The organism is Shewanella sediminis HAW-EB3 (genome assembly GCF_000018025.1).
Classification (GTDB): domain Bacteria; phylum Pseudomonadota; class Gammaproteobacteria; order Enterobacterales; family Shewanellaceae; genus Shewanella; species Shewanella sediminis.
The window spans coordinates 288,358-346,028 of record NC_009831.1 but is presented as its reverse complement, the minus strand read 5'-3'; the positions used below and the strand labels follow the sequence as shown (position 1 = coordinate 346,028).

The window sequence follows — 57,671 nt, the reverse complement described above, 5'->3', positions numbered from 1 at the left end:
AGCGTCAGGAGATGAAACTTTCTCAACGATAGTTTCAAACAGAGGAGTCATGTCACCCTCTGATACTTCAGGATCAAGAGAAGCGAAACCGTTTAATGCAGAAGCATAAACGATTGGGAAATCTAGCTGCTCATCGGTAGCGCCTAAGTTGTCGAAAAGATCGAATACTTGATCGATAACCCAATCAGGACGAGCGCCTGGACGGTCAATCTTGTTGATAACAACAATAGGCTTAAGGCCTTGAGCAAATGCTTTCTTAGTTACGAAGCGAGTTTGCGGCATAGGGCCGTCAACCGCATCAACAAGAAGCAGTACTGAATCAACCATAGAGAGAACACGCTCAACTTCACCACCGAAATCGGCGTGACCAGGTGTATCCACGATGTTGATGCGGTAATCATTCCACTTGATGGCCGTATTCTTTGCCAGAATCGTGATTCCACGCTCCTTTTCAAGATCGTTCGAATCCATCACCCGCTCAGTGGCTTCTCCTCGAGTTTCAAGGGTTCCAGACTGCGCCAGCATCTTGTCTACCAGGGTAGTTTTACCATGGTCAACGTGTGCAATAATGGCGATGTTACGTAAATTCTCTAACACAGATAAACCTCTTACCATCAAAATATAGGGGGTATTTGTAACAGCTTTAATAATAGCTGTTGCAATAAAAAACGTGCCATTCTACTCTAGCCGAGGGCTCTCGCACAGGATTATTTTTTAGTCAGCTATGAATAATCCCTATTAGACACATTCGCACCAGCTTGGTGAGCGCACCAACATCGAACACTTGGCGCACCAACTTAGTGCAACCGTCTATTGCCGTTCATTGCCCACCAGCTCAGTTCCCATATAAATCATAGGCTTAAATAATTGGCATGACTCTAGCTTTATAATAAAGACAGAAGCCAAACTCATATTTGAGCGCTAAAGAATTTAAATATAAAAAGGGCAACCCCTTTACCCTACTCGGAGACTTAGAATGTCAGCTGAATCAGTTTTACAACAACTCGAAGAATTAGAAGTTAAGTTTGTTGATTTGCGTTTTACCGATACGATAGGTAAAGAGCAACACGTTTCCATCCCAAGCCATCAGGTTGATGCTGACTTTTTCGAAGACGGCAAGATGTTTGACGGTTCTTCAATATCAGGTTGGAAAGGCATTAACGAATCAGACATGGTATTGATGCCTGATGCAGCAAGTTTCGTACTTGATCCTTTCACAGCTGAAACCACCGCGAACATTCGTTGTGACATTTTAAACCCTGGCACATTGACAGGTTACAACCGTGACCCTCGTTCGATTGCGAAAAAAGCCGAAGAGTACTTACGCTCTACAGGTATTGCAGACACTGTATTGATTGGTCCAGAGCCAGAGTTCTTCCTATTCGACGACGTTAAATACGGCGCCGACATGTCAGGTTGTTTCTACAAGGTAGATGCAGAAGAAGCTTCTTGGAACTCAGGCACTCATTACGATGAAGGCAACACGGGTCATCGTCCCGGCGTCAAAGGTGGTTACTTCCCTGTCGCTCCTGTTGACTCTTCACAAGACCTACGTTCTGCAATGTGTCTCGTTCTGGAAGAGATGGGTCAGGTTGTTGAAGCGCATCACCACGAAGTGGCGACTGCCGGTCAAAACGAAATTGCGACTCGCTTTAATACGCTTACGCTAAAGGCCGATGAAGTTCAGGTACTTAAGTATGTTATCCATAATGTTGCTCACGCTTACGGTAAGACAGCGACCTTTATGCCTAAGCCGATCGTTGGTGATAACGGTAGCGGCATGCACGTTCACCAATCTCTGGCGAAAGACGGTGTGAACCTATTTGCCGGTGACAAGTACGGCGGATTGAGCGAGATGGCCCTGTTCTACATTGGTGGTATTATCAAGCATGCGCGTGCAATCAACGCTTTTGCTAACCCATCAACTAACTCATACAAGCGTCTTATCCCACATTTTGAAGCGCCGGTAATGCTTGCATATTCTGCCGCAAACCGTTCAGCTTCAATCCGTATCCCAATGGTACCAAGTGCGAAAGGACGTCGTATCGAGCTTAGATTCGGTGATCCAATGGCTAACCCATACCTGGCATTCTCTGCAATGCTAATGGCTGGCCTTGACGGTATTCAAAACAAGATCCACCCAGGTGAAGCGATGGATAAAGATCTTTATGATCTACCTCCTGAAGAAGCTGCGGAGATCCCAACAGTTGCAACGTCACTGGAAAATGCACTCGAGTGTCTGGATGCTGACCGTGAGTTCCTGACTCGTGGCGAAGTATTCTGTAATGACTTCATCGATTCTTATATCGCACTTAAGTCTGCCGATGTTGAGCGCGTAAACCAAACGACTCACCCAGTTGAATTTGAGCTTTATTACAGCTTGTAATATGCAGCAGATTCGAATGTAACATCGATATAGCTCTGGATATTTCCGGGGCTTTTTTATTGCCATTCCCCAACTCATTCCCCTCATCCTACGGCCGCTTAAGCCTCAGAAAATCATATTGGTTATTTTTTGGCGATATCGAATTCGCTCTACTAACCTAATAACTACATTAAATTTTATTGTAGATCATGACCATGATAAAATACTTGGCCAGCCTTCTTATTACCCTCATGCTAACAGCTTGCGGTGGCGAGAAACCTCAACCGCAAATAACCATCGCGATTAACCCATGGCCAGGCTATGAATTGCTCTATTTAGCCGAAAAGAAAGGCTTCTTCGAAAAAGTAGGCATCAATATAAAACTGGTACAAACCGCCACCTTATCGGACGCTCAACGGGCCTACATCAATGGGCGAGTCGATGGTTTTACCAGTACCATAGTGGAAGCCGTTCAGGCGCAGGAGTTTGGAGGAGAACCATTAACCATTGCACTACTCGCCGACTATTCAAACGGTGGCGATGTGATTTTAGGGAGTGAGTCGTTTCAATCCATTACCGATTTAAAGGGTAAGAAAGTAGGTTGTGAGGTCAGCTCTCTCGGGATCTACATCTTGGCAAGAGCGTTAGCGGTATCGGACATGTCGCTCGATGATGTTCAAATTGTGAATATGGAACAGGGAAATGCCCATCAAGCGTTAGCCTATGGACAGATAGACGCCATGGTTACCTACCCTCCCTACTCTTTCGATATTCTAAATGACAAGAAGCTCGCAAGCCATCGGATATTCACGACAGCTGAGATCCCCAACGAAATTCTCGATACTGTATCTCTATCGAAAGGGGTCATTGCCCGAAATCCAAAGTTAACCTCTCAACTGCAACAAGCTTGGCAACTGGCAATGGATTATCTGGAACAGCATCCGGAAGAGGCCGTAAAGCACATGGCTGAACGGGAACAGATCTCAGAAATCGAATTTAACCAGGCGCTCAGCGATATTCACCTGTTATCCAGCATGGAACAAAAGCAACTACTCAAAGATAAAGAGAAGCTTACTAAGCTTTCAAAGTCGGTTTGCAACACGCTCAATCAAGTTGGTGCCTTTAATAGCTCCTGTCTACATGTTGAATCTCTGTTTCACTCAGGCATTTAGAGTATATGGCACCGAGCAGCTATCGACATAGCATAGGGTTCAGGCTCAATCTCAGCACGCTGATCATAGGATTTATTATCTGCGTGATCTTGAGTGGTTACTTTATTCAGGAGACACGGGAACGACTTAAAGTTCAAGCCCATCATGAATTAACCCAAATAACGGACTCATTAAAGCTTGCCCTTGAAACGAACTCACAGACCAGCAATATGATCAGAGTGGTTGGGGTGTTATCCACCTACCCAAACATCACACGCCTTACCGTCATCAAGGCCTCAGATCTCAGCATTAGCGCCGATAGCTTAGTACAAAACAATGGTAAAAGAGCCAATCTGGTATTTTCCAATACCATTATGAAGCTCATCAATAATCCCGCTAAGAGTAGTCAAAGAGATCAGGGGATCTTGATAGATAACAGCCTACATCAGTCTGTAAAAATCCACCTGGTAGATCCCCAAGCAAACCGGTTAAAGCCCTACATTATCTACCTCGAATATAACAAGCAAGCGCTCGAAAGAATCTTACAGCAAGCCAGAAATCACTTAATGTTGATCGTGATTGGCGGGTTAATTTTACTCTTGTTGATTAATATTTTTATTCAACGAGTCGTCGTGTTAAAGCCGCTTTCAAAGATGACGCAACAGCTACTGAATCAAGATAACAGCGAGCAAATTCCCGAACCTCTGCAAGTGTCTACTAATGATGAATTTAGCATTCTGGCAAATAGTTATAATGGTTCAATCCATAAACAACTACTGCAAAAAGCTGAGGTCGAAAAATCACACAGATATATCAAGAACATGGCTAGCGCGCTTCCGGTGCATTTACTGTATGTAGATATCGACAAAAAAATTCAGTTTATCAATCAATATAGTCTGCAGTGGTTAGCCAAACCGATGGAGGAGGTGTTAACGCAAACTTGCCGACAGGTACTCCCCAGTCAATTATTCAGTTTAATCGAGCGGCCCATTGAAACTGCGTTACAAGGTGATTCAATCACCTTAGACGCTGAGTTTTTTCACAAAAATATGAGTCTGTTTTTTCATATCACCCATATACCGGATATCGATAACGAAGGGAGAATAAAAGGAATATTTATCTGTATTGAGGATAGAACTCAGACAAGAGATAACGAAAAGAAGATTGAGAAATATGCCCACCAGCTTGAGATGAACAACCTGGCTTTAGATGATGCCCGTGAAACCGCAGAAGCGGCTGCACAGTCTAAATCGGAGTTTCTCGCCTGTATGAGTCATGAGATCCGCACACCGATGAATGGGGTTTTAGGTATGCTCACCCTGTTAGAGCGTACAGCCCTGGATCAAAGTCAACGTAATCACTTAGATACCGCCCAAGGCAGCGCAAGAAACCTGCTAGGCTTAATCAACGATATTCTTGATTTTTCAAAGATTGAATCTGGAAAATTTCCCATAGAGTCCGTTAATTTTAGCTTGACCAATCTACTCAATGAAACTATTCGCCCTCTAGCCATTCGCGCACAAGAGAAAGGCATTGAGCTTGTTAGCGACATCACCGACATAACGTCACAGAGCTTTAAAGGCGATCCTACTCGCATCTCTCAAGTACTGACAAACCTGATTGGAAATGCGATTAAATTTACCGAGAAAGGCAGTATCACTGTTTATGTGAAACAGAATGACGATATCGAACCGCGACTCAACTTCTCAGTTGAAGATACCGGTATTGGTTTGGCATCGAATCAGCTTGAAAAGCTGTTCCAACCTTTCACTCAGGCCGATAGCTCGACGACTCGTCACTTTGGCGGAACTGGTCTGGGACTCTCGATAGCTAAACGTCTTACTGAGCTCATGGGGGGGAGTATTTCAGTGGTAAGTACTGAAGGTAAAGGCAGTAAATTTAGTTTCAACGTTCGAGTCGAAATCGCGAGCAAAGATGATCTGTATGCCACAGACCTGAACTCCCTACCCATCCTTTTCTTTAGCCGAGGAACGCGAGCCGATCAAGTTCTGGGAAAAACGCTCAACTTATTAAATGCCAGCCTTAAGGTCGTCAAGGCGGCTCGATTGGCAAATTTTAAACCGGCAAGTATTTCGGATACATATCGACCCAAACTCACCATTATTCACCTCCCCGCAGGACAAGAGGCCATCGAAACCGAACTTGCGAAACTGGCGAGCAATACAGATTTACCCGATACACCAATCCTACTTTTCATTGCAGCCATCGATGAATCAATCATGACTCAATACCTCAATGAACAAATTTTCACTTACCTCTGTAACCCATTGCATTTAGAGCAACTATTGATAGCGTTAAAGCAGATAGACCAAACTGCCCCTCACCTTGTTCAACGGCTTGCTCCGCAAACTCAAAGAGACTGGGATCTGAAAAGCTATTTTGAAGATAGGCTTCCCAAGCTGCTCCTTGTTGAAGACAACAAAACCAACCAAATGGTGGCTCAAGGGATCATTGCCGAATTCGGCCTGGAGATAGACATTGCATCAGATGGGGAGCAGGCCATTGAGATACTCAAAGACTCGATAACCTCACCATATCAATTAATTTTTATGGACTGCCAAATGCCGCGTTTAGACGGCTATCAAACGACTCAGATGATCAGGGCCGGTTATACGGGTCATCAATACAAACATATTCCCATCATAGCTATGACGGCGAATGCGATGGTGGGTGACCGGGAGCGATGTCTGCAAGCTGGGATGAATGACTACATATCTAAACCACTAGACCCCGATGATATTAAGCAAGCTTTGTTAAGTACGCTAGCTGGCCATGATACAGAAAGCGAGATGAGGAACTGACTCTGGGCAGACTATAATGATTATTGAACAACTTGGCCTTCTCTACTCGTGCTATAGCTTAGTTATCTGGATAAAACATGCGGAATAAGCTTCAGCCATACAGAACATCAATCATTTTATTATCGGCGCTCTTCATTGGTGGCGGTATGGGAATCGTCTTTCCTGAGCTTGCATTAACGCTTAAACCTATAGGGCAAATTTTCCTTAATCTGCTCTTTATGATCATTGTCCCCTTAGTCGCAATCAGCGTTACTTCTTCTATAGCGCGTATGAAAGATCTCAATAAGCTGGGGGCCATTCTTGTTAGCATATTACTGATATCTGTGATTATGGCTATTATCCCTGCTATCGGAATTCTCGGCTTAGCCATGCTGTTCGATCCCGCACAGGGAGTTTCATTAGATCTCAACCAAAGTCTTCAAACATCTGTTGGCGACATTGATTTTGTAGACTTATTAACTACCAGCGACTTTGCAGGCTTGTTGTCCAAGTCGAATATACTCGCTCTGATTATTATGTCAGTGCTGTCAGGGATCGCCATTGGGCGCTCGGGGGAGGATGGTAAAAAAATATCGTCATTATTAGACAGTCTCAATACTGTTATCATGAAGCTCGTTGCGATCATTATGCTTGCTGCCCCCATAGGCCTGGGTGCCTATTTCGCCTCCACCATGGCCAGTCAAGATCCGGAGCTGATTTTAACTTTTGCCCGTACCATTGGACTCTTCTTTATTGCCTCGCTTATCTACCTGACCTTGGGATCCACATTGTATGCCTGGGTAGGTGGGGGGAAACAAGGAATTAAGGTGTTTTGGAAACATGCTATCGCTCCGGCAGCGACAGCACTGGGCACGAGTTCCTCTTTAGCCACGCTACCAGTGAACCTTCGCGCTGCAGTTAAAATGGGGATTCAGGAAGAGGTTGCCGACATCTGCCTCCCATTGCTGGTGAACCTTAATAAAGGCGGAGCATCTATGATCACCGCCCTCAAGATTATTTTCATTTATTCACTGTTGGGATTAGCATTTACACCTGAAGTCTTTGTTATCACCATTCTTATTTCATTGTTATCTGCATTTATCATAGGTGGCATTCCCGGAGGGGCATTTTTAGGAGAGATCTTCATTGTCACAACCTTAGGCCTTCCTTTTGAAACCATTCCAATTCTAGTCGTGATAGGGACTGTAACCGATGCTCTCTCCACAGTGATCAATGTGATACACGATCTTAATGCGACTCAAATAATCGAGCGAATAAACAGATGGGCTCCACAATAGATTAGCATCAGCTAAACTACTGATTCCCAAAGACAATAATGAATAAAAAATAGACACAAAGAGAAATCTCGACTAGGATTCTTGTGATACAGGTCACATTAATTGATAAGAAGGAATCTGCATGAACAATAAAATCAAAGCAACCTTAGTCTCATTGTCTCTACTCTTCACATCCACAAGCTACGCTGCCATGTCTGATATTGCTGTCTGCAATGACTGTTCGGCTCAGGAAGTTAAAACACTTATTGATAATGAAACATCTGCAAATATTTATGTGGTGGACTTCGTAAACCGCACTGCACAAAAATTTACCTCAGGCGATGAAAATGGCTCTCAGCCAATTGCAATAGCGATGTCAATTAGTGAGCTTAACACCATTAATCAACGCTACGAGTACCGTAAAACACATTTGCGCGCCCTTAACCCAAGTTCAAAATAATTCTCATCCCCTCCGGAGGTAAGGCCTTCGATATGTCGAAGGCCTTACCTTAAATTTCTATCTTCAAGACATCCACACCAAACAGACCTTCTGCTCCAGATATTTTATCTTAAGATAAAAACACTAGACGACCGGTCTATTCTTTATTATTCTAGTCATATGAAAACAGACACTCAACTGACACGCCAGCATATTATCGACTCTGGCTATACGCTCATTTCCAGCAAGGGCTTCTCAAATGTTGGCCTGTCGCAGATCTTAAAGTTTGCCGACGTCCCGAAAGGCTCTTTTTACCACTACTTCAAGTCAAAGGAGCAGTTCGGTGAAGAGATCATTAATAGCTATTTTAAGACTTACCTAAGCGCAATTGATGAACTTTTCGCCCCAGAGAAAGGCTCAGGCTTGGAGCGCCTGATGGAATATTGGTTACGCTGGCAAGCAACTCAAAGCGATACTTGTATCGATCAAAAATGCCTCGTAGTGAAATTAAGTGCCGAAGTTGCCGATCTGTCTGAGCCTATGCGTTTAGCATTAAAAACAGGCTCTACAGGTGTTATCAGTCGTATAGCAAACTGCATTGAAGCAGGTATTGATGACGGTTCAATTCCTGAAATGCATGGGTTTAATACCGCTGAAATGCTCTACCAGATGTGGCTAGGTGCCAGCTTGATGAATAAGCTAAGCCGCGATCCAAAAGTGATTGAACGTGTACTAGAGGCTACTCGAAAGCAACTTGGTCTAACCGTTTCAACGGCAAATTAACCAACAATATCTATCTCCCCGCCTATGATTAAGGCGGGTATTTTTTAATGAAGCACTAGACGACTGGTCTACTAACCTCAGCAGATAAGACTGGTCGCAAAGATAGGAAGAATTATGTACAGCTTTGACTATTACAACCCAACACATATCAGCTTTGGTGAAGGCAAGATTGCCGAACTGGATAAACTGGTCCCAAGCAAGGCTAAGGTACTTGTCCTTTTCGGCGGTAATAGCGCGAAACGCACGGGTACTTTAGATGAAGTAAAAACAGCATTAGGCCAGCGAGATATCGTTGAGTTTGGCGGCATAGAAGCCAACCCCACCTACGAAACCTTGATGCAAGCCGTCGCCGTAATTAAAGAAGAGAAGATTGATTTTCTTCTGGCTGTCGGTGGTGGGTCTGTAATTGACGGGACTAAATTCGTTGCCGCTGCAGCGCTGTTTGAGGGTGAGCCTTGGGATATCCTGCTAAGTTGGGGGGCTAAGGTAACAGAGGCGATGCCATTTGGTACGGTGCTCACTCTGCCAGCAACAGGTTCAGAGATGAACAGTGCCAGCGTCGTCACTCGAAAAGAATTTCAAGCCAAGCTCTCTTTCATGAGCGACCACGTATTTCCACAATTCTCAGTACTGGACCCCAGTAAAACCTTCACGCTGCCCGAGCGTCAGGTTGCTAACGGCGTTGTCGATGCCTTCATCCACATTACCGAGCAGTACTTAACTTACCCGGTTAATGCGCCCGTGCAGGACAGATTCGCCGAAGGTTTACTACAGACCCTAATCGAACTGGGTCCAAAGGCACTGAGTCAGCCTGATGACTTCGATGTCAGAGCCAACCTAATGTGGGTGGCCACTATGGCACTGAGCGGTGTCATTGGTAAAGGTATCCCCCACGACTGGGCAACTCATATGATTGGCCATGAGTTAACCGCACTATACGACATAGATCACGCTCGTACTATCGCAATGATCTTGCCGGGAATGCTTGATTGCCGACGTGATAGCAAACAGGAAAAGCTACTGCAATATGGCGAGCGGGTTTGGGGAATCAGCCAGGGAACGATTGATGAAAGAATCGATGCAGCTATTACCAAAACCCGTGAGTTCTTCGAAGCTATGGGGATCAAAACCCGCCTTTCTGACTACGATCTGACGGCAGCAAGTATTGACGAAATCATGACTAAACTTGAAAAGCATGGCATGACAGCACTCGGTGAGAAACAAGATGTCGATTTAGCCATGAGTCGCAAAATTCTAGAACGTAACTTATAAACTATGACAAGTTGCAGGTCAGTCATAACGATCGCCTGCAGGCTAAAACCTTACAGAAGATACGAGTAAACGGGATAATAAAATGAACATATTGATGGTACTGACTTCTCACGACAAGCTTGGCGATACAGGATTAAAAACAGGTTTTTGGTTAGAGGAATTTGCGAGTCCTTACTACCGTTTTAAAGACAAGAACTTCAACATCACTTTAGCATCGCCAGCCGGCGGACAGCCGCCACTGGATCCAACCAGTGAGCAAGCAGACTTTCAAACTGCAGCAACAGACCGCTTCAATCAAGACAGTGAAACCCAACAGCAGTTAGCTACCACTCTTACTCTGGCCAGCATTAAGGCCGAAGATTATGATGCCATCTTCTATCCTGGCGGCCACGGTCCACTGTGGGACCTGACCAACGACGCTCACTCAATTGCATTGATCCAAGCCTTTTATCAGGCGAATAAGCCTGTCGGTCTGGTCTGTCATGCTCCGGGGGCTCTTAAAAATGTAAAATCAGCCGATGGCACGCCATTGGTACAAGGTAAGCGTGTTACTGGTTTTACCAACACCGAAGAGGCTGCCGTTCAATTAACGGATGTCGTACCATTTTTAGTCGAAGAGATGATGCAAGAAAACGGCGCTTTGTATAGTAAGGGCGATGACTGGGCAAGTTACCTTGCTGTTGATGGAAATCTGGTGACTGGGCAAAATCCTGCGTCATCTGAAGTAGTTGCTGACGAGATGATTAAACAGCTAGGTTAACTCTGATTCTTTCGCCCTTCACTACGGTGCGCCAGATGGCGCACCGTCTTATGCTTTATCAGGCAAAGGAAAGTACATGATCACCCTAAACCATCTTAATTAATCTATCTATAATCCAGATAAGCGTATTTTCTCCATGATTTTTAGCCGAATAAAAGCTAATCTTGAAAGGCTTACCTATGTGTAACAAAGGAACTTTTATGCGTTTAGCTCTTATTTTCAGTCTTTTGCTTTTTACAGTGATCTCCCATGCGGCTGTTTATAAATGGGTCGACAAAGATGGCAAGATCCACTATTCAGATAAGCCAATACAGAATTCAGAAGTCGTCGAATTTAAAAGTAACACTCAAAACCAGATCACAATCCAGGCTCCCAAAAATTCAGCTTCTGATACAGAAGAGCAAACAGTACCTTCTACTCAGTATAAAATGAGTATTCTAACGCCAAAAGAAGATGAAACCATTCGAGATAATAATGGCGATATCACCATAATGGCGACAATAACACCCGATCTGAAACCCAAGCATCTACTCGTCATTTTGATGGACGACAAGGTGATTGGCCCCGCGCAAGAAAACCCTATCTTTAGTCTTAAAAATATTGACCGTGGCGAACACTCTTTCGTCATTAAAGCGGTAGCCCAAAATGGCAAACAACTTGCAACGACTTCACCAAGGAAGATCTTTCTCCACCGAGCCATAATAAACAGTAAGGCAAAAGTCACTCCTTTTAATTAGATAAGTTGAATAACACTATAAAATTAAATAGTTAAGCTTTTAGTCAATCAGATATTGCTCAGTGGAAGAAAGTTGCAGAGTGCACCAATTTGGTGCACCATGATGGTGCAGTAAGTCAACTTGGAGCACTGATGGATATAAAACACCTGTTCAATAACCTTGTAACAGCAGTCATGGTCATCGATGTTGATCTCAAGCTTTGCTATGCCAACGCAGCGGCTGAGCAGCTCTTAGGTGTGGGAAGCCATCGCTTAACCGAACATGTTCTATCAGACAGTTTTCAAATCCTTGGCGTAAGTACCGATTTATTGAGTAAGGCTATCAGAGAAAACCAAGGGCTCACGGTTAATACCGCCCCCCTGGTAACATTGGATAACCAACATCATACCGTAGACATAACGCTCACCCCTTTAGAGCAGGAACAGGGCTTAGGGCTGTTAGAACTCAGGCAGGTAGATCAACAGAGGCGTATTCATCAACAACTGACTTTAGATGCGCAACAACAAGCCGCTCAATACTTGGTGAGAAACCTGGCGCATGAAATCAAAAACCCTTTGGGTGGCCTTCGTGGTGCAGCGCAACTGCTCTCTCGTGAACTACATGATCCGCAGTTGAATGAGTTTACCGATCTTATTATCGAGCAAGCCGACCGACTACGAAATCTGGTGGACAGATTACTCGGCCCCCAGAGACCAACCCAACATAGCCTGCATAATATTCATGAAGTCGTTCAAAAAGTACTTAACCTTGTGAACATGGCCCTTCCACCGAACATCACGCTGAAGCAAGATTACGACCCTTCCATACCCGATATTCAAATGGATCCTGAACAGCTGCAACAAGCCGTACTCAACATAGTTCAAAATGCAATTCAGGCACTCGACACCGCAGGCGGGGAGATATTGATAAGGACGCGCACCCAGCACCAAGTCACCATCGGCACTTTAAGACACAAACTTGTATTAGCCTTATCCATCATAGACAACGGCCCAGGTATCAAACCTGAACTATTAGACACACTTTTTTACCCTATGGTAACAGGTCGTGATAACGGTTCAGGACTTGGTTTATCGATTGCGCATAACTTTGCTCGGCTACATGGCGGTAGAATTGATTGCCATTCCAAGCTTGGGAGGACTGAATTCACAATCTTACTTCCCATAAAAAACTAACAACCATAAGCAAATAACACAAGATTATAAATAAGAGCAGGGCGGGGTAAATCATGAGTATAACGGAACAAGTTTGGGTGCTCGATGATGACAGCTCTATTCGTTGGGTAGTTGAAAGAGCATTAAAGGGCGCCAGTATTACCAGTGCAAGCTTTGCGGCAGCCGAATCACTTTGGGAGGCGCTCGAACTGGCACAGCCTAAAGTCATTATTTCAGATATTAGAATGCCAGGAACGGATGGATTGAGTCTACTCGAACGCATTCAAGTTCATTACCCCCACATTCCTGTAATTATAATGACGGCACATTCGGATCTGGACAGTGCAGTTAGCGCATATCAAGCCGGGGCATTCGAATATCTGCCGAAACCATTTGATATCGATGAGGCCATTGCACTTGTAGAGCGAGCATTGACCCACTCTACCGAGCAGGCAAGTAATACTCCTGAGGAGATACAGGTCAAAGCACCTGAGATAATAGGTGAGGCGCCGGCAATGCAGGAGGTATTTCGCGCGATAGGCCGATTATCGAGATCCTCTATCAGCGTGCTGATTAATGGTCAGTCCGGAACGGGTAAGGAACTGGTTGCAGGTGCACTACACAAGCACAGCCCACGAAAAGAAAAACCATTTATCGCGATTAATATGGCTGCAATACCTAAAGATTTGATTGAGTCTGAACTCTTCGGCCATGAAAAGGGGGCGTTTACCGGAGCAGCAGGTGTCAGACAAGGCAGGTTTGAACAGGCAAATGGAGGCACCCTGTTTCTGGACGAGATTGGTGATATGCCACTCGATGTTCAAACACGATTATTGAGAGTCTTAGCAGATGGTCAATTCTATCGAGTCGGTGGACACTCTCCTGTTCAAGTTGATGTAAGGATCATTGCTGCTACTCACCAGGATCTTGAACTGTTAGTACAGAAAGGTGATTTTCGAGAAGATCTATTTCACCGCCTTAATGTCATAAGGGTTCATCTGCCACCATTATCACAACGACGAGAAGATATTCCTCAGCTCGCTCGTCACTTCCTCTCTTCTGCTGCTAAAGAGATAGCGGTTGAACCTAAGGTTCTGACCTCTGAAACGGCAAAAAAACTCTCTGAATTGCCTTGGCCTGGAAACGTGCGTCAGCTTGAGAACACATGCCGCTGGTTGATGGTAATGGCATCCGGGCAGGAAATTTTACCTCAAGACCTCCCCCCTGAGCTGCTCAAAGAACCCAACAGCTCCAATATAGATCGCTCAGGAGAAACTGCTGATTGGCAGGAGTCTTTAAAGAACTGGATTAACCAACGTCTGAAAGAAGGTGAAAGTGATCTGCTTACCGAAGTACAACCAGCTTTTGAGCGCATACTACTCGAAACGGCCTTGGAACATACTAACGGTCATAAACAAGAAGCAGCTAAACGCTTAGGTTGGGGTCGCAATACACTGACACGAAAATTGAAAGAACTGGCTATGGAGTAAGTATCTCTTCCAAATAAAGAAGCTTGCTGTAGCAGCAGGCTTTTTTATTTATACAGCACTAAGCCAAGCAAAGGCGTCTGTCATGGTCAGCTGCGGATATGCCACCATGGCCTTTCCTTGGAAACGGATCCATAGGGACAAGGAAAGTATCATTCTGATGTAGGCAACATCAGAAGTAGGGAATAGCCTCTACGTAGAAGTGTGCTTCAACCGCGAAGCTTGTATAACGAAATGAACGATTCCCGGCTAAAGCCGATACTACACAATCGAATGATGCACAGCCCCCGCGTAGCAGTGCGCTTTAGCCGCGAAGCTTGTATAACGAAATGAGCGATTCCTGGCTAAAGCCGGCCCTACACAATCTAACAATTCCCATCCCCCATGTAGGAGCGTGCTTCAGCCGCGAAGCTTGTATCATCCTTGGCAGCCTTGCATCGAGGCATTTGGAAATCCTAAACATCAGATGGTGGAAGTGTGGATATTGAAAGAGCTGTTATCGGCGCGACGTCGGCTCTTTATAAACCAATGTGGCATTCATGCCTGCATAAGTGGAGAAGTCCGCTGCAAAACCAAGCAAGGCGCCTGTCATGGTCAGCTTCGAGCAAGCTCTCCGCGTTACACCGCAGCATCAAGCTACACTTGATAAGCGCAGCAGTTCCACCCTACTCTACATGAGTATTGAGCCTCACTGCGTTCGGACTCTTTATATTCCCCATGTTCGAGTGGTCATTTCAAAAAGCCGTTAAACGAAAAAATCCCCAACACGAAGTGCTGGGGATTTATCGTTTATTAGGCGCCTGGAAATGACCTACTCTCGTAGTCCACGAAGTGGACACATGGGGGTGAAATTATGGCGCTATAAATACGCAGTATTTAGCCATAATTGAACGCGGAGAATCTGTGATTCGTAGCGGGAGGTCCCGCTCAGCGGCGGGTCGACGTCGGGAGTAGGCATTGCACGTACGTGCTTAAGTGGATAAGCCACCTGATTTCAATACAGGTAAGTTCGAGACATAAACTTTGATATTTTTTAAAAGCCCAAACGCAAAAAAGCCACCTTATTCAGGTGGCTTCTTCACTTAATTAGGCGCCTGGAAATGACCTACTCTCACATGGGGAGACCCCACACTACCATCGGCGCGATTGCGTTTCACTTCTGAGTTCGAGATGGGATCAGGTGGGGCCACAATGCTATGGTTTCCAGACTAATTTGATAAAATTTAGAAAGCTGTCTATTCAGAATCATCTAAATAGCTTTAAATAAAAGTTTGAGTCACACTAAAATCAAGTACTTTGTATTCTTTCAGTTAAGCAAAACCACTTGCAAAACCCATATGGGTTGTATGGTTAAGCCTCACGAGTCATTAGTACAGGTTAGCTCAACGCCTCACAACGCTTACACACCCTGCCTATCAACGTCCTAGTCTCGAACGGCTCTTTAGAGGAATTAAATTCCTAGGGATGACTCATCTTAGGACTCGCTTCCCGCTTAGATGCTTTCAGCGGTTATCGATTCCGAACGTAGCTACCGGGCAATGCTATTGGCATAACAACCCGAACACCAGCGGTTCGTCCACTCCGGTCCTCTCGTACTAGGAGCAGCTTCCTTCAATCATCCAACGCCCACGGCAGATAGGGACCGAACTGTCTCACGACGTTCTGAACCCAGCTCGCGTACCACTTTAAATGGCGAACAGCCATACCCTTGGGACCGACTTCAGCCCCAGGATGTGATGAGCCGACATCGAGGTGCCAAACACCGCCGTCGATATGAACTCTTGGGCGGTATCAGCCTGTTATCCCCGGCGTACCTTTTATCCGTTGAGCGATGGCCCTTCCATTCAGAACCACCGGATCACTATGACCTACTTTCGTACCTGCTCGACGTGTATGTCTCGCAGTTAAGCTGGCTTATGCCATTGCACTAACCGTACGATGTCCGACCGTACTTAGCCAACCTTCGTGCTCCTCCGTTACTCTTTGGGAGGAGACCGCCCCAGTCAAACTACCCACCAGGCACTGTCCTCAATCCCGATTCAGGGACCTGAGTTAGAACATCAAAGCTACAAGGGTGGTATTTCAAGGTTGACTCCAACAGAACTAGCGTCCCATCTTCAAAGTCTCCCACCTATCCTACACATGTAGGTTCAATGTTCAGTGCCAAGCTATAGTAAAGGTGCACGGGGTCTTTCCGTCTAGCCGCGGGTATACGGCATCTTCACCGCAATTTCAACTTCACTGAGTCTCGGCTGGAGACAGCGTGGCCATCATTACGCCATTCGTGCAGGTCGGAACTTACCCGACAAGGAATTTCGCTACCTTAGGACCGTTATAGTTACGGCCGCCGTTTACCGGGGCTTCGATCATGAGCTTCTCCGAAGATAACCCAATCAATTAACCTTCCGGCACCGGGCAGGCGTCATACCGTATACTTCCTCTTGCGAGTTTGCACAGTACTGTGTTTTTGATAAACAGTTGCAGCCACCTGGTATCTGCGACTCCCAACAGCTTAGAGAGCAAGTCTCATCACCGTCGGGAGCGTACCTTCTCCCGAAGTTACGGTACCATTTTGCCTAGTTCCTTCAGCCGAGTTCTCTCAAGCGCCTTGGTATTCTCTACCCAACCACCTGTGTCGGTTTGGGGTACGATTCCTACTAACCTGAAGCTTAGAAGATTTTCCTGGAAGCATGGCATCAACTACTTCAGTCCCTTAGGACCTCGTCATCAACTCTCAGCCTTAATGTTCACCCGGATTTGCCTAAGTGAACAGCCTACAGTCTTAAACGCGGACAACCAACGCCGCGCTAGCCTAGCCTTCTCCGTCTCTCCATCGCAGTTAGCAGAAGTACGGGAATATTAACCCGTTTCCCATCGACTACGCCTTTCGGCCTCGCCTTAGGGGTCGACTCACCCTGCCCTGATTAACATTGGACAGGAACCCTTGGTCTTTCGGCGAGGGAGTTTTTCACTCCCTTTATCGTTACTCATGTCAGCATTCGCACTTCTGATACCTCCAGCGTGGGTTACCCCTTCGCCTTCAACGGCTTACAGAACGCTCCTCTACCGCTTGCTAGTAAACTAGCAAACCCATAGCTTCGGTGTATTGCTTAGCCCCGTTAAATCTTCCGCGCAGGCCGACTCGACTAGTGAGCTATTACGCTTTCTTTAAATGATGGCTGCTTCTAAGCCAACATCCTAGCTGTCTAAGCCTTCCCACATCGTTTCCCACTTAGCAATAACTTTGGGACCTTAGCTGATGGTCTGGGTTGTTTCCCTTTTCACGACGGACGTTAGCACCCGCCGTGTGTCTCCCGTATAGTACTCATTGGTATTCGGAGTTTGCAAAGGGTTGGTAAGTCGGGATGACCCCCTAGCCTTAACAGTGCTCTACCCCCAATGGTATTCGTACGAGGCGCTACCTAAATAGCTTTCGAGGAGAACCAGATATCTCCCGGTTTGATTGGCCTTTCACCCCCATCCACAAGTCATCCGCTCATTTTTCAACATAAGTCGGTTCGGTCCTCCAGTTGATGTTACTCAACCTTCAACCTGCCCATGGATAGATCACCGGGTTTCGGGTCTACACCTTGCAACTAAACGCGCAGTTAACACTCGGTTTCCCTACGGCTCCGCTATTCGCTTAACCTCGCTACAAAATGTAAGTCGCTGACCCATTATACAAAAGGTACGCAGTCACGGTCTCAAGAACCGCTCCCACTGCTTGTACGTATACGGTTTCAGGTTCTATTTCACTCCCCTCACAGGGGTTCTTTTCGCCTTTCCCTCACGGTACTGGTTCACTATCGGTCAGTCAGGAGTATTTAGCCTTGGAGGATGGTCCCCCCATGTTCAGACAAGATGTCACGTGTCCCGTCCTACTCGTTTTCACGTAAAGTTAGTTTTCATGTACGGGGCTATCACCCTGTGCCGCTGTGCTTTCCAACACATTCCACTAACACCCTCTACGCTTAAGGGCTAATCCCCGTTCGCTCGCCGCTACTAGGGGAATCTCGGTTGATTTCTTTTCCTCCGGGTACTTAGATGTTTCAGTTCCCCGGGTTTGCCTCACATACCTATGTATTCAGTATGTGATACTCACTTATGTGAGTGGGTTTCCCCATTCGGACATCGTTAGCTCAAATGCTTGTTACTAGCTCGCCAACGCTTTTCGCAAGTTACTACGTCCTTCATCGCCTCTGACTGCCAAGGCATCCACCGTATACGCTTAGTCACTTAACCATACAACCCAAATGAGTTTCATCTGCGTTGCATTGCAACTAATGGTGTTTACTTTCGCCAAAAGAATACTCATGAAACATATTGCTATGTTTCGGGCACTTGATTTTAAGTGTTTTGAGAACTCAATTATTTATTTTCGCATTAATGCTATTAACTAAAGCAGTTGTTATCCCTTACGAGATAGCTTCCACTATAGTCCCTTTCACATTAACACTATCAGCTTTCCAAATTTTTAAAGAACAAGCATTACCGTCTAGGTATGCCACTCGCTCTAACAAGAACAAGTTATCTGTGTGAACACTCAACAAACATTAAGTTAGTCGTATAGGTAAGGAGGTGATCCAGCCCCAGGTTCCCCTAGGGCTACCTTGTTACGACTTCACCCCAGTCATGAACCACACCGTGGTAAACGCCCTCCCCGAAAGGTTAAGCTATCTACTTCTGGTGCAGCCCACTCCCATGGTGTGACGGGCGGTGTGTACAAGGCCCGGGAACGTATTCACCGTAGCATTCTGATCTACGATTACTAGCGATTCCGACTTCACGGAGTCGAGTTGCAGACTCCGATCCGGACTACGACCGGCTTTGTGGGATTAGCTCCACCTCGCGGCTTTGCGACCCTCTGTACCGACCATTGTAGCACGTGTGTAGCCCTACTCGTAAGGGCCATGATGACTTGACGTCGTCCCCACCTTCCTCCGGTTTATCACCGGCAGTCTCCCTAAAGTTCCCACCATTACGTGCTGGCAAATAAGGATAAGGGTTGCGCTCGTTGCGGGACTTAACCCAACATTTCACAACACGAGCTGACGACAGCCATGCAGCACCTGTCTCAGAGCTCCCGAAGGCACTAAGCTATCTCTAGCGAATTCTCTGGATGTCAAGAGTAGGTAAGGTTCTTCGCGTTGCATCGAATTAAACCACATGCTCCACCGCTTGTGCGGGCCCCCGTCAATTCATTTGAGTTTTAACCTTGCGGCCGTACTCCCCAGGCGGTCTACTTAATGCGTTAGCTTGGGAGCCCAGTAACTAAGTTACCAAACTCCGAGTAGACATCGTTTACGGCGTGGACTACCAGGGTATCTAATCCTGTTTGCTCCCCACGCTTTCGTACATGAGCGTCAGTCTTTGTCCAGGGGGCCGCCTTCGCCACCGGTATTCCTTCAGATCTCTACGCATTTCACCGCTACACCTGAAATTCTACCCCCCTCTACAAGACTCTAGTTTGCCAGTTCCAAATGCAATTCCCAGGTTGAGCCCGGGGCTTTCACATCTGGCTTAACAAACCGCCTGCGTACGCTTTACGCCCAGTAATTCCGATTAACGCTTGCACCCCTCGTATTACCGCGGCTGCTGGCACGAAGTTAGCCGGTGCTTCTTCTGCGAGTAACGTCACAGCAAGCAGTTATTAACTACCTACCTTTCCTCCTCGCTGAAAGTGCTTTACAACCCGAAGGCCTTCTTCACACACGCGGCATGGCTGCATCAGGCTTTCGCCCATTGTGCAATATTCCCCACTGCTGCCTCCCGTAGGAGTCTGGGCCGTGTCTCAGTCCCAGTGTGGCTGATCATCCTCTCAGAACAGCTAGGGATCGTCGCCTAGGTGAGCCATTACCTCACCTACTAGCTAATCCCACCTAGACTCATCTAATCGCGAAAGGCCCGAAGGTCCCCTCCTTTCCCCCGTAGGGCGTATGCGGTATTAGCAGTCGTTTCCAACTGTTATCCCCCACGACTAGGCAGATATCTAGGCATTACTCACCCGTCCGCCGCTCGACGTCTGATAGCAAGCTATCTCCGTTTCCGCTCGACTTGCATGTGTTAGGCCTGCCGCCAGCGTTCAATCTGAGCCATGATCAAACTCTTCAATTAAAGTTTTGTTGGTTCCTAAGAACCGGCTCAATGAATTCTGATTTCGTTTAAAAGACTCGGAAGAATCTTAGAAACGTTTGTACATATTGCTATGAACACTCATCTTACATTGAGTAAAATTTTTGACTACTTCGTGAGAAGTAGTTTCGAATAACTCAACACCTGTGAGTGTCCACACAGATTTCTTGTTTCAATTTGTTAAAGAGCGCTAGCATCAATCTTTCAGATGCTGCCGTTAGACGCTAGGTCGTTGGCTTGAGGAGGCGTATTCTACACGCTCCGTGGTTGGCGTCAAGCGCTTATTTTAAGAAGTTTTTCAAGCGATGATTTCTTATACACTCTCGTATGTAAGGCACATCAATGAACCGCTTAAACCGCTTTTCACCTGATTAGAGTTTCTATTGAAAATCTAATCTCTAACACTGCTGCAAGTCCCGTACTATCTAGCTTAATGCTAACTCGTTGGCCTGCTGTGCCGTGTCAGTGGGAGCGAATTATAGGGAGTTTTAGGCAGAGCACAAGCGCTAATTAGTGAAAAATGAATGTTTTTATAAAAGAGATGCTTAAACACATGTTACATACCAATTACGCACAGAGTTACCCACAACCGCCTTAGGCTACCGTCATTTTCACTAGAGTTTCCACTTCTAAAATTGGCCATACCCAAATGATATCCCACCTAAACTTATGTATAAAAACCAACCAACTGAGACTTTTATGCAACCAAGCACTGAGCTGCTGTACGTACACAGTGGTTAAATCATCAAATGAACTGGCCCTATAAAAGCGCAACGGCCTGAAGTTAGCCCCTTTATTCTCTGCTCCTCCCCAGAAATAAGCTCTGCAACTTCTATCCGTGGAAGAATACACCTGGCTTTGCAGTACAAGAAACATTTTAATTTTGGTGGTGTAGATCTTGTTCAAAGAAGAAGTGCACGATTGAAAGGATCCACGAGAAAGCAGCTAGCCTCTACGTAGAAGCGTGCTTTAGCCGCGAAGCTTGTATAACGAAATGAGCGATTCCCGGCTAAAGCCGGTCCTACACAATAGAATGATGCCAGAAATTAACACCCATAGTGCGCTAACTACTTTTTAAGCTAAGAGCAAAGGCGCCTGTCATGGTCAGCTACGGATAAATCCTCCATGTTCAGCTCCATCATCAAGCTTCGCTTGAAAAACGCAGGGCCTTCACCCTACTCTCGACGTCAGCGAAGTGAACACATGGGGGGAAGTTATGGCGCTATAAATACGCAGTAGTTAGCCCCAGTTGTTTAAGTAAAAAATGAACGCGGACAATCCAGGATTCGTAGCGGGAAGCGACATCGGGAGTAGGCATTGCACGTACGTGCTTAAGTGGATAAGCCTCCTGATTTCGATACAGGTAAGTTCGAGACATAAACTTTGATATTTTTTTAAAAGCCCAAACGCAAAAAAGCCACCTTATTCAGGTGGCTTCTTCACTTTAAATTCAGGAGTGCGCCTGTCATGGTCAGCTTCGAGCAAGCTCTCCGCGTTACACCGCAGCATCAAGCTACGCTTGATAAGCGCAGCAGTTCCACCCTACTCTACATGAGTATTGAGCCTCACTGCGTTCGGACTCTTTATATTCCCCATGCTCGAGTGGTCATTTCAAAAAGCCGTTAAACGAAAAATCCCCAACACGAAGTGCTGGGGATTTATCGTTTATTAGGCGCCTGGAAATGACCTACTCTCACATGGGGAGACCCCACACTACCATCGGCGCGATTGCGTTTCACTTCTGAGTTCGAGATGGGATCAGGTGGGGCCACAATGCTATGGTTTCCAGACTAATTTGATAAAATTTAGAAAGCTGTCTATTCAGAATCATCTAAATAGCTTTAAATAAAAGTTTGAGTCACACTAAAATCAAGTACTTTGTATTCTTTCAGTTAAGCAAAACCACTTGCAAAACCCATATGGGTTGTATGGTTAAGCCTCACGAGTCATTAGTACAGGTTAGCTCAACGCCTCACAACGCTTACACACCCTGCCTATCAACGTCCTAGTCTCGAACGGCTCTTTAGAGGAATTAAATTCCTAGGGATGACTCATCTTAGGACTCGCTTCCCGCTTAGATGCTTTCAGCGGTTATCGATTCCGAACGTAGCTACCGGGCAATGCTATTGGCATAACAACCCGAACACCAGCGGTTCGTCCACTCCGGTCCTCTCGTACTAGGAGCAGCTTCCTTCAATCATCCAACGCCCACGGCAGATAGGGACCGAACTGTCTCACGACGTTCTGAACCCAGCTCGCGTACCACTTTAAATGGCGAACAGCCATACCCTTGGGACCGACTTCAGCCCCAGGATGTGATGAGCCGACATCGAGGTGCCAAACACCGCCGTCGATATGAACTCTTGGGCGGTATCAGCCTGTTATCCCCGGCGTACCTTTTATCCGTTGAGCGATGGCCCTTCCATTCAGAACCACCGGATCACTATGACCTACTTTCGTACCTGCTCGACGTGTATGTCTCGCAGTTAAGCTGGCTTATGCCATTGCACTAACCGTACGATGTCCGACCGTACTTAGCCAACCTTCGTGCTCCTCCGTTACTCTTTGGGAGGAGACCGCCCCAGTCAAACTACCCACCAGGCACTGTCCTCAATCCCGATTCAGGGACCTGAGTTAGAACATCAAAGCTACAAGGGTGGTATTTCAAGGTTGACTCCAACAGAACTAGCGTCCCATCTTCAAAGTCTCCCACCTATCCTACACATGTAGGTTCAATGTTCAGTGCCAAGCTATAGTAAAGGTGCACGGGGTCTTTCCGTCTAGCCGCGGGTATACGGCATCTTCACCGCAATTTCAACTTCACTGAGTCTCGGCTGGAGACAGCGTGGCCATCATTACGCCATTCGTGCAGGTCGGAACTTACCCGACAAGGAATTTCGCTACCTTAGGACCGTTATAGTTACGGCCGCCGTTTACCGGGGCTTCGATCATGAGCTTCTCCGAAGATAACCCAATCAATTAACCTTCCGGCACCGGGCAGGCGTCATACCGTATACTTCCTCTTGCGAGTTTGCACAGTACTGTGTTTTTGATAAACAGTTGCAGCCACCTGGTATCTGCGACTCCCAACAGCTTAGAGAGCAAGTCTCATCACCGTCGGGAGCGTACCTTCTCCCGAAGTTACGGTACCATTTTGCCTAGTTCCTTCAGCCGAGTTCTCTCAAGCGCCTTGGTATTCTCTACCCAACCACCTGTGTCGGTTTGGGGTACGATTCCTACTAACCTGAAGCTTAGAAGATTTTCCTGGAAGCATGGCATCAACTACTTCAGTCCCTTAGGACCTCGTCATCAACTCTCAGCCTTAATGTTCACCCGGATTTGCCTAAGTGAACAGCCTACAGTCTTAAACGCGGACAACCAACGCCGCGCTAGCCTAGCCTTCTCCGTCTCTCCATCGCAGTTAGCAGAAGTACGGGAATATTAACCCGTTTCCCATCGACTACGCCTTTCGGCCTCGCCTTAGGGGTCGACTCACCCTGCCCTGATTAACATTGGACAGGAACCCTTGGTCTTTCGGCGAGGGAGTTTTTCACTCCCTTTATCGTTACTCATGTCAGCATTCGCACTTCTGATACCTCCAGCGTGGGTTACCCCTTCGCCTTCAACGGCTTACAGAACGCTCCTCTACCGCTTGCTAGTAAACTAGCAAACCCATAGCTTCGGTGTATTGCTTAGCCCCGTTAAATCTTCCGCGCAGGCCGACTCGACTAGTGAGCTATTACGCTTTCTTTAAATGATGGCTGCTTCTAAGCCAACATCCTAGCTGTCTAAGCCTTCCCACATCGTTTCCCACTTAGCAATAACTTTGGGACCTTAGCTGATGGTCTGGGTTGTTTCCCTTTTCACGACGGACGTTAGCACCCGCCGTGTGTCTCCCGTATAGTACTCATTGGTATTCGGAGTTTGCAAAGGGTTGGTAAGTCGGGATGACCCCCTAGCCTTAACAGTGCTCTACCCCCAATGGTATTCGTACGAGGCGCTACCTAAATAGCTTTCGAGGAGAACCAGATATCTCCCGGTTTGATTGGCCTTTCACCCCCATCCACAAGTCATCCGCTCATTTTTCAACATAAGTCGGTTCGGTCCTCCAGTTGATGTTACTCAACCTTCAACCTGCCCATGGATAGATCACCGGGTTTCGGGTCTACACCTTGCAACTAAACGCGCAGTTAACACTCGGTTTCCCTACGGCTCCGCTATTCGCTTAACCTCGCTACAAAATGTAAGTCGCTGACCCATTATACAAAAGGTACGCAGTCACGGTCTCAAGAACCGCTCCCACTGCTTGTACGTATACGGTTTCAGGTTCTATTTCACTCCCCTCACAGGGGTTCTTTTCGCCTTTCCCTCACGGTACTGGTTCACTATCGGTCAGTCAGGAGTATTTAGCCTTGGAGGATGGTCCCCCCATGTTCAGACAAGATGTCACGTGTCCCGTCCTACTCGTTTTCACGTAAAGTTAGTTTTCATGTACGGGGCTATCACCCTGTGCCGCTGTGCTTTCCAACACATTCCACTAACACCCTCTACGCTTAAGGGCTAATCCCCGTTCGCTCGCCGCTACTAGGGGAATCTCGGTTGATTTCTTTTCCTCCGGGTACTTAGATGTTTCAGTTCCCCGGGTTTGCCTCACATACCTATGTATTCAGTATGTGATACTCACTTATGTGAGTGGGTTTCCCCATTCGGACATCGTTAGCTCAAATGCTTGTTACTAGCTCGCCAACGCTTTTCGCAAGTTACTACGTCCTTCATCGCCTCTGACTGCCAAGGCATCCACCGTATACGCTTAGTCACTTAACCATACAACCCAAATGAGTTTCATCTGCGTTGCATTGCAACTAATGGTGTTTACTTTCGCCAAAAGAATACTCATGAAACATATTGCTATGTTTCGGGCACTTGATTTTAAGTGTTTTGAGAACTCAATTATTTATTTTCGCATTAATGCTATTAACTAAAGCAGTTGTTATCCCTTACGAGATAGCTTCCACTATAGTCCCTTTCACATTAACACTATCAGCTTTCCAAATTTTTAAAGAACAAGCATTACCGTCTAGGTATGCCACTCGCTCTAACAAGAACAAGTTATCTGTGTGAACACTCAACAAACATTAAGTTAGTCGTATAGGTAAGGAGGTGATCCAGCCCCAGGTTCCCCTAGGGCTACCTTGTTACGACTTCACCCCAGTCATGAACCACACCGTGGTAAACGCCCTCCCCGAAAGGTTAAGCTATCTACTTCTGGTGCAGCCCACTCCCATGGTGTGACGGGCGGTGTGTACAAGGCCCGGGAACGTATTCACCGTAGCATTCTGATCTACGATTACTAGCGATTCCGACTTCACGGAGTCGAGTTGCAGACTCCGATCCGGACTACGACCGGCTTTGTGGGATTAGCTCCACCTCGCGGCTTTGCGACCCTCTGTACCGACCATTGTAGCACGTGTGTAGCCCTACTCGTAAGGGCCATGATGACTTGACGTCGTCCCCACCTTCCTCCGGTTTATCACCGGCAGTCTCCCTAAAGTTCCCACCATTACGTGCTGGCAAATAAGGATAAGGGTTGCGCTCGTTGCGGGACTTAACCCAACATTTCACAACACGAGCTGACGACAGCCATGCAGCACCTGTCTCAGAGCTCCCGAAGGCACTAAGCTATCTCTAGCGAATTCTCTGGATGTCAAGAGTAGGTAAGGTTCTTCGCGTTGCATCGAATTAAACCACATGCTCCACCGCTTGTGCGGGCCCCCGTCAATTCATTTGAGTTTTAACCTTGCGGCCGTACTCCCCAGGCGGTCTACTTAATGCGTTAGCTTGGGAGCCCAGTAACTAAGTTACCAAACTCCGAGTAGACATCGTTTACGGCGTGGACTACCAGGGTATCTAATCCTGTTTGCTCCCCACGCTTTCGTACATGAGCGTCAGTCTTTGTCCAGGGGGCCGCCTTCGCCACCGGTATTCCTTCAGATCTCTACGCATTTCACCGCTACACCTGAAATTCTACCCCCCTCTACAAGACTCTAGTTTGCCAGTTCCAAATGCAATTCCCAGGTTGAGCCCGGGGCTTTCACATCTGGCTTAACAAACCGCCTGCGTACGCTTTACGCCCAGTAATTCCGATTAACGCTTGCACCCCTCGTATTACCGCGGCTGCTGGCACGAAGTTAGCCGGTGCTTCTTCTGCGAGTAACGTCACAGCAAGCAGTTATTAACTACCTACCTTTCCTCCTCGCTGAAAGTGCTTTACAACCCGAAGGCCTTCTTCACACACGCGGCATGGCTGCATCAGGCTTTCGCCCATTGTGCAATATTCCCCACTGCTGCCTCCCGTAGGAGTCTGGGCCGTGTCTCAGTCCCAGTGTGGCTGATCATCCTCTCAGAACAGCTAGGGATCGTCGCCTAGGTGAGCCATTACCTCACCTACTAGCTAATCCCACCTAGACTCATCTAATCGCGAAAGGCCCGAAGGTCCCCTCCTTTCCCCCGTAGGGCGTATGCGGTATTAGCAGTCGTTTCCAACTGTTATCCCCCACGACTAGGCAGATATCTAGGCATTACTCACCCGTCCGCCGCTCGACGTCTGATAGCAAGCTATCTCCGTTTCCGCTCGACTTGCATGTGTTAGGCCTGCCGCCAGCGTTCAATCTGAGCCATGATCAAACTCTTCAATTAAAGTTTTTTGTTCGACTACGTCGAACGACTCAATGAATTAAACTGTTTCTCATTCACTTCGTTCATAAAGAAGTTGGTGAACTCGATAATTACATTTCTGTAAATTACATATTGCTATGAACACTCATCTTACATTGAGTAAAATTTTTGATTGCCTCAAAAGAGACAATTTCGAATAACTCAACACCTGTGAGTGTCCACACAGATTTCTTGTTTCAATTTGTTAAAGAGCAATGATATCAATCTTTCAGATATCGCCGTTAGACGCTAGGTCGTTGGCTTGAGGAGGCGTATTCTACACGCTCCGTGGTTGGCGTCAAGCGCTTATTTTAAGAAGTATTTCAAGCGATGATTTCTTATACACTCTCGTATGTAAGGCACATCAGTGAACCACTTAAACCGCTTTTCACCTGATTAGAATTTCTATTGAAAATCTAATCTCTAACACTGCTGCAAGTCCCGTCCTATCTAGCTTAACGACTATTTCTAATCTCTAAGCGTTAGTCTAGTTAGCCTGCTGTGCCGTGTCAGTGGATGCGCATTATAGGGATACCAGCCCAGAGTACAAGGGCTTTTTAATAAAAAACCGACCTTTTTGCAGTTTTCATCCTTAGCCACATAATACCCACCACTTACCCTCTGAGTTATCCACATAACACATTATCCGGAGGTAATTGGGGTACCTAATCACGATTAAAACAGGATCTCGTTATACAGGATCTTGATGGATGATCACTTCGGCATGATCAAAAGCATTTCTTAACCTTTCCTCGGTTTCATCTGCGATTGTATGGGCATCTCTTAATGTAAGATCGCCATCCAGTTCTAAGTGACATTGAATGAAAGTGGTCTTTCCTGACTCGCGAGTTCTAAGGTCATGAAACCCGTTTACTCTCGGATCTTCCTGGATTAACTCAACGATCGTCAATCGAGTATCAGCATCCAACTCTCTATCTAGCAGTGACTGAATCGAACGGTAGCCAAGCCCAATGGCTTGTTGACCAATAAAGATGGCAATAAGAATGGCAAACAGACCATCGGCCCACCACCAACCATACTGAGATAAGACTAATGCGAGTAATACCGCTGCATTCAGAAACAGGTCAGACTTATAATGTAGCGCGTCGGCTTCTACTACTGTACTGGAAGTCTCTGCCAAGGCTCTTTTCTGCAATAAGACCAAGGCAAACGTTAATACAATGGCGACAACGGATACGACAACGCCTACCATGGCATGATTAATTGGCGTCGGATTAATTAATCGATCGCCACCGTGAAACAGTAACAGGAAGGCTGAACCAAGAATAAATGCTGACTGAGCTAAGGCTGCCAGTGGCTCTGCCTTACCATGTCCGTACCTATGATCCTGATCGGCTGGTACGATTGCATACCGGATCGCGATGAAGTTAACTATTGAAGCTAGGGCATCGGCAAATGAATCTGTTAATGACGCTAACATACTGGCCGAACCTGAGTACATCCAGGCCGCCATCTTGATAATAATAAGGGTCAAGGCAGTAGCCACAGCTGCGCGGCTAGCTAACTTGACCCAGAAGTCATATTGGGAAGTCTGTTTCATAGGATCATATTTCTACTATCTATAGCTACTATCATTCTCTATTAGATAGCAGGGGAAGCACATGACCCTAAGTGTATCTTAAATCATCCTAAAACTGTGACGACTATCGCTCACCTTTACGTTCGTGACGAGAATGCCCCTTTTCGAAGTTCTCCTTAAACTTAACTTGCTGCTCAGGAGTCAGTAGCTTATATATCTCATTCTGCACTTTAAGCATACCTACGGCTTTATCTTGACGCTTCTCATGCTTTTGCTGCATGAGTAGTTTTACTTGAGATTCATCGAAACTATCTGCAGTGATCAAGGCAAGCATCTCTGTTTTATGTGCCTGGCGTTCATCACTCGTTGGACGGCTGCCCTGCATTGAATCTTTCTGTGCTTTCATCAATGTTTTAATTTCGGTGCGCTGCTCATCGGTCAGATCTAAGCCTCTGAACATCTTCTTCATAGCACTCTTCATACCACCATTATGATGCCCCATTCTGTCACCTTTCATATGGTAGCCACTATCTTGGCATCCAGTCTGCTGTTCTGCATAAACGCTTGTAGTCAATAACGCGGTACCGGCCACGATGGCAAGTAGCCCTGCTTTCAATGTATTTGCTTTCATATAACTGGCCTCTAATTGTTTATGGGGTAATCCCCTTCATTCGACACTAGCTATTTTAGCGCTCCCTATGTAAGTCAGGGTTTGGGTTTCGTAAAAGACTGTAAATAAACTAAGACTGGCTATTCCTGCTCCCTTATCTTTACGTAGAATTACATTGATAAACTGCAATTGACATCCAAAAGGGTATAATTCCGGTGTTAGCGTCTTGTATTAAGGTAGAGAAATTTAATGAGCCAAATATTACTGATCGATGATGACCTAGGCCTGTCTGAGCTATTGGCACAACTTCTTGAGCTAGAAGGGTTTGAGCTTACTCTTGCCCACGATGGTCAGGAAGGACTCAAGCTAGCACTCGAAAAGCAATTTGACCTCATTCTTTTAGACGTGATGCTACCTAAACTCAATGGATTTGAGGTCCTGAAGGCGCTTCGTGTCAGCAAGCAAACTCCGGTTCTGATGTTAACCGCAAGAGGTGATGAGATTGACCGAGTTGTCGGACTTGAAATTGGCGCCGACGACTATCTACCTAAACCTTTCAATGACAGAGAGCTCGTTGCCAGAATAAAAGCCATAATAAGACGCTCCAATATTTTACCGGAAGAAAAAGCAACGACTGTATATGAATATGGTGATATTCAACTCGACCCAGGCAGACAGGAAGTCTTTTGCCAAGATCAACTGCTCATATTAACAGGAACAGAGTTCGGCCTGCTGTTTGAGATGTTACAGAATGGCGGCGAGTTGATCAGCAAAGAGATGCTCAGCGAAAAAGTGCTGGGGAAAAAGCTGATGCCATTCGATCGCAGCCTGGATATGCACCTTTCAAACTTACGAAAAAAATTACCCGAACGCACTGATGGTCGACCAAGAGTCAAGACTATCCGAGGTAAGGGCTACATTTGGCTGCCCTAATGATCAAAGACAGACTCCCTAATCGAATATTTATCAAGTTACTGCTCGGTTTCTGGCTGTGTAGCTCCCTAATCATCGCCATCGTTGGCCTGCTGCCTCTGTTGCAGCAAAGCCACGATCGCGCCCCATTGCCTCCTCACCTTGAAAAGCTACTCGAGCGATATGCAGAGCGGATCATAGATAATCCGGAGATCATTCAAAACAATCAATTCAGGCGTCTTAGTCATCGTCGTGATTTTCAGGGGAAACCGATTCGATTTTATCTGGTAAACGATCAAGGAAGGGTCATCAATACCGAAAAAGTTTCACGAGGTATGCGGCGATTCATGCTTATGGCAGAGGAAACCAGTAAACCGATCAGTCATCAATTTAAGGATGAGCTGCTCTTTGGCCCCTACAATTTTGCAGTATCAGGAAAGCAATATTCTTTGTATGGTCGATTTAATGATCGTCATCCTCGTCCCTGGTTTTTCTTCTTCGCTGAAAACAAGCTGCTCACCTTAACACTGGCGATCGGGTTATCAGGGCTAATTTGTGGACTACTCGCTTGGCACTTAGGTAAACCACTTCGAACACTGAGACTCAGTGCCGATGCACTTGCCAATGGGGATCTAACCAATCGTGTCGACTATGCAACCACTAAGCGAAAAGATGAGATAGGTCAATTGGCTCAAGCCTTTAACGGTATGGCCGACTCTGTTGAAAATATGGTTAATAGCCAACAAAGACTCATCAGTGACATCTCACATGAACTCCGTACACCACTTACCCGATTGCAGCTCGCACTAGCCTTAGCTCGTAAGAAGGGGCAAGAGTCTGCAGAAACCGAGCGTATTGGCTACGAGGCTGAGCAATTAGAGAAGATGATCTCAGAGCTATTAGAGCTATCTAAAGTCAAACTCAATGCTCATGATCACAAAAGACACCTCGGTTTAGCGGAGACATTAGGGCAGGTACTCGACGATGCCGAGTTTGAGGCAGAACAGCAGCAAAAGGAGTTAATAATTAAGATAGATGAGGAGATAGAGTTACCTCTCTACCCTAAGCCTCTGTCCCGCGCTATTGAAAACTTGTTACGTAATGCGATTCGATATTCTCAATCTTCTGTCTCAATCAAAGCCCACAAGGCAATGAACATCGTGACAATTGAGATAACCGACGACGGTCCGGGCATAGATAATGAACAAGATCTGCTGGCAATCTTCAAACCTTTCTATCGTCCACAATCGGCACGAGAGAGAGAGTCCGGAGGCTGGGGGTTAGGACTTGCGATTACCGAGGCAGCTGTAATGGCTCATCAGGGCAAGATTACTGCATCTAATCTCGCCCCCCATGGGCTAAATGTGACTATTGAGCTACCGAGTTAAGCCGCTGAAGCAGCCCTCTCCTGCACCAACCAGGCAGAGAACTCCATCTTGTCCGGGATACGTTTATCAGAGTGCCCCATAAGATGGGTTAACGCGTAGCTGAATTGATAATACATCTGCACGTCACCGCTATGCTTGTTGGCATCGTCGCTATTTATCATGGCGCCGCGTAAATAGTTGACGACTAACTCGGCCCTGTCGAAACCGGCAACATCACCAACTTGGCTAATCAGACCCTTATTCCACAGTTCATACTGAGAGTAAAGCTTCTCGAAGCGGTGGCGGTAATACTGAGTAGCTTGTACTAAAATTTCAGCATTTGGCATCACACGTTCGATGACAAAACGTTGATTAGATAGAGTATCTCGCAAGCGCCAGCAGTGGTGGAATAAGATTCGCCTTAGGGGATCGCTATAATTGAGCTCATCCTCTTTAGCTTGCTCCAGCCAGCGGCTGTAATCTGCACACGCTACTGCGACAATAAGATCGGCCTCAGAGGGGAAATGGTTATAGATAGTACCTTTAGAGATCTGGCTTGCCTTCACCAAGTGTGAGCGACATAGATCGAATGTCTTATGCCCTTGCAGACACCTTTGAGCGACCTCTATCAGATAATGCCCACGCTGTTCCCAATTACTCATATCGACCCCATCACACTTATCAAAACAATTTAATATCAAGTTCACAATCAAACGATAACAAGTTCTTTAGCGAGTGGATATTGAGTAATATAGGTAGCATTATTAACTATCTCAATATCAACGGTCGCAACCTATGCTTAAGAGTGAATTATTAGAAGGTTTTATCGCCGTCGCCGAATGCGGAAACTTGTCTAAGGCTGCGGAGAAGATCTGTCGAACTCAATCAACCCTTAGCTTACAGATTAAAAAGCTCGAGGAGAGTGTGGGCCAATCCCTGCTACTGAGAGATAATAAAGGTGTCACGCTGACAGAGCCGGGTGAAACCCTGCTCAACTATGCTTATAAGATGATGCAACTAAACTCTCAGGCACTCGATGAGCTAAAGGAGTGTAAAAACAAAGAAGTCATTCGCTTAGGTGTTCCTACCGATTACATTAACCGTTATCTCAGTAGTAGCCTGCTTGAGTTTATTCGCGAATTCACCTGCATCGAGTTGGTGATCGATACTGACGTCAGTGGCAACCTTTATAAACGTCTGCATCAGGGGGAGTTCGATGTTATCGTCGCGACTCACTGGCAAACGCCAGCACCAGGACATGGCGAACTGCTATTTGAGCGCCGCTTTCTCTGGGCTACAGCCAAGGGCGGTAATGCCCACAAGCGCAATACTATCCCAATGGCGCTCTACCCTGAAAACTGTCCTATTCGAGCCCAGGTCTTTGCCAACCATCAGATATCGATGCGTCAGATCAATGTTCTGCTTTCCACTCCCTCGCCAAATGCTCTATGCATGGCGGTTGAGAACGATTTAGCAATAGCGCCTATCGCAGAGTTTCGCATCAACGACAAGATGGAAGTTCTCGATCCTATCGAGCATAACCTGCCCCCATTGCCTGTATTTAATGAGTCGCTGTATCTCAATCCTGACACACAAACTAAAGCGACGAAACAGTTAACCACACTGCTTAAGGCTCACACAGAAAAGTATCAGCAATAATTCGTTCTTCAATTATCGCTCACAAAAAAGGAGGCTTTAAGCCTCCTTGTACTAGTCTTTAGTATCGTAACTTCAGCAACAAATCACTTTGCAGAAGTACTATTTTAAATAAGTTAAAGCACATATTTAACAGAGAAAATCACTCGATTTAACTCTCCGCTATCGCCATTTTGCTTCGTGTTTTCTGCATACATGTACTCAACACCAACGGTCAAAGGCTTAACCGGTGAATAGAGTAAGTTCACATAACCAGAGTACGACTCTTCATTAACTGCTCCACCCGTTAACGCGACATCATTATCGGCCTTAAAACCTGAAACGGTGAAACTTGAGCGCAACTTATCATTCCACCAATGACGATATGAGGCAAAACCACCGTAAGAGCTAATGGTCTCAATATCACCATCACTGTTTAAGACACCAGCATTAGCATAGTTGAGCGCCATATAGCGGCCCATACCCTCACCAACCGTCGCTGAAAGTTTGATATCATCACTACCAACCGGAATGACACCAGTTAAGCTAACACCGTAACCCATTTCCTGAGTATCCAGATCACCTTGCTCAATGTTCAGCTGTCTCGCTAAACCGGCAACAGTGAACTTAGCGCCACCTTCAGTTTTGAAATTATAACGTGCAACAAAATCCGGTACCATGCCACTGCCGCTAGTAATACGAGCACCGCCACCGTTTGGAGTCACCGTGGTCTCTGGGTTCTCTACCGCAAACTGGAAGCCACCATTGGTATAACGAACCATAGACTGACGAACAAACGGCGTACCTTCAGCCGCGCCGACAAAATCTAAGTTCTCAGGAAGCGCGCCAGGGTTTTGGAACGTACTCCAGGTCTGACCTATTGTCCAGTTATCGAAACTAACGATTGCATGACGAATACGAGGAGAGTAACTATTTGAAACACGCTCATTACCGTCTGCGTGGGTCATGAAATCAAGTTCGATAAATCCACTTAACTTATGACCATCAAGATTTGTACTGGTTTTGAAGTTAAAACGTGACTCGCGGGCCTGAAAGTCGACAACTTGCTCGCCATTACCCTCTGCGCCATAAATAGCACCTGGCACATAAAACTGTCTGGAAATGGCCCCTGAACCCGGTGCACCATTGCTGTAATCACTGAACATGACGTCCGTTTTTACATATCCACCAAATTTGAACTCTGTATCTCCAGCCTGTGCTGTCGAACATGGGGCACTTAAGGCAACAACTACAGCGGTTCCAACTAAACTAAGTCTTCCTGAAAATATACTATTTTTCATCACATCACCGTTATATTTTTATTGTTAAAATGACCTTCCCTAAAAGAAGTTAATGAAGGGAAGGTGTTTCACATGAGTGCCACTCAACACTAATTAGGCTCATGAAGTCACCTCTTAGGTTGATTGGCAAATCCAATTGCCTTAGCCAATGTCATTTCTTGCAGGGGAACAATCGACCAAGCGCTTGTTATTGTGAAAAAGCCAACCATATTCAGAAAACACAAACTAAATATGGTTGGTCGCTTCGGTTCAGACCGAAGATGGGAAACTAACTACACTTCAGCAGACTACTGCTTATGCTTATCAAACTTAAAAGTATGACAGTTGTTGCACATAGGCTGTTTAGGCTGGTGTTCACCATGACACTCTTGGCAAGGTAACTCTTTGCCATAGTGCAAGTTGTTGTGTGGGTTTTGCCACTTGTCTTCTTCATTTCGAGCCGTCTGCTCTGCTAGATCATCAACATCATGACATTGCAAACATGATTGATCTGACGGAAATTGTTTAATGCCATTGTCGTGACATGTCTTACAATCCTTTCCGATCACTTCTTTGTGGTGGTCACGTACTTCAACAGCCTGTACAGACAGTGTTAATAGGCAACCTAATGTTAGCGCCAATACCGCTTTCAATTTAATCATCTCTAATTCCTCTTATAATCTGGCAAATTTAGGCCTGCATGACACTGCGAGCGGCTGTCATACCCATCACCATACATTCAGGAATTGAGCAACTACCGAGACGACTCACACCATGAATACCACCACACACTTCACCCGCGGCATATAAGCCAGAGATTGGTTGTCCAGTGAAGCTATCTTTCACTTCAGCTTTAGTTGTGATCTGTACACCACCTTGACAGTAATGCACCTTTGGCCACAAACGAACGACGGTAAACGGCGCTTCGATGAACTTGTCCTTCGCCTTAGTCATATTTTTGCCGAACTGCTTATCGTCGCCAGACTTAACGTAGCTGTTGTACTCTTCGATCTGTGCCTTAAGTGGCTTCAGTGGCACCTCGAAATGCTTAGCCAGCTCTTCGATTGTGTCGAACTTCCAACCGACGTTGTATTTGATCACTTTCTTAGTATTAGGATGCTTCTTCGAATCCTTATAGCTGGTGATCAAGATTGGAGGTAGTGCCTCACCTTTCTCATCACGACAGCTTAACTCAGCATCGGCGCGCGTCTTACGGTCGGCAATTTCATTCATGAAACGCTTACCGGTTAGACGGTGGATCGCCAATGAATGAGGGAAGTTATAGATAGTGTAGTTAGACACATAACCAAAACCACCTTCATCAGGTGATGCCCAAGGGCCAGATTGGATATGAGCCAAATGTACAGGGATTGCACCGAGACGGAACATCTCGTACATACCTTCACCAGTCGCACCAGGTGCGTTGGTACAACCTACTTCAGCGGTCAGAGTTGGATCTTGCGCCATACGCAGGTTGATGTTCTGTGCAAAACCACCGGTAGCCATAATCACACCGCGTTTGGCGCGGATATGACTTATTTTACCTGGCTGGTCTTCACCAAAATGATAATTTTCACGCATTTTAACGCCAACAATCTCGCCCTTATCGCCCACTAAGAAACCTTCAAACTTAGCGCGGTTATGGGTATGAACACCAAGTTTACGGCATTCGTTTAATAGTGGCTGAGTGATTCCTGCGCCGCAGCTCACTGTAGTTTGGTAAGTACGAGCTACCGAATGACCACCTAATTGTTGTAGGTATGGGTGGAATTCAGAGCCCGCATCCATAGTCATCTGCAGCGCTTCGACCGCATGCTCTGCAACGTGACGCAGTAGCGCTTCATCGGCAACACCACGACCAGACTTCATCTGATCAGCAACCATTCTGTCAACTGAATCTTTTACACCTTCTTGCTTTTGCATCGGGGTACCCGGTGCAGCGAAAAGACCGCCATTAATGGCTGAGTTACCACCAAAATATGACATCTTCTCGAAGATATGAACGTCTTTAGCACCTTTTCGCGAGGCTTCGATTGCTGCGGCTAAGCCTGCAAAACCAGAACCAATAATTAGGACTTCAACCTCTTTGTCCCATTTTACTCCGTCCGCTTTCTCAGAAATGGCCATCGCTGGCGCTGCTATAGCAACACCCGCAGCAGCTCCCATTCCTTTAATGAAATTGCGGCGTCCAAGCAGATTTGCATCTTTCATCTGTCATCACCTTTATTTTGTTTTAATCGACACAGTGATCATAAAGATGGAATGAGTTCCAAAACGAGAGTTACAAAACATTACATTCAAAACACTTTGGTAACATATTGAAAACTAAGCCTAGGTTCAAATTCGTTTAAAATTACAACTTTAGAGGTATTTTGGACTGAGTTCCAAAAGCAGATAAAGGGCTAGAAAGGTAAGGAAAACCAAGCGTAGACCACGTCCTGATGTTAGTGTGATGAGATAAAAACCGGAATAAGTATGTATGGAACTAGAAGATATTTACCGACAGGACCTCAGTTTGCTTATCGCATTACAGATCCTGGTTGAAGAGTGCAGTGTTACTCGAGCCGCTAAGCGATTACATCTGAGCCAGTCTGCCACCAGCAGAATTCTGGCTCGTCTGCGTGAAATGCTCAATGACCCACTTTTTTCCCGCGTTGGACAGAGGTTAGTTCCCACTCAATTTGCCCTCGATTGCTATCAACAACTACAGCACCCCACAGGCCAGTTAATTGAGATGCTTACGCCTAAGGTGTTTGTGCCTGAAGCCTGTAAACAAAAATTCACCATCGCCGCCACCGACTATGCGATGCAGGCCTTGGTGCCTTTTATATTGCCTGATATCTATCGTAAGGCACCCAATATTCAGCTTGAAATTATCCCGGTTCAACACAAAGAGATGCAATCACAGCTCAGCGCTCAGGGAGCCGATATGGCGATCTGTCGAGCCATCGGACAAACATTACAGCTCAATCAAGAGTTTCTGGGAAAGGTGGGGGTGAGTTGCCTGCTGTCGCCAGGACATCCTTTAGCAAACAGTGAATTAACCTTAGAAGATTATCTGCATTATCCCCATGCGACTATCGCGATCAGTGATGGGGTGAAGGCGCTACTAGATGCTGCTATTTCCGGTCATCAAGCTCCTACGGAGCGGCTAAGGACGTCGCACCTCGATAGTGCCTTGGCACTGCTTCCCTTCCATGAGCTACTAATCATCCTACCGGCAGGAATGGCGCAGCTGGCGGCAAGCAAACATAGGTTGAGAGTTAAACCGCTTCCGTTTGAGATCCCCGCATTGGATTATAATCTGTTTTGGCATTCCAGATGTGAGTTAGATAAGGGTCAGCAGTGGCTTAGAAAAGAGATTGCCACTGCGACACAAAGATTACTAGCAGACTAAAGCTTAACGAGTACTCGACCGGTTACTTGTCCTTTAACTATCTTATCGGCGAACTCAGGAACCTGATCCAGGCTAATGGTTTGACCCGCTTGTTGATAGTAGCTGTCGGGTAACAGCTCAAGCACTTGCTCCCATGCCGCCTGGCGCTTTTCAAATGGACATGAAACGGAGTCGACTCCTAACAAGCTGACACCACGTAGAATAAATGGCATCACAGTAGTTGGCAGTGCAAATCCACCAGCCAGACCACATATCGCCGCCGCGCCGCCATACTGCATCTGCGCCAATGCTGTCGCTAATACTTTATTACCGACGGTATCGACGATACCTGCCCAGCGCTGCTTCTCCAGTGGTCTTGCATCTTGCTCGAGCTCACTACGCTCCATCACTTCACTGGCACCAAGAGAGCGAAGAAGATCGGCATTCTCATCGGCGCGTCCGGTACTGGCCACGACCTTATAACCCAGGCGTGATAACAGGGTGACGGCGACTGAACCTACGCCACCACTGGCACCCGTCACTAAGATATCACCCGACTCAGGTTTAATATTGGCATTTTGAAGTGCCTGCACGCAAAGCATTGCCGTAAGACCGGCAGTACCTATCATCATGGCTTTGTCGGCAGAACAAGCTTCAGGCATAGGCACTAACCAATCAGCGTTGACGCGCGCCTTTTCAGCCATGCCACCCCAGTGATTTTCGCCTACGCCCCATCCGGTCAGGATAACTCTATCACCCGCCTTATAGCGTGGGTCGGCAGACTCACTGACAACACCGGCGAAATCGATACCCGGCACCATAGGGAAATTACGGATAATGCGTCCGGTTCCGGTCACAGCCAAACCATCTTTATAGTTCAGCGATGAACAAGCTACATCGACTAACACCTCACCCTCAGGCAAGTCAGTCTCTGGAAGTTGACAAATATTAGCTAACGTAACCCTATCTTCTTGTGTTAATACCAGTGCTTTGAACATGTTGGACGCCTCTGAAATTATGAGCTTTAAAGCATAGTGGAAAATACTACATGACTGAACTGCATATTTTGCATAAATACAATGCACCAAACACATTACCATTCTTCGTTTGACAAGAATCCACTATTAATCACGGAATCGATAGCATGATACTTCAAACGGCAAACCCACGATTAACTTTTCAACCCGAGTCGCTTAAGCTTCCTATATAGAGTGTTTCGACTTACCCCCAAATGCTTTGCAGACTGGCTCACATTGCCTTCAAAACGCCGATAAGCGGCAACGACATTCGCATCCACGGTATCACTCAGCTCCATAGGTTTTGAATCGGTGGGAGGAATGGCTTTTCCATCCATCAACTGCGTTTGCAACTCATCGGGTAGAGCAGACCAGTTTAGCTCGCTTTCACCTTCAGCCATGATGCTGGCAACCTGCATAAAATTATCCAGCTCTCTGAGGTTTCCTGGCCATTGATAGTGACATAGCTGACTCAATAAACGGCCACATAAATTCTGCTCATGGGCCTTATGCTTGTTATGTAGTTTCTGAATGATGCGTTCAATATCACTGCGCTGTCTCAGGGGAGGTAAGCGGATCTGTAATCCATTGAGTCGATAGTAGAGATCTTGCCTGAACAGGCCATCGGCGACCCGCTGTTTCAGATCGGTATGTGTCGCTCCTATCACCTGAATATCGACTTTATAAACATTATTACTCCCGACCGGGATCACCTCACGCTCTTGCAGCACCCGTAATAACCGACTCTGAGCGCCCAGAGACATCTCACCGATTTCATCCAGAAACAGGAAGCCGCCATCAGCCTGACGAATCTTGCCTATATAACCGGCGCGATTAGCACCGGTGAAGGCGCCTGAGTGATAGCCAAATAACTCAGACTCAACCAGGTTATCGGGTAAGGCCGCACAATTGACCGCAACAATAGGCTGTTCTCTCCGCCTGCTCTGGGCATGTAACTGTTTAACGAATTGATCTTTTCCTACGCCGGTTTCCCCAGTGATTAGCAAGGGGATATTTTTACTCAACACTTTATTGGCATGCTGCCAGGCCCGCTCTAACTTAGGTTCGCGAAACTTTACGCCCAACTGGCTCACCGGCCTGTTTGAACGAGATCTGCTTTGTCCCACACCTATACGAGCCGGCTTTAGTGGTTGAGTCTGCAGATGCAGGTTTTCATGCTTCTGTATTCGTTCATTGTGGCTCCAGTCCCGCCCCAGATGTTGATCTATGGCATCACCGACTCGCGCCGAACCCAGCAACTGCTTTGCCATAGGGTTACACCCCAGTATTTTCCCATCATTATCTGCAACTAAGATGCCCTGCCACCCCGAATTAATGAGAGAGGGTTGTGACGCAAGGTTAATACGGTAGTGGCTATCGGGGAGGTGACACAAGAGTGCCGTTTCCACCTGCTGGGCCAGGCTGGAGACTAAGAGTAAAGTTTGCTGAGTGTGCCTTTGCTGCTCACTGGTTATATCGATGGCCGCTATCATCTCACCGGAAGGTGAAAATATCGGACACGCAGTACAACTCATAAATCTATGCTGTCGTATGAAGTGCTGGTCGCCGACCACTGAAACCGCCTGTCTGGCAGTCAATGCCGTACCTATCGCATTGGTTCCCTTATGCTCCTCTTGCCAGTTAACCCCTATGTCGAGCGCCACATTAGCCAGCCTGTCGGAGTATTTATCCACTCCCCAATGAGATAAGACATAGCCCTCTCTGTCAGACAAGATCAGCCGACTGCTGGTATGAGCCATTAACTGATTAAACAGGGGTAAGGCATGGCTCTGAACCAAGTCTATTAACTGGCCATGCTGCTCGTGCTTTTGCCGAATGGCCGATGAATTCAGGCGAAGCTCTTCGGGTGGTTGAGATTCAGATAAACCAGCGCCCACACTTCGCTGCCATGAGTCAGATAACCAATGTTGTAATTGCAGTTTAGATGCCATAGCTGTGTTCCATTGTGGCACACCTCAGGTGTGCACTTTTATCACAGTGTGACCTCTGAGCTCCTGCCGACTATCGACGGCCCACACACATTCAGAAAAGCAAAATTAGCGTTTCATCATACTGTTAGCTATAAAAATCTACAACTCCTACCAATTTGGCCCACTACTTGCGATATCGGCTTCAATAGTAATGCGATAGCAGTATCCATGCAGACTGTTATAGAGCAGCTAATATTAAGGGCATTTAGCTCAACAAGCAGAACAATAACAAGATCGATCAACAAGACAAAAAAGGAATTCAATCATGATCTACGCACAACCAGGCACCTCTGATGCACTCGTCAATTTTAAAGTCCAATACGCCAACTTTATCGGGGGGGAATGGATAGCGCCTGTCGGTGGCAAGTACTTTGACAATAGCTCTCCGGTAAACGGGCAGACGTTTTGCCAGATCCCTCGTTCCGATGAGCGCGATATCGAACTTGCTCTGGACGCCGCTCATGCCGCCCGGGAGTCTTGGGGATTAACATCGGTAACCGAGCGCTCTAATCTGCTACTGAGAATTGCCGATAGAGTCGAGCAAAACTTGGAGTACCTTGCTGTCGCAGAGTGTTGGGAAAATGGTAAGGCGGTACGTGAGACCATTAATGCCGATCTGCCCCTGTTCGTAGACCACTTCAGGTATTTCGCCGGTTGTATCCGGGCCCAGGAGGGAAGCGCTGCCGATATCGACTCGAATACCGTCAGCTACCATTTCCCGGAGCCTCTGGGCGTCGTTGGTCAGATCATTCCATGGAACTTTCCACTCTTGATGGCAGCCTGGAAGATTGCACCGGCTCTTGCGGCGGGAAATTGCGTCGTACTCAAACCGGCCGAGCAGACCCCGGTCTCTATCCTGGTGATGCTGGAACTGATTCAAGACCTGCTACCACCAGGAATACTGAATGTGGTCAATGGCTTTGGCAGCGAAGCCGGACAAGCACTGGCCACCAGCAAACGAATAGCAAAGCTCGCGTTCACAGGCTCGACCGAAATTGGCCACCATATTCTAAAGTGCGCAGCTGAGTCATTAATTCCTTCAACTGTCGAGTTAGGTGGAAAGTCTCCCAACGTTTACTTTGCCGATGTGATGGATCATGAAGACGAATACCTGAGTAAAGCGGTTGAGGGCATGTTGTTAGCCTTCTTTAACCAAGGGGAAGTCTGTACCTGTCCATCCCGGGTGCTTATCCACGAATCGATCTACGAGCCGTTTATGGCCAAAGTTATCGAACGAGCCAAAGCCATCAAGCAGGGCAATCCATTGGATACCGATACTCAAGTTGGTGCTCAGGCATCTATGGAGCAATTCGATAAGATACTCAGCTACCTGCAGATAGGTAAAGACGAGGGCGCTCAGGTGCTACTCGGTGGGGATATGTGCAAGTTAGAGGGGGACCAGAGTAGCGGATACTATATCGAGCCCACCATACTAAAAGGCACCAACGATATGCGTATCTTCCAGGAGGAGATCTTTGGCCCCGTTATCTCGGTCACCACCTTTAAAGATGAAGCCGAAGCCTTGGCTATCGCCAATGATACCGAGTACGGCTTAGGTGCAGGTGTTTGGACTCGCGATATGAACAAGGCGCAGCGCATGGGACGCGGCATTCAAGCCGGACGCGTCTGGATTAACTGCTATCACGCCTACCCCGCCCACGCAGCATTTGGCGGCTATAAAAAGTCAGGGATCGGCCGTGAGACTCATAAGATGATGTTAGATCATTACCAGAATACCAAGAACCTATTGGTAAGTTACGATGTTAACCCTCTGGGATTTTTCTAAAAACCAAGAAATATCTATAAAGTAAAATATCTACAGTCATGCCCTCGCGGGTATGGCTGTTTCATATCCAGCCACCTCAAGGATCCCCAACAAAACCTACGATTAGCCCGGTTGATAACAATCCTGAATTATGTGCGAGGTCGAGCAGCGGATTTACCATTTGGAAATTATGCCGCGACAGTTTTTCACTTTAGATAATGACGCCCCCAGGGTAGATTGGTAACCATAATTTTAAAGTGGATATTGCATCATGACCTTGCAGAAAAAATTTGCGCAAATCGTTAGCGACCCAAGGCTGTCCCCAAAGCAAAAATCGAACTACTTAGCCTTAGAGGCCGATGCAAGTCTACCTTATCTCACTATTTCAAAGGCCGTTACTCAGGCCATGAGCACAGGTATTATCTGCGATATGTTTGAAGGCAATGCGCCATTCAAACCCCGTTACGTTTTGCCCGACTACGCTAAATTTTTGCAACAAGGATCGGAATATCTGGAACTGCAAGCCCCTCAGGATCTGGATGAAGCACTCAACGCATTAACCATCATCTATCACCACGTTCCCTCTGTAACCAATATCCCGGTTTATCTGGGGCAGTTGGATGAGATCCTGATGCCTTTCGTCGATGGACTGGATGAAGATGTCGTCTACCGAAAATTAAAACTCTTCTGGATCATGCTCGACCGTACGCTTCCCGATGCCTTTATGCATGTAAACATAGGGCCGAGCGACAATATCGTCTGTCGAACCATTCTAAGAGTGGATGCTGAACTTAAGCAGGTCGCACCGAACCTGACCTTTATGTACGATCCCGATATTACACCGGATGCGTTATTGCAAGTTGCAGCGAGCAACATCTGTGAATGCAGCAAGCCGCATATCGCCAACTACCCTATTCACAAAAGCGCTTATGACAAACAGGGGTTCGGGATTGTAAGCTGTTATAACTCATTACCTTTAGCGGGTGGCGCCAATACCTTAGTGCGCCTCAACCTTAAAGAGGTCGCGCTTAAAGCCGACAACATCGATAACTTCTTTGCTCATACCTTGCCCCATTATTGCCAGCTCACTTATGAACTGATCGAGGCTCGTAGCAAATACCTACACGAAGAATCACACTTCTTCGATAGTTTTCTGGTCAAAGAGGCACTAATTGAAGAGCAGAGGTTTGCACCTATGTTCGGTATTTACGGCATGGCGGAAGCGGTTAACATATTACTGGGTAACCCGGAATTATGTGAGACGGCATCTGAGAAGCCGAGTAAGCACTACGGTCACAGCAAGGCTGCGAATGAGTTAGGCCATCGAATCTCAGCCGCGCTGGATAGCATAGTAAAATCGACACCTGTCACCTATGGCTACCATGGGCGAGCGCTTCTGCATTCTCAGGGGGGAATAAGCCTGGATATCGACGTGACTCCCGGTGTGCGGATCCCTTATGGTACCGAGCCCGATCCTATATCCCATGTGCGGGCATTAGCCGAACATCACCAGTATTATACTTCCGGCATCAGCGATATTTTGACTATTGATGAGACGGTAAAATCGAACCCTGAAGCCATGTACCAACTGTGCAAAGGGACGCTGAGCCTAGGTTTTCGTGAGTTTACCGCGAATGTCGCCTCTAACGACTTAATCCGGGTCACAGGCTACATGATTAAATTATCTGATATCGCTGACTTTAAACGGCAAGGCTCCCGTACCAATACCACAGGTTTAGGAGCGGAAGCGGCGGCCAATACCGGGATTTTAAATCGCAAACCAAGAGTCACGAGTCATGAACAATCGCCTGTCTACGCTAAGTAAAACGGCGTCAGTAAGCCAGATTATCAATTTCTCGTGTGTCGATGGGCCTGGAAGCAGGCTCGTTGTTTTTTTGCAAGGGTGTAACTACAACTGCAAGAACTGCCACAATCCTCATACAATCGACATGTGTGATAGTTGTGGCGACTGTATTGCCCACTGTCCCACTCAGGCGCTGAGCATGGAGTCCATAGATGGTAAAGATGCCATCCGGTGGAATAGCGATTTATGCTCCGGGTGCGATACCTGCTTAGCCGTATGCCCCAAACAATCGACTCCTAAGACCCAAGAGTATAACGTCACCCAGATGCTGGAGATGATCCGCAAACAAGCGTCCTTCATCTCAGGAATAACCATTTCCGGCGGTGAAGCGACGCTACAGCTTCATTTCATTATTGCCCTGTTTAAGGCCATCAAGTCGAGTGATGATCTGCAACACCTATCTTGCATGCTTGATAGCAATGGCAGCTTGAATGAAACCGCCTGGCAAAAGCTCCTGCCCTATATGGATGGTGCCATGATAGATCTAAAAGCCTGGCAACAGGAGACCCACAGATACATAACGGGTCGGGATAACCACAGGGTATTGAGGTCAATTAACCTATTAAACCTGCACAATAAGTTATACGAAGTACGATTATTACAGATACCTGAAGTGACTGATTTTGAGTCTGAAATTGATGCGTTGGCAGGTTTCCTGACTCAGCTCCCCCCCTCGACACGAATCAAGCTCAATGCGTTTCAACACCATGGTGTGACGGGAGAGGCGTTAGCATGGCGAGTCTGCTCTGAAGCGAATATTGAAAGACTGGCAAGCCAACTGACAGAGCGAGGAGTTAAGCAACCTATCTTACCCAGTGTTTATCTCTAATTGCAGCCTATTGCTAATATCTGTTCGTATAACCAACGGTGCGCCGGATCATTCATACTCGGCCTGTGCCAAACCAAACTGTACACCACCTCGCCATAATTAAAGGGCAGAGGCTTTATCTGTAAACCTTTCGCCTGAAAAGCCGTTTCGGCCCATCGACGGGAGCAGGTAAACAACAACTCACTGTGGTGACACATCAAGGCGGCACCACCAAAATCCGGCACAGAGATAGCAACTTTACGCTGCAGCTCTTGCTGTGCCAGCTGCATTTCAAAAAATGGCGTATTAAGATCCGTATCCGTTATGCCGATATGACCATAGCTCAGATAATCATCTAAGGTAAATGGCTGCTCTTTATTGCCTTTTTTCACCAAAGGATGTTCCGGGCTCATCAGGCAAACCATCTCATCATTAGTCAGAGTCTCCCACACAAGATCGCTGTGAGTACTCGGAGGCTGACTGCGATCATGAGGCAAGATAATGAAATCCAAGGTCCCTTTCGCCAGGCCATCGAAGCCGACACTGTCTTTTGACCAAATATCCAAACGAATATTGGGTGCCAGCGCCAACACATGGGCACTTAACTTAGCCGCCAATAGCTCAAACGTACTCTCACGCATGGCTAACGAGAAACGTCCCTGATAACGAGCGGGGTCGAAAACCTCTTGTGTCATGATCTGATTCATATCATTGATCATCTGGTGCACACTGGGGCCGAGACGACGTGCTAACGGAGTCGCAACCAACTTATTCCCATGACGATAAAACAGCTCATCATTCAAGCTATTTCGCAGTTGCCCCAGGGTTTTACTTATTGAAGACGGACTTAAACATAGCCTCTGGGCACTGGCGGTCACACTTAGGGTATCCAACATCACATGCAAGGTGATCAAATGCTTCATGCTGATACGCGAGAGCTTAATGAGGTCCATAAACCAGCCATTCTCCTGATAGATTAAAACTCCGAGACTTATGCCGTCATAATATACCCTAAGAGAGTGAGACGATATCCCCGATGCTCCCCTGCACTCAGCCCTTGTAAATAGCCCTTACAAATAGCCAAGGTATATCTAAGACTAATGAGTCCGGCTTTCAGGATATACACTCTTTTTTTGACACTCCGGTTTTCCGGTCTCCGTTTTTTCCCTTATAATCACCACTCACTATTTTTTAGGCAGGTCAGCATGTTTCATATCGCACTCTTTGAGCCAGAAATCGCTCCCAACACAGGTAATATTATTCGTCTCTGCGCCAACAACGGCTGCCAGTTACACCTGATAGAGCCCATGGGCTTCGATCTGGAAGAGAAGAAGCTTCGCCGTGCGGGGCTCGATTACAGCGACCTTACCCGAGTGACCCGCCACAAAGATTTTGAGAGTTTTCTGGCGGCAATGGATGGCAAGCGGATCATGGCATGTACCACCAAGGGCAGCAGGCCCCATACAGAGCTCGCTTATGAGAAAGAGGATGTACTGCTATTCGGGCCTGAAACTCGCGGGCTGCCGATAGAGATCATCGAGTCTCTTCCAACGACCCAGCGTCTGAAAATCCCGATGACGGCAAATAGCCGCAGCCTTAATCTGTCAAATGCCGTGGCTATCATCAGTTATGAGGCATGGAGACAAATTGGTTTCGAAGGGGCAGTATAAGGTATCAAGCTCGTAGCTCGTAGCTCGTAGCTCGTAGCTCAGCAATACTAACGCTCTAGCGGCATCATCTCGATGCCGCGATAGAAGAGGTAACGATCGGTATCATCATCCAGGTACTGCACATTCTGCAACCAGAGCCAACCGCTCTCTTTTGGCTCAAACCTTAGTTGAATCAAGGCCGGTCGTTTATTTAACTTCCCCTCTCCCAGCAGTGAAAAACTCTCGTTTTGTTGATACAGACTAAAGCTCTGACTCTTATCTTTATCCACCCCATCGTAGTAGATAAGAAAAGTGGACTCTCCCCGCTCCCTGAACCACCAGGTCTCACTGAAAGGATGCTTTGCGCTACGGCTGACTGAAAATATTAGCTGTCGTCTGTCTGCCGAACATATTGCGCTGACATAGGTCTGGAGTGGCTTCTGTTTTAGCTTAGCCGAGGTTCCCTGCCATTGACCCGCCATCGACAGACAGAAATCACTGAAGCTAGCCTTATCGGCCAGGGATAAAGAGGGGGTAAAAATAAGAAATAATAAGCTGTATTTAAAACAGCTCGATATCATCTTCTTTAGGTGACTGATTTTCATCTCGATAGAGTTTTAATGCCTCGTGAACTGATGTTCCTTGCAGTACAAGATCGAACATTTTTCTCTCACAATCAAGTGAATAACTCTCCTGTATCTCTTCCTGTAGCTTTCTCCACGCATCTGGCGATATTCGTAATTGCTTACTGTTCAATACCTCTTCCATCAGCGCCAGCCCCATAATGACATGCTGCAGACGCTGGGAGACCCGGTCATAAAACTGAAAAGCAACCACCCCCTCATTAATCGAAGCGGCCAGATCTGTGCCATGAGAGATAATCTCATCCGGGGTGTCTGACTGTTGAGAGAGAAAAGCATTCACTTCATCCAAGTGTTTAGCCATGTTGGTAAATAGCGAGCCTAACTCAGTGACGTTATGCTCGCCATCGGTCAATGACAACTCAATTTGCGCCATAGCTAACAGTAAGATCTTGAGACTTTCCTGAATATGACACCAATCCACGGTGTCATCATCCTGATGAATATCTCTATGTTTATTAGCTGCCAATACCTGACTCATAACCATGCTGACCTTCCTTGTCCTTAAACCCGTACATAATACCAATCCGTATCAAGTGTAGAACAGGGAGAAGAAAGCTGCCGGAAGAAACGGTTACTAGAAAAACTGAAAGGTGCTTGAGGGCTTAAAAGCCCTCAAGCCTAATCTCTTATCCTCCAAATCCTACAGCTTTAATCCCAATCCGGGTCACATCACCATACTCGGCAGCAATCGGCGCTATCTTGTCTGCGTTACCAATAAGCACAAATTGCAGGTTATCCTGAGGGAAGTAGGTGCTAACCAACCTCTGGGCCTCGGTCAGAGTCAGGCCATCAACTTTCGATTGAAAGTCATTGATAAACGCATCATCGAAACCATACAGGTACATGTCAGATAACAGCCCTGCAAGCTTACCACTGGTTTCAAACTTTGGCGGGAACTGCCCCTTCACATAGGCCTTAGCTGAATCTAATGTCTTCTGGTCGACTCCTGTCTCCCAGAGTCGTGCATAGGTTTTCAAGGCCAGATCTATGGTCTCTTTGGTCGTCTCAGTTTTAGTGAAGGTGCTGATCCTGAATATGCCGCCTTCAGAATAGGGAATAAACCCGGAACGAGCTCCATAGGTCAATCCGGCATTAACCCTTAGTTCATCATTCAACCATGACGTAAAGCGTCCTCCAAGGATGGTATTAATCACCTTCAAGCCGACATAATCCGGGTTGTCACGGGAGATCCCTTTACCGCCGATAAGGAAGGTAGTTTCGATTGCATCACCCTTATCGACTAACAGTACCTGACTTTTTGTCAGCTCGGGTTGATTGGATTTTAGTGCAGGTGTGACAACCTCTTCACTATTCTTCCAACGACCAAACAACTGCTTCATAGTAGATTTCATCTGCTTAACGTCGAAGTCACCGACAACACTTATCGCTGTGTTAGCTGGCTGATAATAACTCTGATGAAACGCTCTTAATTGCGAGATATTGAGCTCAGCTAATGAGACACTATTACCCGATGAGGCGTTACCATATGGATGTGAACCATAAATTAGTTTGTCGAAGTAGCGGCTGATAACGGCGCGAGGGCTCTCTTTCGCCTGAGATAGTCCGGCAATCTCCCGTTGACGTAGCTTATCGAACTCGGCGGCATCGAAATCCGGTGACAGGAGTAAACTCTGGATCAGGGGCAAGATCTTATCGCTATCTTTAGCCATAAAATCAGCACCTATGTAGCTCCCCTCTTTTCCCGCATCGGCATAGATAGACGCACCGAGAAAATCGACCATCTGTTCGATTTCACTTTTCGACTTACCATCGGCTCCCAAGAGTAAGCTTTGAGCCGTCATTCCAGCGACACCCGAGGTCGTATCATTCACGGCCCCGGCGCGAACCACCGCGTTTACCGTGATTAGTGGTACCTCTTTTTGCGGCATTAAATAGACAGTTAAACCATTTTCAAGCTTAAACTGCTCATAGGCCGGCATACTAAAGCTACCGGTATCTACCGGTGTCGATACAGTCTGAGTGGCACAACCGGACAAGCTCATGCCTGTGATAAAGATGGCAGCAATAAGTCTGTTCGAGCTTTTTGATAGATGAGTTAAGGTTTTCATTCATCTGTCTCCTCTATGGCGGCCAATACGGCAACGGTTCGATTTGCACGACGCAGGTAAGTTTGTGCGACACGTTGCAGATCGGCAGGCGTCACTTTTCCATAAGCTTCCGGCGCATTAAACAACTTCTCAAAACTCCCGAAATAAAGCTCATACGTTCCAACGGTATTAGCTTTACCGTTGATTGTTTCCATTGAACGATAGAAATTCATCAACTTGATATTTTTTACCTTTTCCAACTCCTGCTCAGTCACCCCTTCACGGGCAACCTTGTTGATCTCTGCAATCAGGTCCTTTTCAAGTTCTGTTGCCGTGATCCCGGGGTTAGCGACACCCATGACATAGAAAAGGTTAGGGTCGAAGGTCATCGGCAGATAAGTTTCGACCTCTATCGCAACCTGCTTTTCAACGAGAGATTGATAGAGGCGTGAACTATTACCCGTGCTCAAGACAGAGGAGAGCAGATCGAGTGCGTAATAGTCTTCATGGGATGTTGAGGGTACATGATAAGCCAACATCACATTTGGTGTGCTGACTGATGCCTTATGCACATAGACTCGACGCTCACCTTTTTGTAGCGGCTCCACCGTCTTCACCTCTTTTGGAGGGGCTTGTGCGGAAATTGGCGCAAAATACTTATCTGCGAGAGCCTTAACCTCGGCGAGCTTCACATCACCGGCTATCACAACCACGGCATTATTGGGGGCATAGTAGGTTTTGTGATATTGAACTAAGTCATCCAATGTCCATGCAGCGATATCTGATTCATGCCCGATAACTGACCAGCTATAGGGATGAGCTCGAAAAGCCGCTCCTTTAATCTCTTCCTGGAGCGTTCGCCAATTAGAGTTTTCAAGACCTGTAGTACGCTCTGATGCGACGACACCTCGTTCGCTCTCAACCATTTTCTCATTAATATCGAGACTGGCGATTCGATCTGCTTCCAGATCGAATATGGTCTCTAATGCATTCGCCGGAAACCAATCGGTATAAACCGTGATATTTTCCGTTGTATAGGCATTGTTAGCCCCTCCCGCCGCCTCCATGGTGCGGTCAAACATCTTGGGACCATATTTTTTTGCGCCATTGAACATCATATGCTCGAAGAAATGCGAGATACCTGTGATACCAGGTACCTCATTTCTGGAGCCCACCTTCCAAAACAGGTACATATTGGCATTTGGAATAGATGCATCTTCCAAGACCATAATTTTCATGCCATTATCAAGTGTAAAACTTTTGATATCTTCTACTTGCGTCGCCTGAGACACCTGCGAGGTCATCATTAACCCCGCGGCCATTATCAGCGCCGATAATTTTCGGATCATTTTTAGCTCCTTCTAAATGAGCAAGACAGTTAAATAAAGTGCTTTTAATCAATACAGAGACTTGTCTGGCATACCGATTAAAATCAAAGCAATTATAAGAGGTTAAAACAACAATAAGATCAAGTCCCAGGGCGTAATATCTTTGTAAGCTAATGCAACCAGCATTAGGTATACTGATGAGTCACAGCGGCAATAATATACTGATACTTAATAAAAAAGGGGGTAATTGGTGGGAAGTTCAACTACTTACGAATTTTCTTATTTGAATAGCATGCCTTGCAATACAGAGGTCACTATTCAGGTGGTAACACCGAGTCAACCCATCAGGCTTAGAACGCGCCTCATCGGCGTCGATCCACATCGTGCAATTATCTTTGCTTTAGGTTCAGATAACAGCTGGCAAGAGGCAAAAAAGTTTCTCAAACCCGGTCAACCGATTATTGTTCGCCTTGTTAATAGTGACGAGCCCGATGCCAATATTCTCGCCTTTCGTAGCTCTATCAGGAAGCTACTCGGCAGTACCGAACCTTGGTTAATCATCGATTACCCTAAGGCACTACAAAAAGTCGCACTCAGGCAGCACTCACGGATCGCTATTAATCTGGAAGCCAGCATTCAGGTAATGCCAGCCGAAGGCTCGGATGAGGGAGAAACAACTCAGCTTCTTTCACCTGGACAGCTAAGTAATATATCGATCAATGGCGGCGCCTTCATCGGAAAAATACTTCAAGAAATTAGCGTAGAGACACCCTGTCTGTTACAAGTAAAAGTGCTGCAAGAGGCGGAGACGATGTCGATACCTATCACCATTAAAAATATTCAGGATATTGAATATGGAAGGATGCGTGGTCAGTATGGATTTGAGTTAAGTGGTGAAAAGAGTGAAACGGAAACCTTTGTTCAGAAGGTGATACTTAACCACCTGTTGCAACAACCGAAATAGTATTCATCGGCGTTTAGCTCCCCGGGGCTTAAGAATTAAATAATAAGAGGATTAAACAGGCCAAGGCGTCACTTCTTATGAAAAAACACCACATCCCTATCGACTATCTCTAAGTGCCAGTCAAAATGATGGGCGACCCACTCAAAGGTTTCGATGGAATAGAAACGAATATGTGTCGGGTCGTTCTTATAATACCACTGGCCAAATGCACCTGCGTCTACCATTCTGGAGGTCATCACAGCCAAGACCCCTCCGGAAGAGAGTAAGGAGTCTAAACGCGTCAACAACGCCTTAGCATCGGCAACGTGTTCTATCACTTCGGTTATGGTGACAAAATCATAATAGTGCTCCAGCACCTCGGGGGTATTGTGGTAGTAAAGATCGTAGTTACTCACCAACAGTCCTACCTCCTCAGCCATCACGCTTATCGTAGGTCCCGGGCCGCATCCAAAATCTAATCCCTTAGCGTCATCAGGAAGCAGCGCAATAAGCGGCTCAAAAGTCCGGGATAAGAAGCGGCGATACTTTTTATCCTGCGGATCATTTTCATGCTGATCATAGACAGATTTTTCGGCTTCGGCGCAGAGAAGGTACTCAGGAGGGACAACGACTATATGGCAATGATTGCATCTCAGATAGGATCTGCGTTTATCTTGATAGAAAAAGAATAGCGAGGCCCTCCCGCAGAGGGGACAAGAGTTCAAATTAATTCCCTAATGTCATAGGGTACGCTAGCTGCCATCATGGCTTAGGGATTTTTCGTTCTTTAGCTGCAGCCTCCTTCGCCTCTCTGAGGTACTTCTCCTCTCGAGACTCCCGCTCTTTAAACTGCTGTTGGGCTTTCTCAACCTGCTCAGACTCCCAATCGGCTGACTGCTGCCTTTTTAGAATTTTTTTCTCCCGACTTTGGGTCTCACTGGCGGCATCCCGGGCTTTTTGTAACTGCTCTTGCTCAATCGTTCTCGATTGCTTTCTCGCCTCATCGGCTTTCTCTGTCAGGCTCCTCTTATCTGAGGCCTGTATCGAAATTGAAACAAGAGCGCAGAGCAGCCCTGACATCAGGATGGCTCCCAAACGTTTCGAACTCAGTGAAAACGTCATCTAACTCTCCTCAATTGACTCACATAATGAGTCTCATGTTTAGCTTTCCATCTTGATGATTAAACAGCCAATGGCCACTATGCCAGAAAAAAATAGTAAAAGGCTCAGATTCAGTCTAAATATCGGTTATTTATTACAAAATATCATTTCTGATTTGAGTCAAAACTCAAATCAGGTTATTTTTAACACTACAAAAGTCTTTTACCAATAAATGAAATGCATTTTTAGCAAAGTTAAAAGATTAAGTAGGAAACTGGGATTTATGACAAGGGAGTATCAGGATGGACCGTTGGTCTTATTTATTATCTAAGCTAAGTTCTGACAGACCGAGTCTGTCTCAGAGACTTCAGGCTTGGCAGTTGGAGCCCAACGCTCTCCCTCTGGCCATCATCCAAGGTTACCATTTTATCGGTGCCAACCCACTTACGCTCTCCTACTTTCAGACTCAAACGGATAACTTTGTAAACGCCACCCCCTACGACTTTTCGCCCCGCATTCAATCTTCGGGTAGAAACAGTATTGAATATGCCCAGCAGATGATGCGCCACGCACTAGAGGGCGACGTCATCGAATTCAACTGGCTGCACTTGAGCCAGCAGGGCAGAGAACTCCCCACCAGGGTATCCCTGTTTCCGTTTGAATTCGAAGGCAGTCCGGTCATTTTGGCAATGTTCGAGCCATCAAATCGACGCAGCCGAAGCAGAGAAAGTGCTAATAATGGCTTCGATATGTTACCTAAAGAGCTGTTGTCTATTACGTTAGAAGATAGCGCAGAGGCGGCGTACATCACAGATGCTGAACATCGAATTATCGCTGTTAATAAGGCGATGTGTCGTATCAGCGGTTACAGCGCCGACCAACTACTGCATAAGAATGCAGAGGTCATCGACCTTAAGAGACATACAGCCGCAGAGGAGATGGAACACAATAACGCGCTCGAAGAACGAGGGAATTGGCAAGGCGAAGTGTGGAAACAGAGATCCGATGGTACCGAATTCCCCGCCTGGAAGAGTTGCCGAAAAATTCTCGCTGAGGAGAGAGTCTACTATGTCACTATTTTCAGTGATATCAGTACCAAGAAGAAACTGGAAGCAAAGCTCACTGAGCAGGCCATGTTTGACACGCTCACGGGCTTACCCAACAGGCACCATCTAAAGTTATTACTGAATCAGGCACTGCAAGAGATCAAAGAAACCCCGGGAAAAATGGGTGCCCTGATGTTTTTGGATCTCAATGGCTTCAAAAACATTAACGATTGTTTTGGTCATGCCACCGGCGATAAGGTATTGCAGCTGGTCTCCGCTAGATTAGAAGCAAGCTGTATTGAAAAAGCCGATATTGCCAGGCTCGGGGGAGATGAGTTTACTCTGGTTTTAAGAGACTGTAACGGTCATCAAGAGGTAGAGGATATCTCTCAGCAGATAATGTCTCTGTTTGAGGCACCATTTGAGATCGATGATCAGAAGCTATACCTGGGAACCAGCATAGGCATAGCACTATTTCCGGAACACAGCTCAGAAGCCAATAAGCTTCTCAGCCTTGCCGATACTGCTATGTATAGTGCTAAACAGAGCCCTGAACACGTGCTCTTTTACAACAACTCGATGCATGAAGAAGCTGAACAAAAGCTGACAATACTCAGTGAACTTCGCCACGCCCATAACCTTAAGCAATTCAGTCTCGCCTATCAGGTTATCGTGAATCTGGAGTGTAACTCGGTTATTGGTGCCGAAGCCCTGCTTCGCTGGCAGAAGCCCGATGGCGAAATACTCAACGCCACCGATTTCGTGCCCCTACTGGAAGAGGCCGGACTGCTTATCACCATAGGACAGTGGGTGCTAAAACAAGCCTGCCTGCAAGTCGCAACGTGGCGTACTCAACATGCTCCGGATCTAAAAGCCTGTGTCAACGTCTCGCCTATGCAGTTAGAGCACCCTGACTTTGTCCAACAAGTCACTGAAGCTCTGACTTACAGCCAGTTACCTGCGAACGCCTTAGTGCTCGAGATCACCGAGTTGGCACTGCTCAGACAACCCCAAAGAGTCAAAAAGACCTTAACCTTACTAAAGAGCAAGGGCATAAGCATCGCAATCGATGATTTTGGCGCAGGCCTGTCATCACTCAGTAAGTTAGGTAGTCTGCCTATCGACAGCTTGAAAATTGATGCCGGTTTTGCCCATAGATTGAGTGAACCTCAAGGAAAAGAGCTCTGCCAGGCCATGATAAAGCTTGCGCAAGCACTGGATATCAGCTTTGTCGTAGAGGGTATCGAAACCAAGCAGCAAAAAGAGATATTAAAGAATATGGGCAAAGGCTTTGGGCAGGGCTACTTCTTCGGCCATCCGAAAGAGGCTGCCAGATTCACCCCTGAAAACTTTTCGACCTATAACTAACGTGAAGAGAGGTTGCGATTAGAGAAGTGTTAGAGAAATATTTGCGAAAGCGATTAACTCGAAGCAAAGAGTGCAGAGCTCAGACGAATTAAAATTTAGAATGAAAGCTGTGCCGATACCGACTAATGATAAAAAGAGTAGGCGCTGCCTCCCTGCATGGACAGCATATCAACACAGCTTTCACACCACCTGTAAAACAGATGATTCGGGCACATTAAAACCTATTTCATCAATGATTTGCGTGATCTAAATATTGTTTTATTCAGATATCACTGATATATATCACAAAACAGAAAATCTATCACTCATATCGTTTTCTGACAGAATCAGGCATCGAACTAATACGTTGATTTACCATTGCATTTAATGCATTGAGTAGGGGCGACACCTCTTGATGCGGCTCAATGGCTTTCACCATCATTGCCGCAGCTTCCAATGTAGAAAGGCTATCGATGCGGCTCGCTTTTCGAATTTTATAATTCGAAGCAGACTCAATATCCAGATGCAGTGCTGGCAAGCCTTGTAACCAGGGGTTAAGCTGTAAAAGTTTATAGGCCTTTCGCCAGGTACCATCGAGAAACAACAGAATCACATCCTCATCGAAACTGACACTCTCGACATCCTCGCTCTGCTCCGAGGGGTAAACCAGATAGACAGGTTTAACGCTTTGCTCGAGATGCTGGCGCAGTTGCGTAAAGTCATCGGGGCACTCTCCCACATATACTTGAGTATCTTCTATAACCAACTCGAGCAGACGCACACTGTTTTTCGCATGCCCTACTTCGCTTGGATCTTGCAAGACAATCAACTCCGTCGATACCTGCATCGATTCGATACTCTCACACAGACAAGCCTTAAGCGGATAATGACATTTAGGACAGATGGGACGGGACACGGGATTCTCAGGTAATAAGGTCAATAGCCATAGTGTATCTCAACTCAATATAGAATAAAGACTCTCATACTATTTACTTAGCGAGTCGCTAACGGTTATAGTTTGACCGCCAGGAAGGCAAGGGCTTGTTCTTACTTAAAATATGAGACCATGGATGACCGTTATTATTGATGCCATCCACACTTCAGCCTTCCTGAGTTCACAAACACAAGGAAGAGAAATGAATAAAACCACCCTAACACTAGCCGTACTCTTAGGGCTTACCTCTACACACATTTACGCCGTTCAAGATACAGCCTACCAACATGAAGCCGAAGTCACTTACGCGGGATCCAGCGAAAGCTTTTCAGACGGTACATGGAACGGACAATATCGATACTATTTCACCTCGGTCAATCAGGATAGCGCACCTTATGCCTTGAGTGGTTTTCTCGCTCAAACTTCAAATCTAGGGGGCCAATACAGCAAACTTGATGTTGATGTTGATGCTGATTTCACTACCTACGCTATCGATGGTGAGTATGTCTTCGAAGACAAATGGTACATTGGCGCCCGTTATCAAAATGCAGATTGGGACAATTTAATTACAAAAACTGAATCGGATACGTACACGTACGAGGTCACACTGGGTTACTACTTTAACGATACCTCCTCCGTATATGTCAATTATGGCAAGTATGGCAATACAACCCAGCCAAAATATATGACCTCACTAAATGACATTTCGAAAACCGAAGTCGACACAACGTCTTACGGGATAGGCGTTAAGAGTTACCTCCCCCTATCATCTGGTCAGGGCATCTTGTTCTCCGCATTGTTCAGCCACTCCTCTTCTGACGCGAAAGTAATCTCTCCAACTGATGAATATCAATCTTCAGACTCATCGGATAGCTTAAGCGCCGCTGTCGATTGGTATATCACCCGCTCCTGGTCTGTCGGTGCTACATATGCGACCTCATTCGACAGTGACTGGGACGATCCCTACGGCATTAACACTGCTTATACGTTACGCATAACCGATGGACTTTCCGCTAAGTTTAATCTAACTAAACAGTTAGAGCCCGATATGGATGGTGTTTTTGCCGCAATAGGCATTAATGGACGCTTCTAAGCCAAAAGCCGCCAAACATAACCCCCATAAAAAATGCCCGCTTCCTGTGGTTAGCAGTTGGCGGGCAAGGGGGTGTTTCAATTTCTATGTTCTATGTTCTATGTTCTAGAATCACTTCAGAATCAATGTGCGTGTTGTTCCTGATGCCAGTTATCGAAACGGGGCATAGCCATCATGGTCAACAGGGTTATCGCCAAAGTACCCATCACCAATGCAACGGCATAGGGTGCAGGTAGATCTGTCTGCTGTACTAACCCGGTAAGCAGTGAAGCACCACTCATCTGAATAAATCCTAAGATAGCCGT

At 46.5% G+C, this 57,671-nt stretch carries 40 protein-coding genes and 6 rRNA genes (2 of these 46 only partly in view); 22 read left to right on the top strand and 24 right to left on the bottom strand.

All coding sequences use genetic code 11. The features are described from left to right. Positions 1-597, bottom strand: the 5' end (the start) of a protein-coding gene (gene typA / locus SSED_RS01520; protein ID WP_012004432.1) for a translational GTPase TypA. 1,227 nt of this gene lie to the left of the window's left edge; 597 of the gene's 1,824 nt are visible here — the first part of the coding sequence; the start codon lies at positions 595-597; its stop codon lies off the left edge, out of view. Between the two features lie 379 nt (positions 598-976). Between typA and glnA the strand changes: the two genes are divergently transcribed. The 11 genes from glnA to glnG all read left to right on the top strand — a co-directional run bounded on the left by glnA (position 977) and on the right by glnG (position 14,226). After that, entirely contained in the window at positions 977-2,386 is a 1,410-nt protein-coding gene (gene glnA, locus SSED_RS01515) for a glutamate--ammonia ligase (RefSeq protein ID WP_012004431.1), read from the top strand. Between the two features lie 194 nt (positions 2,387-2,580). Beyond that, positions 2,581-3,537 (top strand): ABC transporter substrate-binding protein, encoded by a 957-nt coding sequence (locus tag SSED_RS01510; protein ID WP_041421487.1) that lies wholly within the window; start codon positions 2,581-2,583, stop codon positions 3,535-3,537. A 5-nt stretch (positions 3,538-3,542) separates the two neighbouring features. Continuing rightward, entirely contained in the window at positions 3,543-6,338 is a 2,796-nt protein-coding gene (locus SSED_RS01505) for an ATP-binding protein (protein WP_012004429.1), read from the top strand. 77 nt (positions 6,339-6,415) lie between these two features. Beyond that, positions 6,416-7,615: a dicarboxylate/amino acid:cation symporter gene (locus SSED_RS01500; RefSeq protein WP_012004428.1), complete on the top strand. Its 1,200-nt coding sequence runs from the start codon at positions 6,416-6,418 to the stop codon at positions 7,613-7,615. 121 nt (positions 7,616-7,736) lie between these two features. Then, positions 7,737-8,054: a hypothetical protein gene (locus tag SSED_RS01495; protein WP_012004427.1), complete on the top strand. Its 318-nt coding sequence runs from the start codon at positions 7,737-7,739 to the stop codon at positions 8,052-8,054. A 159-nt stretch (positions 8,055-8,213) separates the two neighbouring features. Next, complete coding sequence (locus SSED_RS01490; protein WP_012004426.1) at positions 8,214-8,816, top strand: TetR/AcrR family transcriptional regulator; 603 nt, start codon at positions 8,214-8,216, stop codon at positions 8,814-8,816. Positions 8,817-8,930: 114 nt separating this feature from the next. Beyond that, positions 8,931-10,088 (top strand): iron-containing alcohol dehydrogenase, encoded by a 1,158-nt coding sequence (locus tag SSED_RS01485; RefSeq protein ID WP_012004425.1) that lies wholly within the window; start codon positions 8,931-8,933, stop codon positions 10,086-10,088. Positions 10,089-10,170: 82 nt separating this feature from the next. Next, the gene (locus SSED_RS01480) at positions 10,171-10,848 is read left to right on the top strand and encodes a type 1 glutamine amidotransferase domain-containing protein (protein WP_012004424.1); all 678 of its coding nucleotides are present in this window, start codon (positions 10,171-10,173) and stop codon (positions 10,846-10,848) included. Positions 10,849-11,048: 200 nt separating this feature from the next. After that, positions 11,049-11,585, top strand: a complete 537-nt coding sequence (locus SSED_RS01475) for a DUF4124 domain-containing protein (RefSeq protein WP_012004423.1) — start codon at positions 11,049-11,051, stop codon at positions 11,583-11,585. A 131-nt stretch (positions 11,586-11,716) separates the two neighbouring features. Beyond that, positions 11,717-12,757, top strand: a complete 1,041-nt coding sequence (gene glnL, locus SSED_RS01470; RefSeq protein WP_012004422.1) for a nitrogen regulation protein NR(II) — start codon at positions 11,717-11,719, stop codon at positions 12,755-12,757. 53 nt (positions 12,758-12,810) lie between these two features. Then, positions 12,811-14,226, top strand: a complete 1,416-nt coding sequence (glnG, locus tag SSED_RS01465) for a nitrogen regulation protein NR(I) (RefSeq protein ID WP_012004421.1) — start codon at positions 12,811-12,813, stop codon at positions 14,224-14,226. A gap of 1,089 nt (positions 14,227-15,315) precedes the next feature. Here the strand turns inward: glnG and rrf (SSED_RS01460) are convergent. The 8 genes from rrf (SSED_RS01460) to SSED_RS01420 all read right to left on the bottom strand — a co-directional run bounded on the left by rrf (SSED_RS01460) (position 15,316) and on the right by SSED_RS01420 (position 29,240). After that, a 5S ribosomal RNA gene (gene rrf / locus SSED_RS01460) occupies positions 15,316-15,431 on the bottom strand. A gap of 138 nt (positions 15,432-15,569) precedes the next feature. Beyond that, positions 15,570-18,465: ribosomal RNA gene (locus SSED_RS01455) — 23S ribosomal RNA — on the bottom strand. Between the two features lie 329 nt (positions 18,466-18,794). Beyond that, positions 18,795-20,337: ribosomal RNA gene (locus tag SSED_RS01450) — 16S ribosomal RNA — on the bottom strand. Positions 20,338-22,029: 1,692 nt separating this feature from the next. Continuing rightward, a 5S ribosomal RNA gene (gene rrf / locus SSED_RS01440) occupies positions 22,030-22,145 on the bottom strand. A 138-nt stretch (positions 22,146-22,283) separates the two neighbouring features. Further along, a 23S ribosomal RNA gene (locus tag SSED_RS01435) occupies positions 22,284-25,179 on the bottom strand. A 329-nt stretch (positions 25,180-25,508) separates the two neighbouring features. Further along, positions 25,509-27,051 (bottom strand): 16S ribosomal RNA (locus SSED_RS01430). Together the 16S, 23S and 5S rRNA genes form the textbook arrangement of a ribosomal RNA operon. A 709-nt stretch (positions 27,052-27,760) precedes the next feature. Next, positions 27,761-28,630, bottom strand: coding sequence for a cation efflux pump FieF (gene fieF / locus SSED_RS01425; protein WP_012004420.1), 870 nt, complete (start codon positions 28,628-28,630; stop codon positions 27,761-27,763). Between the two features lie 103 nt (positions 28,631-28,733). Beyond that, positions 28,734-29,240 carry a Spy/CpxP family protein refolding chaperone gene (locus tag SSED_RS01420; RefSeq protein WP_012004419.1) on the bottom strand — a complete coding sequence of 169 codons (507 nt, stop codon included), beginning with the start codon at positions 29,238-29,240 and terminating at the stop codon, positions 28,734-28,736. 228 nt (positions 29,241-29,468) lie between these two features. On the opposite strand from SSED_RS01420, the gene SSED_RS01415 reads away from it, so the two are divergent. Both SSED_RS01415 and SSED_RS01410 read left to right on the top strand, forming a co-directional pair. Further along, complete coding sequence (locus tag SSED_RS01415) at positions 29,469-30,152, top strand: response regulator (protein WP_012004418.1); 684 nt, start codon at positions 29,469-29,471, stop codon at positions 30,150-30,152. Beyond that, complete coding sequence (locus SSED_RS01410) at positions 30,152-31,519, top strand: ATP-binding protein (protein WP_012004417.1); 1,368 nt, start codon at positions 30,152-30,154, stop codon at positions 31,517-31,519. Before SSED_RS01415 ends, SSED_RS01410 begins: the two co-directional genes overlap by 1 nt. Here SSED_RS01410 and SSED_RS01405 read toward each other — a convergent pair. Beyond that, positions 31,516-32,160, bottom strand: a complete 645-nt coding sequence (locus SSED_RS01405; protein ID WP_012004416.1) for a TetR/AcrR family transcriptional regulator — start codon at positions 32,158-32,160, stop codon at positions 31,516-31,518. The two genes, SSED_RS01410 and SSED_RS01405, sit on opposite strands and share 4 nt — an antisense overlap. Positions 32,161-32,293: 133 nt before the next feature. Here SSED_RS01405 and SSED_RS01400 point away from each other — a divergent pair, with 133 nt between their 5' ends. Then, on the top strand, positions 32,294-33,157 hold the full coding sequence (locus tag SSED_RS01400; protein WP_012004415.1) for a LysR family transcriptional regulator: 864 nt from the start codon (positions 32,294-32,296) through the stop codon (positions 33,155-33,157). Between the two features lie 113 nt (positions 33,158-33,270). Here SSED_RS01400 and SSED_RS01395 read toward each other — a convergent pair whose 3' ends face one another. From SSED_RS01395 to ardA, 3 genes are all read right to left on the bottom strand, one after another. Continuing rightward, a complete protein-coding gene (locus SSED_RS01395) occupies positions 33,271-34,422 on the bottom strand; it encodes a DcaP family trimeric outer membrane transporter (RefSeq protein WP_086022459.1) in 1,152 nt (383 codons plus the stop codon). 299 nt (positions 34,423-34,721) lie between these two features. Then, positions 34,722-35,075: an acrylate reductase cytochrome subunit ArdB gene (ardB, locus tag SSED_RS01390; RefSeq protein WP_012004413.1), complete on the bottom strand. Its 354-nt coding sequence runs from the start codon at positions 35,073-35,075 to the stop codon at positions 34,722-34,724. Positions 35,076-35,103: 28 nt separating this feature from the next. After that, complete coding sequence (gene ardA, locus SSED_RS01385; protein WP_012004412.1) at positions 35,104-36,624, bottom strand: acrylate reductase flavoprotein subunit ArdA; 1,521 nt, start codon at positions 36,622-36,624, stop codon at positions 35,104-35,106. 268 nt (positions 36,625-36,892) lie between these two features. On the opposite strand from ardA, the gene SSED_RS01380 reads away from it, so the two are divergent. After that, the gene (locus SSED_RS01380; RefSeq protein ID WP_012004411.1) at positions 36,893-37,810 is read left to right on the top strand and encodes a LysR family transcriptional regulator; all 918 of its coding nucleotides are present in this window, start codon (positions 36,893-36,895) and stop codon (positions 37,808-37,810) included. On the opposite strand, the gene acuI is transcribed toward SSED_RS01380, so the two are convergent. Continuing rightward, positions 37,807-38,787, bottom strand: coding sequence for an acrylyl-CoA reductase (NADPH) (acuI, locus tag SSED_RS01375; protein WP_012004410.1), 981 nt, complete (start codon positions 38,785-38,787; stop codon positions 37,807-37,809). The genes SSED_RS01380 and acuI overlap by 4 nt on opposite strands. Before the next feature lie 173 nt (positions 38,788-38,960). Beyond that, the gene (locus tag SSED_RS01370) at positions 38,961-40,757 is read right to left on the bottom strand and encodes a sigma-54-dependent Fis family transcriptional regulator (RefSeq protein ID WP_012004409.1); all 1,797 of its coding nucleotides are present in this window, start codon (positions 40,755-40,757) and stop codon (positions 38,961-38,963) included. Positions 40,758-41,061: 304 nt separating this feature from the next. Here SSED_RS01370 and exaC point away from each other — a divergent pair, with 304 nt between their 5' ends. The 3 genes from exaC (at position 41,062) to SSED_RS01355 (ending at position 45,254) form a co-directional block, all read left to right on the top strand. Then, positions 41,062-42,582, top strand: a complete 1,521-nt coding sequence (gene exaC / locus SSED_RS01365) for an acetaldehyde dehydrogenase ExaC (protein ID WP_012004408.1) — start codon at positions 41,062-41,064, stop codon at positions 42,580-42,582. Between the two features lie 250 nt (positions 42,583-42,832). Beyond that, positions 42,833-44,386, top strand: coding sequence for a YjjI family glycine radical enzyme (locus SSED_RS01360; protein ID WP_012004407.1), 1,554 nt, complete (start codon positions 42,833-42,835; stop codon positions 44,384-44,386). Further along, complete coding sequence (locus SSED_RS01355; RefSeq protein ID WP_012004406.1) at positions 44,358-45,254, top strand: YjjW family glycine radical enzyme activase; 897 nt, start codon at positions 44,358-44,360, stop codon at positions 45,252-45,254. The genes SSED_RS01360 and SSED_RS01355 overlap by 29 nt, the downstream gene beginning before the upstream one ends. On the opposite strand, the gene SSED_RS01350 is transcribed toward SSED_RS01355, so the two are convergent. After that, positions 45,251-46,186 carry a LysR family transcriptional regulator gene (locus SSED_RS01350; protein ID WP_012004405.1) on the bottom strand — a complete coding sequence of 312 codons (936 nt, stop codon included), beginning with the start codon at positions 46,184-46,186 and terminating at the stop codon, positions 45,251-45,253. The two genes, SSED_RS01355 and SSED_RS01350, sit on opposite strands and share 4 nt — an antisense overlap. 252 nt (positions 46,187-46,438) lie before the next feature. Here SSED_RS01350 and trmL point away from each other — a divergent pair, with 252 nt between their 5' ends. Beyond that, the gene (gene trmL, locus SSED_RS01345) at positions 46,439-46,903 is read left to right on the top strand and encodes a tRNA (uridine(34)/cytosine(34)/5-carboxymethylaminomethyluridine(34)-2'-O)-methyltransferase TrmL (RefSeq protein WP_012004404.1); all 465 of its coding nucleotides are present in this window, start codon (positions 46,439-46,441) and stop codon (positions 46,901-46,903) included. 47 nt (positions 46,904-46,950) lie between these two features. Here the strand turns inward: trmL and SSED_RS01340 are convergent, their stop codons facing one another. The 4 genes from SSED_RS01340 to SSED_RS01325 form a co-directional block, all read right to left on the bottom strand. After that, on the bottom strand, positions 46,951-47,487 hold the full coding sequence (locus tag SSED_RS01340; RefSeq protein WP_012004403.1) for a hypothetical protein: 537 nt from the start codon (positions 47,485-47,487) through the stop codon (positions 46,951-46,953). Beyond that, positions 47,444-48,010, bottom strand: a complete 567-nt coding sequence (locus SSED_RS01335; RefSeq protein WP_012004402.1) for a hypothetical protein — start codon at positions 48,008-48,010, stop codon at positions 47,444-47,446. The genes SSED_RS01340 and SSED_RS01335 overlap by 44 nt, the downstream gene beginning before the upstream one ends. A 142-nt stretch (positions 48,011-48,152) precedes the next feature. Then, positions 48,153-49,595, bottom strand: coding sequence for a M16 family metallopeptidase (locus SSED_RS01330; RefSeq protein WP_012004401.1), 1,443 nt, complete (start codon positions 49,593-49,595; stop codon positions 48,153-48,155). Beyond that, a complete protein-coding gene (locus SSED_RS01325) occupies positions 49,592-50,923 on the bottom strand; it encodes a M16 family metallopeptidase (RefSeq protein WP_012004400.1) in 1,332 nt (443 codons plus the stop codon). The genes SSED_RS01330 and SSED_RS01325 overlap by 4 nt, the downstream gene beginning before the upstream one ends. A 271-nt stretch (positions 50,924-51,194) precedes the next feature. Between SSED_RS01325 and SSED_RS01320 the strand changes: the two genes are divergently transcribed. After that, a complete protein-coding gene (locus tag SSED_RS01320) occupies positions 51,195-51,866 on the top strand; it encodes a flagellar brake domain-containing protein (protein WP_049772097.1) in 672 nt (223 codons plus the stop codon). Positions 51,867-51,934: 68 nt separating this feature from the next. Here the strand turns inward: SSED_RS01320 and SSED_RS01315 are convergent, their stop codons facing one another. Beyond that, a complete protein-coding gene (locus SSED_RS01315; protein ID WP_012004398.1) occupies positions 51,935-52,570 on the bottom strand; it encodes a class I SAM-dependent methyltransferase in 636 nt (211 codons plus the stop codon). A gap of 37 nt (positions 52,571-52,607) precedes the next feature. Then, positions 52,608-52,925, bottom strand: a complete 318-nt coding sequence (locus tag SSED_RS01310) for a hypothetical protein (protein WP_012004397.1) — start codon at positions 52,923-52,925, stop codon at positions 52,608-52,610. A 323-nt stretch (positions 52,926-53,248) separates the two neighbouring features. Here SSED_RS01310 and SSED_RS01305 point away from each other — a divergent pair, with 323 nt between their 5' ends. Next, positions 53,249-55,360 (top strand): putative bifunctional diguanylate cyclase/phosphodiesterase, encoded by a 2,112-nt coding sequence (locus SSED_RS01305; RefSeq protein ID WP_012004396.1) that lies wholly within the window; start codon positions 53,249-53,251, stop codon positions 55,358-55,360. Between the two features lie 301 nt (positions 55,361-55,661). Here SSED_RS01305 and SSED_RS01300 read toward each other — a convergent pair whose 3' ends face one another. Next, a complete protein-coding gene (locus tag SSED_RS01300) occupies positions 55,662-56,255 on the bottom strand; it encodes a tRNA-uridine aminocarboxypropyltransferase (protein ID WP_012004395.1) in 594 nt (197 codons plus the stop codon). Between the two features lie 220 nt (positions 56,256-56,475). Here SSED_RS01300 and SSED_RS01295 point away from each other — a divergent pair, with 220 nt between their 5' ends. Continuing rightward, complete coding sequence (locus SSED_RS01295; RefSeq protein ID WP_012004394.1) at positions 56,476-57,366, top strand: putative porin; 891 nt, start codon at positions 56,476-56,478, stop codon at positions 57,364-57,366. A 122-nt stretch (positions 57,367-57,488) separates the two neighbouring features. On the opposite strand, the gene SSED_RS01290 is transcribed toward SSED_RS01295, so the two are convergent. Then, positions 57,489-57,671, bottom strand: partial view of a multidrug effflux MFS transporter gene (locus SSED_RS01290; protein ID WP_012004393.1) — the 3' portion only. 1,020 nt of this gene lie beyond the right edge of the window; only the last 183 of its 1,203 coding nucleotides appear in the window; its start codon lies beyond the right edge, outside the window; it ends in the stop codon at positions 57,489-57,491.

Bases quoted from the DNA above. Each gene is read 5' to 3' on its own strand.
- glnA (WP_012004431.1), top strand. From the start codon at position 977: ATGTCAGCTGAATCAGTTTTACAACAACTCGAAGAATTAGAAGTTAAG.
- SSED_RS01510 (WP_041421487.1), top strand. From the start codon at position 2,581: ATGATAAAATACTTGGCCAGCCTTCTTATTACCCTCATGCTAACAGCT.
- SSED_RS01505 (WP_012004429.1), top strand. From the start codon at position 3,543: ATGGCACCGAGCAGCTATCGACATAGCATAGGGTTCAGGCTCAATCTC.
- SSED_RS01500 (WP_012004428.1), top strand. From the start codon at position 6,416: ATGCGGAATAAGCTTCAGCCATACAGAACATCAATCATTTTATTATCG.
- SSED_RS01495 (WP_012004427.1), top strand. From the start codon at position 7,737: ATGAACAATAAAATCAAAGCAACCTTAGTCTCATTGTCTCTACTCTTC.
- SSED_RS01490 (WP_012004426.1), top strand. From the start codon at position 8,214: ATGAAAACAGACACTCAACTGACACGCCAGCATATTATCGACTCTGGC.
- SSED_RS01485 (WP_012004425.1), top strand. From the start codon at position 8,931: ATGTACAGCTTTGACTATTACAACCCAACACATATCAGCTTTGGTGAA.
- SSED_RS01480 (WP_012004424.1), top strand. From the start codon at position 10,171: ATGAACATATTGATGGTACTGACTTCTCACGACAAGCTTGGCGATACA.
- SSED_RS01475 (WP_012004423.1), top strand. From the start codon at position 11,049: ATGCGTTTAGCTCTTATTTTCAGTCTTTTGCTTTTTACAGTGATCTCC.
- glnL (WP_012004422.1), top strand. From the start codon at position 11,717: ATGGATATAAAACACCTGTTCAATAACCTTGTAACAGCAGTCATGGTC.
- glnG (WP_012004421.1), top strand. From the start codon at position 12,811: ATGAGTATAACGGAACAAGTTTGGGTGCTCGATGATGACAGCTCTATT.
- fieF (WP_012004420.1), bottom strand. From the start codon at position 28,630: ATGAAACAGACTTCCCAATATGACTTCTGGGTCAAGTTAGCTAGCCGC.
- SSED_RS01420 (WP_012004419.1), bottom strand. From the start codon at position 29,240: ATGAAAGCAAATACATTGAAAGCAGGGCTACTTGCCATCGTGGCCGGT.
- SSED_RS01415 (WP_012004418.1), top strand. From the start codon at position 29,469: ATGAGCCAAATATTACTGATCGATGATGACCTAGGCCTGTCTGAGCTA.
- SSED_RS01410 (WP_012004417.1), top strand. From the start codon at position 30,152: ATGATCAAAGACAGACTCCCTAATCGAATATTTATCAAGTTACTGCTC.
- SSED_RS01405 (WP_012004416.1), bottom strand. From the start codon at position 32,160: ATGAGTAATTGGGAACAGCGTGGGCATTATCTGATAGAGGTCGCTCAA.
- SSED_RS01400 (WP_012004415.1), top strand. From the start codon at position 32,294: ATGCTTAAGAGTGAATTATTAGAAGGTTTTATCGCCGTCGCCGAATGC.
- ardB (WP_012004413.1), bottom strand. From the start codon at position 35,075: ATGATTAAATTGAAAGCGGTATTGGCGCTAACATTAGGTTGCCTATTA.
- ardA (WP_012004412.1), bottom strand. From the start codon at position 36,624: ATGAAAGATGCAAATCTGCTTGGACGCCGCAATTTCATTAAAGGAATG.
- SSED_RS01380 (WP_012004411.1), top strand. From the start codon at position 36,893: ATGGAACTAGAAGATATTTACCGACAGGACCTCAGTTTGCTTATCGCA.
- acuI (WP_012004410.1), bottom strand. From the start codon at position 38,787: ATGTTCAAAGCACTGGTATTAACACAAGAAGATAGGGTTACGTTAGCT.
- SSED_RS01370 (WP_012004409.1), bottom strand. From the start codon at position 40,757: ATGGCATCTAAACTGCAATTACAACATTGGTTATCTGACTCATGGCAG.
- exaC (WP_012004408.1), top strand. From the start codon at position 41,062: ATGATCTACGCACAACCAGGCACCTCTGATGCACTCGTCAATTTTAAA.
- SSED_RS01360 (WP_012004407.1), top strand. From the start codon at position 42,833: ATGACCTTGCAGAAAAAATTTGCGCAAATCGTTAGCGACCCAAGGCTG.
- SSED_RS01355 (WP_012004406.1), top strand. From the start codon at position 44,358: ATGAACAATCGCCTGTCTACGCTAAGTAAAACGGCGTCAGTAAGCCAG.
- SSED_RS01350 (WP_012004405.1), bottom strand. From the start codon at position 46,186: ATGGACCTCATTAAGCTCTCGCGTATCAGCATGAAGCATTTGATCACC.
- trmL (WP_012004404.1), top strand. From the start codon at position 46,439: ATGTTTCATATCGCACTCTTTGAGCCAGAAATCGCTCCCAACACAGGT.
- SSED_RS01340 (WP_012004403.1), bottom strand. From the start codon at position 47,487: ATGAAAATCAGTCACCTAAAGAAGATGATATCGAGCTGTTTTAAATAC.
- SSED_RS01335 (WP_012004402.1), bottom strand. From the start codon at position 48,010: ATGGTTATGAGTCAGGTATTGGCAGCTAATAAACATAGAGATATTCAT.
- SSED_RS01330 (WP_012004401.1), bottom strand. From the start codon at position 49,595: ATGAAAACCTTAACTCATCTATCAAAAAGCTCGAACAGACTTATTGCT.
- SSED_RS01325 (WP_012004400.1), bottom strand. From the start codon at position 50,923: ATGATCCGAAAATTATCGGCGCTGATAATGGCCGCGGGGTTAATGATG.
- SSED_RS01320 (WP_049772097.1), top strand. From the start codon at position 51,195: ATGCCTTGCAATACAGAGGTCACTATTCAGGTGGTAACACCGAGTCAA.
- SSED_RS01310 (WP_012004397.1), bottom strand. From the start codon at position 52,925: ATGTCAGGGCTGCTCTGCGCTCTTGTTTCAATTTCGATACAGGCCTCA.
- SSED_RS01305 (WP_012004396.1), top strand. From the start codon at position 53,249: ATGGACCGTTGGTCTTATTTATTATCTAAGCTAAGTTCTGACAGACCG.
- SSED_RS01295 (WP_012004394.1), top strand. From the start codon at position 56,476: ATGAATAAAACCACCCTAACACTAGCCGTACTCTTAGGGCTTACCTCT.